This is a genomic window from Streptomyces sp. NPDC091280 (assembly GCF_044768565.1).
In the GTDB taxonomy this organism is placed as follows: domain Bacteria; phylum Actinomycetota; class Actinomycetes; order Streptomycetales; family Streptomycetaceae; genus Streptomyces.
Genome location: NZ_JBIVUZ010000001.1, coordinates 392,946 through 449,367 on the forward strand (window position 1 = coordinate 392,946; position 56,422 = coordinate 449,367).

48 protein-coding genes and 1 pseudogene (2 of these 49 only partly in view) are annotated in these 56,422 nt (G+C 71.5%); 23 read left to right on the forward strand and 26 right to left on the reverse strand.

Annotated features, from left to right (window positions below):
- A protein-coding gene (locus ACIQPR_RS01820) for a hypothetical protein (RefSeq protein ID WP_403640365.1) crosses the window boundary here: on the reverse strand, nt 1–899 show its 5' portion. It extends 232 nt beyond the left edge of the window; the window shows 899 of its 1,131 coding nt (coding positions 1–899); the start codon lies at nt 897–899; the stop codon falls past the left edge of the window.
- A gap of 226 nt (nt 900–1,125) precedes the next feature.
- Here ACIQPR_RS01820 and ACIQPR_RS01825 point away from each other — a divergent pair, with 226 nt between their 5' ends.
- Entirely contained in the window at nt 1,126–2,655 is a 1,530-nt protein-coding gene (locus tag ACIQPR_RS01825) for a hypothetical protein (protein WP_403642826.1), read from the forward strand.
- On the opposite strand, the gene ACIQPR_RS01830 is transcribed toward ACIQPR_RS01825, so the two are convergent.
- The 6 genes from ACIQPR_RS01830 to ACIQPR_RS01855 all read right to left on the reverse strand — a co-directional run bounded on the left by ACIQPR_RS01830 (nt 2,642) and on the right by ACIQPR_RS01855 (nt 9,261).
- Complete coding sequence (locus tag ACIQPR_RS01830; protein ID WP_403640368.1) at nt 2,642–5,308, reverse strand: SpoIIE family protein phosphatase; 2,667 nt, start codon at nt 5,306–5,308, stop codon at nt 2,642–2,644. The two genes, ACIQPR_RS01825 and ACIQPR_RS01830, sit on opposite strands and share 14 nt — an antisense overlap.
- Nucleotides 5,309–5,580: 272 nt before the next feature.
- Nucleotides 5,581–5,988, reverse strand: a complete 408-nt coding sequence (locus tag ACIQPR_RS01835) for an ATP-binding protein (RefSeq protein ID WP_403640371.1) — start codon at nt 5,986–5,988, stop codon at nt 5,581–5,583.
- A 143-nt stretch (nt 5,989–6,131) separates the two neighbouring features.
- A complete protein-coding gene (locus ACIQPR_RS01840; protein ID WP_403640374.1) occupies nt 6,132–6,569 on the reverse strand; it encodes a (deoxy)nucleoside triphosphate pyrophosphohydrolase in 438 nt (145 codons plus the stop codon).
- Between the two features lie 23 nt (nt 6,570–6,592).
- Nucleotides 6,593–6,784 (reverse strand): SPOR domain-containing protein, encoded by a 192-nt coding sequence (locus ACIQPR_RS01845; protein ID WP_403640377.1) that lies wholly within the window; start codon nt 6,782–6,784, stop codon nt 6,593–6,595.
- Nucleotides 6,785–7,089: 305 nt separating this feature from the next.
- Nucleotides 7,090–7,842, reverse strand: a complete 753-nt coding sequence (locus ACIQPR_RS01850) for a GntR family transcriptional regulator (RefSeq protein WP_403640380.1) — start codon at nt 7,840–7,842, stop codon at nt 7,090–7,092.
- A 147-nt stretch (nt 7,843–7,989) separates the two neighbouring features.
- Nucleotides 7,990–9,261 (reverse strand): DUF4190 domain-containing protein, encoded by a 1,272-nt coding sequence (locus ACIQPR_RS01855; protein ID WP_403640383.1) that lies wholly within the window; start codon nt 9,259–9,261, stop codon nt 7,990–7,992.
- 127 nt (nt 9,262–9,388) lie between these two features.
- Here ACIQPR_RS01855 and ACIQPR_RS01860 point away from each other — a divergent pair, with 127 nt between their 5' ends.
- The 3 genes from ACIQPR_RS01860 to ACIQPR_RS01870 all read left to right on the forward strand — a co-directional run bounded on the left by ACIQPR_RS01860 (nt 9,389) and on the right by ACIQPR_RS01870 (nt 14,633).
- On the forward strand, nt 9,389–10,573 hold the full coding sequence (locus ACIQPR_RS01860) for a serpin family protein (protein ID WP_403640386.1): 1,185 nt from the start codon (nt 9,389–9,391) through the stop codon (nt 10,571–10,573).
- Nucleotides 10,574–10,757: 184 nt separating this feature from the next.
- The gene (locus ACIQPR_RS01865) at nt 10,758–11,912 is read left to right on the forward strand and encodes a serpin family protein (RefSeq protein WP_403640389.1); all 1,155 of its coding nucleotides are present in this window, start codon (nt 10,758–10,760) and stop codon (nt 11,910–11,912) included.
- Nucleotides 11,913–12,029: 117 nt separating this feature from the next.
- On the forward strand, nt 12,030–14,633 hold the full coding sequence (locus ACIQPR_RS01870; RefSeq protein WP_403640392.1) for a discoidin domain-containing protein: 2,604 nt from the start codon (nt 12,030–12,032) through the stop codon (nt 14,631–14,633).
- 26 nt (nt 14,634–14,659) lie between these two features.
- On the opposite strand, the gene ACIQPR_RS01875 is transcribed toward ACIQPR_RS01870, so the two are convergent.
- Nucleotides 14,660–15,502, reverse strand: coding sequence for an SDR family NAD(P)-dependent oxidoreductase (locus ACIQPR_RS01875; protein ID WP_403640395.1), 843 nt, complete (start codon nt 15,500–15,502; stop codon nt 14,660–14,662).
- Nucleotides 15,503–15,595: 93 nt separating this feature from the next.
- On the opposite strand from ACIQPR_RS01875, the gene ACIQPR_RS01880 reads away from it, so the two are divergent.
- Nucleotides 15,596–16,507 carry a LysR family transcriptional regulator gene (locus ACIQPR_RS01880; protein ID WP_403640398.1) on the forward strand — a complete coding sequence of 304 codons (912 nt, stop codon included), beginning with the start codon at nt 15,596–15,598 and terminating at the stop codon, nt 16,505–16,507.
- 22 nt (nt 16,508–16,529) lie between these two features.
- Here ACIQPR_RS01880 and ACIQPR_RS01885 read toward each other — a convergent pair whose 3' ends face one another.
- Nucleotides 16,530–18,083 (reverse strand): sigma-70 family RNA polymerase sigma factor, encoded by a 1,554-nt coding sequence (locus tag ACIQPR_RS01885; RefSeq protein ID WP_403640401.1) that lies wholly within the window; start codon nt 18,081–18,083, stop codon nt 16,530–16,532.
- Between the two features lie 207 nt (nt 18,084–18,290).
- Between ACIQPR_RS01885 and ACIQPR_RS01890 the strand changes: the two genes are divergently transcribed.
- Nucleotides 18,291–18,707 (forward strand): SsgA family sporulation/cell division regulator, encoded by a 417-nt coding sequence (locus tag ACIQPR_RS01890; RefSeq protein ID WP_403640404.1) that lies wholly within the window; start codon nt 18,291–18,293, stop codon nt 18,705–18,707.
- Between the two features lie 20 nt (nt 18,708–18,727).
- Here ACIQPR_RS01890 and ACIQPR_RS01895 read toward each other — a convergent pair.
- Nucleotides 18,728–19,429: pseudogene (locus ACIQPR_RS01895) on the reverse strand (polysaccharide deacetylase family protein); the annotation flags it as partial.
- A 23-nt stretch (nt 19,430–19,452) separates the two neighbouring features.
- Entirely contained in the window at nt 19,453–20,139 is a 687-nt protein-coding gene (locus ACIQPR_RS01900) for a glycoside hydrolase family 11 protein (protein ID WP_403640407.1), read from the reverse strand.
- Between the two features lie 360 nt (nt 20,140–20,499).
- Between ACIQPR_RS01900 and ACIQPR_RS01905 the strand changes: the two genes are divergently transcribed.
- Nucleotides 20,500–21,789, forward strand: a complete 1,290-nt coding sequence (locus ACIQPR_RS01905) for a M14 family zinc carboxypeptidase (RefSeq protein WP_403640410.1) — start codon at nt 20,500–20,502, stop codon at nt 21,787–21,789.
- 38 nt (nt 21,790–21,827) lie between these two features.
- Here ACIQPR_RS01905 and ACIQPR_RS01910 read toward each other — a convergent pair whose 3' ends face one another.
- The 7 genes from ACIQPR_RS01910 to ACIQPR_RS01940 form a co-directional block, all read right to left on the reverse strand.
- Nucleotides 21,828–24,212 carry a carbohydrate binding domain-containing protein gene (locus ACIQPR_RS01910; protein ID WP_403640413.1) on the reverse strand — a complete coding sequence of 795 codons (2,385 nt, stop codon included), beginning with the start codon at nt 24,210–24,212 and terminating at the stop codon, nt 21,828–21,830.
- Nucleotides 24,209–24,742: a TlpA family protein disulfide reductase gene (locus ACIQPR_RS01915; RefSeq protein ID WP_403640415.1), complete on the reverse strand. Its 534-nt coding sequence runs from the start codon at nt 24,740–24,742 to the stop codon at nt 24,209–24,211. Before ACIQPR_RS01915 ends, ACIQPR_RS01910 begins: the two co-directional genes overlap by 4 nt.
- A 4-nt stretch (nt 24,743–24,746) precedes the next feature.
- Nucleotides 24,747–26,282, reverse strand: coding sequence for an alpha-N-arabinofuranosidase (locus ACIQPR_RS01920; RefSeq protein WP_403640418.1), 1,536 nt, complete (start codon nt 26,280–26,282; stop codon nt 24,747–24,749).
- Nucleotides 26,283–26,315: 33 nt separating this feature from the next.
- Nucleotides 26,316–28,340, reverse strand: coding sequence for a beta-galactosidase (locus ACIQPR_RS01925; protein WP_403640421.1), 2,025 nt, complete (start codon nt 28,338–28,340; stop codon nt 26,316–26,318).
- A 221-nt stretch (nt 28,341–28,561) separates the two neighbouring features.
- A complete protein-coding gene (locus tag ACIQPR_RS01930) occupies nt 28,562–29,383 on the reverse strand; it encodes a carbohydrate ABC transporter permease (RefSeq protein WP_403640424.1) in 822 nt (273 codons plus the stop codon).
- A complete protein-coding gene (locus tag ACIQPR_RS01935) occupies nt 29,383–30,411 on the reverse strand; it encodes a carbohydrate ABC transporter permease (protein WP_403640427.1) in 1,029 nt (342 codons plus the stop codon). The genes ACIQPR_RS01930 and ACIQPR_RS01935 overlap by 1 nt, the downstream gene beginning before the upstream one ends.
- Nucleotides 30,408–31,754, reverse strand: coding sequence for an extracellular solute-binding protein (locus ACIQPR_RS01940; protein ID WP_403640430.1), 1,347 nt, complete (start codon nt 31,752–31,754; stop codon nt 30,408–30,410). Before ACIQPR_RS01940 ends, ACIQPR_RS01935 begins: the two co-directional genes overlap by 4 nt.
- Nucleotides 31,755–32,504: 750 nt before the next feature.
- Here ACIQPR_RS01940 and ACIQPR_RS01945 point away from each other — a divergent pair.
- A complete protein-coding gene (locus tag ACIQPR_RS01945; protein WP_403640434.1) occupies nt 32,505–34,022 on the forward strand; it encodes an alpha-N-arabinofuranosidase in 1,518 nt (505 codons plus the stop codon).
- Between the two features lie 85 nt (nt 34,023–34,107).
- Entirely contained in the window at nt 34,108–35,100 is a 993-nt protein-coding gene (locus ACIQPR_RS01950; RefSeq protein ID WP_403642829.1) for a LacI family DNA-binding transcriptional regulator, read from the forward strand.
- Between the two features lie 131 nt (nt 35,101–35,231).
- Here ACIQPR_RS01950 and ACIQPR_RS01955 read toward each other — a convergent pair whose 3' ends face one another.
- Nucleotides 35,232–35,378 (reverse strand): hypothetical protein, encoded by a 147-nt coding sequence (locus ACIQPR_RS01955; protein WP_403640437.1) that lies wholly within the window; start codon nt 35,376–35,378, stop codon nt 35,232–35,234.
- Between the two features lie 186 nt (nt 35,379–35,564).
- Here ACIQPR_RS01955 and ACIQPR_RS01960 point away from each other — a divergent pair, with 186 nt between their 5' ends.
- Together ACIQPR_RS01960 and ACIQPR_RS01965 are read left to right on the forward strand one after the other, a co-directional pair.
- A complete protein-coding gene (locus ACIQPR_RS01960) occupies nt 35,565–35,834 on the forward strand; it encodes a type II toxin-antitoxin system Phd/YefM family antitoxin (protein ID WP_403640440.1) in 270 nt (89 codons plus the stop codon).
- Complete coding sequence (locus ACIQPR_RS01965) at nt 35,827–36,090, forward strand: type II toxin-antitoxin system RelE/ParE family toxin (RefSeq protein WP_403640443.1); 264 nt, start codon at nt 35,827–35,829, stop codon at nt 36,088–36,090. Before ACIQPR_RS01960 ends, ACIQPR_RS01965 begins: the two co-directional genes overlap by 8 nt.
- 132 nt (nt 36,091–36,222) lie before the next feature.
- On the opposite strand, the gene ychF is transcribed toward ACIQPR_RS01965, so the two are convergent.
- Nucleotides 36,223–37,311 carry a redox-regulated ATPase YchF gene (gene ychF / locus ACIQPR_RS01970; RefSeq protein WP_403640446.1) on the reverse strand — a complete coding sequence of 363 codons (1,089 nt, stop codon included), beginning with the start codon at nt 37,309–37,311 and terminating at the stop codon, nt 36,223–36,225.
- A gap of 189 nt (nt 37,312–37,500) precedes the next feature.
- On the opposite strand from ychF, the gene ACIQPR_RS01975 reads away from it, so the two are divergent.
- Entirely contained in the window at nt 37,501–38,079 is a 579-nt protein-coding gene (locus ACIQPR_RS01975) for a DUF6542 domain-containing protein (protein ID WP_403640449.1), read from the forward strand.
- Between the two features lie 141 nt (nt 38,080–38,220).
- Here ACIQPR_RS01975 and ppgK read toward each other — a convergent pair whose 3' ends face one another.
- Nucleotides 38,221–38,967 carry a polyphosphate--glucose phosphotransferase gene (gene ppgK, locus ACIQPR_RS01980; RefSeq protein ID WP_403640452.1) on the reverse strand — a complete coding sequence of 249 codons (747 nt, stop codon included), beginning with the start codon at nt 38,965–38,967 and terminating at the stop codon, nt 38,221–38,223.
- Nucleotides 38,968–38,996: 29 nt separating this feature from the next.
- Complete coding sequence (locus ACIQPR_RS01985) at nt 38,997–40,022, reverse strand: 4-hydroxy-3-methylbut-2-enyl diphosphate reductase (RefSeq protein WP_403640455.1); 1,026 nt, start codon at nt 40,020–40,022, stop codon at nt 38,997–38,999.
- 98 nt (nt 40,023–40,120) lie between these two features.
- Here ACIQPR_RS01985 and ACIQPR_RS01990 point away from each other — a divergent pair, with 98 nt between their 5' ends.
- From ACIQPR_RS01990 to ACIQPR_RS02005, 4 genes are all read left to right on the forward strand, one after another.
- Nucleotides 40,121–41,557 (forward strand): APC family permease, encoded by a 1,437-nt coding sequence (locus tag ACIQPR_RS01990; protein ID WP_403640458.1) that lies wholly within the window; start codon nt 40,121–40,123, stop codon nt 41,555–41,557.
- A 70-nt stretch (nt 41,558–41,627) separates the two neighbouring features.
- Entirely contained in the window at nt 41,628–42,845 is a 1,218-nt protein-coding gene (gene xseA / locus ACIQPR_RS01995; protein WP_403640460.1) for an exodeoxyribonuclease VII large subunit, read from the forward strand.
- 9 nt (nt 42,846–42,854) lie between these two features.
- Nucleotides 42,855–43,100 (forward strand): exodeoxyribonuclease VII small subunit, encoded by a 246-nt coding sequence (locus ACIQPR_RS02000; RefSeq protein ID WP_403640463.1) that lies wholly within the window; start codon nt 42,855–42,857, stop codon nt 43,098–43,100.
- Nucleotides 43,101–43,272: 172 nt separating this feature from the next.
- Nucleotides 43,273–43,863: a malonic semialdehyde reductase gene (locus ACIQPR_RS02005; RefSeq protein ID WP_403640466.1), complete on the forward strand. Its 591-nt coding sequence runs from the start codon at nt 43,273–43,275 to the stop codon at nt 43,861–43,863.
- Between the two features lie 92 nt (nt 43,864–43,955).
- On the opposite strand, the gene ACIQPR_RS02010 is transcribed toward ACIQPR_RS02005, so the two are convergent.
- Nucleotides 43,956–44,477: a DUF4245 domain-containing protein gene (locus ACIQPR_RS02010; protein WP_403640469.1), complete on the reverse strand. Its 522-nt coding sequence runs from the start codon at nt 44,475–44,477 to the stop codon at nt 43,956–43,958.
- A 126-nt stretch (nt 44,478–44,603) separates the two neighbouring features.
- On the opposite strand from ACIQPR_RS02010, the gene glpX reads away from it, so the two are divergent.
- Nucleotides 44,604–45,638 (forward strand): class II fructose-bisphosphatase, encoded by a 1,035-nt coding sequence (gene glpX, locus ACIQPR_RS02015; protein ID WP_403640472.1) that lies wholly within the window; start codon nt 44,604–44,606, stop codon nt 45,636–45,638.
- Between the two features lie 112 nt (nt 45,639–45,750).
- On the opposite strand, the gene ACIQPR_RS02020 is transcribed toward glpX, so the two are convergent.
- Nucleotides 45,751–46,125: a WhiB family transcriptional regulator gene (locus tag ACIQPR_RS02020; RefSeq protein WP_403640475.1), complete on the reverse strand. Its 375-nt coding sequence runs from the start codon at nt 46,123–46,125 to the stop codon at nt 45,751–45,753.
- A 173-nt stretch (nt 46,126–46,298) separates the two neighbouring features.
- Nucleotides 46,299–47,015, reverse strand: a complete 717-nt coding sequence (locus ACIQPR_RS02025) for a DUF1707 domain-containing protein (protein ID WP_403640478.1) — start codon at nt 47,013–47,015, stop codon at nt 46,299–46,301.
- 179 nt (nt 47,016–47,194) lie between these two features.
- Here ACIQPR_RS02025 and ACIQPR_RS02030 point away from each other — a divergent pair, with 179 nt between their 5' ends.
- From ACIQPR_RS02030 to ACIQPR_RS02055, 6 genes are all read left to right on the forward strand, one after another.
- Nucleotides 47,195–48,865: a fumarate hydratase gene (locus tag ACIQPR_RS02030; RefSeq protein ID WP_403640481.1), complete on the forward strand. Its 1,671-nt coding sequence runs from the start codon at nt 47,195–47,197 to the stop codon at nt 48,863–48,865.
- Nucleotides 48,866–49,233: 368 nt separating this feature from the next.
- The gene (locus ACIQPR_RS02035) at nt 49,234–49,617 is read left to right on the forward strand and encodes an SH3 domain-containing protein (protein ID WP_403640484.1); all 384 of its coding nucleotides are present in this window, start codon (nt 49,234–49,236) and stop codon (nt 49,615–49,617) included.
- A gap of 170 nt (nt 49,618–49,787) precedes the next feature.
- Nucleotides 49,788–50,543, forward strand: a complete 756-nt coding sequence (locus tag ACIQPR_RS02040; RefSeq protein WP_403640487.1) for a DUF2690 domain-containing protein — start codon at nt 49,788–49,790, stop codon at nt 50,541–50,543.
- A 93-nt stretch (nt 50,544–50,636) separates the two neighbouring features.
- Nucleotides 50,637–52,040: a class II fumarate hydratase gene (locus ACIQPR_RS02045; protein ID WP_403640490.1), complete on the forward strand. Its 1,404-nt coding sequence runs from the start codon at nt 50,637–50,639 to the stop codon at nt 52,038–52,040.
- Nucleotides 52,041–52,112: 72 nt separating this feature from the next.
- Nucleotides 52,113–52,805 carry a DUF402 domain-containing protein gene (locus tag ACIQPR_RS02050; protein ID WP_403640493.1) on the forward strand — a complete coding sequence of 231 codons (693 nt, stop codon included), beginning with the start codon at nt 52,113–52,115 and terminating at the stop codon, nt 52,803–52,805.
- 302 nt (nt 52,806–53,107) lie between these two features.
- Complete coding sequence (locus ACIQPR_RS02055; RefSeq protein WP_403640496.1) at nt 53,108–55,192, forward strand: SpoIIE family protein phosphatase; 2,085 nt, start codon at nt 53,108–53,110, stop codon at nt 55,190–55,192.
- 62 nt (nt 55,193–55,254) lie between these two features.
- On the opposite strand, the gene ACIQPR_RS02060 is transcribed toward ACIQPR_RS02055, so the two are convergent.
- A protein-coding gene (locus tag ACIQPR_RS02060; RefSeq protein WP_403640499.1) for a transglycosylase domain-containing protein crosses the window boundary here: on the reverse strand, nt 55,255–56,422 show its 3' portion. It continues 1,130 nt past the right edge of the window; only the last 1,168 of its 2,298 coding nucleotides appear in the window; its start codon lies off the right edge, out of view; its stop codon occupies nt 55,255–55,257.

Below are 56,422 nucleotides of genomic sequence, written 5' to 3' on the forward strand. Positions count from 1 at the left end.
GCGAGCGAGGTCTGCTGGGCGACGTAGCCGCCGTAGAGGCTCTTCAGGGGCTGCATGGTGTCGTACGACATCACGGCGATCTGGTCGACGCGGCGGGCGACCTGGCCGAAGTAGGCCTGCGACCACCACTTGGGGTGGTTGGTGAGGGTGCCCCAGACGGAGTGGAAGCCGGGGAGCGGGTCGATCTGGTGGGCGGCGACGGAGAGCAGGGCGTGATCGGCCCGGGTGACCTCGTGGAGTCGGTCGAGGAGGTCGAGGTAGTCGCGGTCGCCGGAGTGCAGGGGTTCCAGGTCGAAGTGGGCGCCGTCGAAGCCGGCGGCGAGGATCTGCCGGGTGGAGGCGACGATCGCGGTACGGGTCGCCGCGCGCCCCAGCCGCAGGCCGTCCGGGCTCTCGGTGGCGAGCTTGTCGCCCAGCCAGGCCTGGACCCGCACCCCGGGGAGCGCGCGGTGGACCGCGTCGATCAGCCATGCGGCCCGTGGGTAGTCGGACTCCGGCAGGGTGCCGTCGTGCTCCAGGGGCCCCGAATGGACGTACAGGTCCCGGATGCCGGTGCCCTTCAGGCGGCGGGCCAGCGCGGCGACGTCCGCGTCGCTCTTCCGCCCGTCCACCCAGGCGTGGCCCAGCCAGATCGCGTCCTGGTTCCTGGTGCGGGTGCCGTCCGCGGGGTCCCCGGTGTAGTTCACCCGCAGGGCGATCTCCGCCGCGAGGGTGGGGAGGAGCAGGAGGAGGACGAGCGCCAGAGCGGTACGGCGGGTCCGGCGGATCCACTTCCTCCTGCGGCCGGTGCTGCTCGGCGCGTCGGCGCCCGCAGTTCCGGCGACGGTCTTGTCGGCGTTTTCTTCGGTGGCTCCGGGACCCTCGTCCCGCCCCGTGCCCGTTCCCCCTGCTCGGCCCATCCCCGCGTCTTCCCTCCCGTAGGCGCACCCCGCACCCCGCCCGTCCCCGGCACCCCCCGCGTCCCGTTCCCGGTCGCGCGCCCGCATTGCTGCTCATACGCTCCGAAATGTGACGTCATCCCTGATACGCGGCCGGCCGCGACGCGCGGACTCGCACATATCCGTGCGGGTGGCACACGCCGTGCTGGGCGGGGCGGCCGGGGTCGTATGGCTGGTGCTGCCGGTGATGACGATCAACGCGGAGGTTCCGGTTGCGGCCACCCCGGCCGGTTCCGCCGCCGCCCGGCCCGGACAGGACACCGTGGCCGTCGCCGTCGCCGGACAGGACGCCGACGACTCGGCCTCCGCCGCGGACCTCGTGCTGCCGCTCGTCGCGGTCGGCGGCGTGGGCATCCTCGCGGGGTACGGGTATGTACGGCGCACCCGCAGGGCCCGCACCCGTACGACTCCCGGAGCGGCGTCCCCCGTCCTACCGCCCTCGGTGTCGCCCCGGCCCCCCACCACCCCGCTGCCCGTCCTGGAGCGCCAGGCCGGTGCCGCGCTCGTCCAGGCCGACGACTGCGTCCGCGCCGGCCGGAGCGAACTCGCCTTCGCCGAGGCCCGGTTCGGGGCGACGGCCGTCGAACCCTTCGCGCTCGCGCTGCGGGAGGCCGAGCGGGAACTGTCCGCCGCGTTCGCGATACGGCTGCGCTACGGCCAGGGGTTCCCCGAAGAGGAGGCGGCCCGGCGGCACGCGCTCGCCGGTGTGGTCGGGCGGTGTGCCGAGGCCGGGCGGCGACTGGATGCCGTGGCCCCCGGGTTCGATCAACTCCGGGCGCTGGAACGGGACATGAGCGGGGCGCTGGAGATCGCGGAGGGCCGGTTCCGCGAACTCACCGGCCGTACGGGGGCCGTGGAGTCCGCGCTCGCCGAGCTCCACGCGCGCTATCCGGCCCCGGCCACCGCCCCCGTCACCGGCTACGTCGAACAGGCCAAGGACCGGCTGGTGTTCGCCACGACCCATCTCAACCAGGCCCGCCAGGCGGCGGACTTGGGGCGGACCGGGCAGGCGGTACGCGAACTGCGCGCCGCCGAGGGCGCGATCGGCCAGGCCGACACCCTCCTGGGCGCGGTCGACCGGCTCGCCGACTCCCTGGCCGGGGCCGCCGACCTGGTCCCGGCCGCGCTCACCGGCGCCGAGGCGGGACGGGCCGGGCGGTCCGGACCGCCCGGGGCGACCGGGGCGACCGCTGACCTCGACGCCGTCCTCGCCGCCGTACGGGAGGAGTTGACCGGTGGCCGTCCCTACGACCCGCTCGCCGCGCTGCGGAGCGTCGTGCGGGCCGTGGCGGCGCTCGGCGCCGGGCCGGACGGGGTGCTCGGCACCGCCGCGTGGCTCGTCGGCCGGAGTGACGTCCGCGCGGCGGACGACTTCGTGGCGACCCACCGGGGCGCGGTCGGCGCCGGGGCCCGCACCCTCCTGGCGGAGGCGCGACGCCTCCTCGGCACCGATCCCGGCGCGGCCGGCGAACTCGCGCTGCGGGCCCGGGAGTCGGCCGAACAGGACGTCCGCGTCCACGGCAACCCGTACTCCGGCCCCGCCGAACACACGGCCGGGGCCGTCCTCGGCGGAGTCCTGCTGGGCGAGGACCCGGACGGCGGCCCCCCACCCGCCTTCGGCGGCCCGGACACCCGCAAGCGCGGCGAACCCGGGCAATCAGCGGAACCCGACCCGGACGAACCCGGCTCCGACTCCGGTTCCGTCAGAACAGACTGAGCAGCGCCTCCGCCGGGTCCACCATCCCGGTCTCCCCGTCCGGGAGCGGGAGTTCGAACCACACCGTCTTGCCTCGCGGGGTCCGGCGGGAGCCCCAGGCGGCGGACAGGAGGCCGACCAGCTGGAGGCCTCGGCCGCCCTCGTCCGTGTCCCGGGCGCGGCGACGGCGGGGCTGGACCAGGCCCGCGTCCCAGACCTCGCACACCAGGGTGCGGTCCAGCAGCAGCCGTAGCCGGATCTCCCCCTCGCCGTAGCGGAGCGCGTTCGTCACCAGTTCGCTGACCAGCAACTCCGTGGTGTCGATGAGGGGTTCGAGGTCCCAGGACTGGAGGCGGGCGCGGGCGTACTCGCGGGCGCGGCCCACGCTGCGCGGCTCGCGGGGCAGGGTCCAGTCGCCGACGGAGTCCTCCGGCAGGCCCTGGACGCGGGCCATGAGCAGGGCGATGTCGTCCTCGCCGTGGTGGGTGTCGAGGGTGTTGAGGACGTGGTCGCAGACGTCCTCAAGGTCGCGGTGGGTCTCGGCGTTGAGTGCCGCCGCGGTGGCCGGACGGCCGTCGTGCGGCGGGCGGTTCGGGTCGGTCAGGGCGCCCACGAAGGCCTGGAGGCCCTCGTCGAGAGGGTGGTCGCGGGATTCGACCAGGCCGTCCGTGTAGAGCGCCAGCAGCGCGCCCTCGGGCAGTTCGACCTCCACCTCCTCGAAGGGCTCGCCGCCGACGCCGAGCGGCATGCCGGGCGGGACGTCGAGCATCAGCGCGGGCTCGCCGGGTTCCACCAGGACCGGCGGGAGATGGCCCGCGTTGGCGAAGGTGCACCGCCTGGTCACCGAGTCGTAGACGGCGTAGACGCAGGTCGCGAGGTACACCTCGGAGAGGTCGGCCTCGCGGGGGCGGCGGGCGGACCGGGTGGCCTGCTGGACGCCGCCGGGTGTGCCGAGTCCGCGCGCGATCTCGTCCAACGCGGACAGCACCTCGGCCGGTTCCAGATCCAGCAGCGCCAACGTCCGTACCGCTGTGCGCAGTTCGCCCATCGCGACCGCCGCGCGCAGGCCGCGGCCCATCACGTCGCCCACGACCAACGCGGTGCGGTGGCCGGGGAGTTCGATGACGTCGAACCAGTCGCCGCCGACCTCCGTCGCCGCGTTCCCGGGCAGATAGCGGCAGGCGATGTCGAGGCCGGAGGCCTCCGGGTCGCCCGGCGGGAGGAGGGAGCGTTGCAGTATCAACGCCCGTTCGTGCTCACGCCGGTACAGGCGGGCGTTGTCGATGCAGACGGCGGCCCGCGCCGCCATCTCCACCGCGAGGGCCCGGTCCCGGTCGCCGAACGGCTCGCTGCCCTTGGTCCGGGCGAACTGCACGAGTCCTACGACGGTGTCGTGGGCGACCATCGGCACGGCCAGCGTGGACTGGACGGGGCCGCCCTCCTCGGCGGGGACGTACTGCGGGCGGGCGGTGCGCAGGGCGTCGGCGCAGGGCGAGTTGAAGGGGTAGTGGTGGACGGCGTTGACGGCGACGGGTGCGCCGCCGCCGACGAAGGGGGCGTCGGAGACCGCGCTGGCGAAGGCCACCCGGCGCACCTCCGCGCTGCCGTCGGCCCGGCCGGGCGGGGTCTCGTCGCCGGCCAGGAGGCCCTGGTAGAGGTCGACGGTCGCCAGGTCGCAGAAGCCGGGGACGACGATGTCGAGGAGTTCGCGGGCGGTGGTCTCCAGGTCGAGGGAGTTCCCGATGCGGGCGCCGACCTCGTTGAGAAGGGCGAGATTGCGCCGCGCGGAGGCGGCCTCGCGGGCGGCGGCGCGGCGCGCGGTGACGTCGGTTCCGAGCCAGGCGATGCCGATGGGGCGTCCGCTGCCGCTGTGCACGCGGTAGAGGTTGATGGACCAGTGCCGGCGTTCCTCGGAGCCGGGCACGACCCCGGAGACGTGCATGTCCGTTATCGCGTTGCCGGTCTCCAGGACCCGGCGCAGGGTCGCGGTGACCCGCTCGGCCTCGGGGCTCTGGAGGTAGTCCTGGACGCTTCTGCCGCGGTGGTCGTCGGGGGTGCCGCCGAAGGTGTTGGCGATCTGCTGGTTGGCGCGCCGGACCCGCAGGTCGGGGTCGATCAGCAGGAAACCGAAGGGAGATTGACCGAATATCGACTGTGAGGCGGCGAGATCGGTCTCGATCCGGCGCAGGATCCGGACATCGACGACGATGCAGACGGCGGCCCGCTCGCCCTCCTCGGTCCGGGTCGGCATCACATAGACCTCGGCGAGGCCCTCCTTGGCGGGATCGCCCTCGGCGCTCTCGGGCACCCGGAAGGGCACCACGCCGGTCCACTCCCGGCCGTCCAGGATCTCGGCCATCTTCCGCTGGCCGTGTTCCCGCAGGGCGGGGTCGACGAACGCCTCGATGGGGTCCATGCCGACCGCGTTCTCCGTGGAGATGCCGAAGAGCTGTTCGGCCCGCAGGCTCCACTGGTCGACGAGTCCGTCGGGGCCGATGGAGAAGGAGGCGACCTTGATGTAGTCGTAGATCGATCCGGGCGGACTGCTCTGCCACATGGCGTCGCCGACGGACATGGCGTCGGCGGAGGGCACGTCGGCGAAGCCCACGGCATCCGCCCTCGCGCCGCCCGACGGGTCCTCGGACTCCGTGGCCTTCGCTGGTATCTCGCTCACGCGAACCGTCCCCTCCAGCTCACCGCGTCCGGCACCGGTCACCGGGGGCGGCTGCCCGCAGTATCCAGCACTACGGCGCCCCACAACACGGTGTTCACGATCACAGGACAATCCCGATGCATTTCGGACCGTCCCGCGACAACACTCCCAGTCTTCTAACCAGCGGACACACGGTCGAACCACCCCGGTCGACAACCGTCACAGGCCTTGACCAATCGATGGACAGCGCTGTCCGGTCCGTACAGGAGCGGGCGCGCGTGCGACGGCCCGGTTCACTCCGGGACAGCGAGTTCGAACCACACCGTCTTGCCGGTCTCCCCGGGCCGGGTGCCCCAGCGGACGCAGGCGCCGGCGACCAGCTGGAGGCCGCGTCCGCTCTCGTCCTCGGGGCGGGCGACGCGCTCGCGGGGCGGGTCGGGGAGCGGGTCGGAGACCTCGACCAGCAGGACACCGCCGGGGCGGGCGGGGCGGACCAGGCGGACCCCGATGGGGCCCGTGGCGTGCCGCAGCGCGTTGGTCACCAGTTCGCTGACCAGCAGCGCCGCGATGTCGGCGAGGGCGGCGAGGTCCCAGTCGCGCAGTTGACCGCGGACGGCCGAGCGCGCGGTGCGGACGGCTCCGGGGTCGGCGGGAAAGGTCCACTCGGCGCGGTCGCCTTCGGTGTCGATCAAGCCGATCACATCCCGGGCCGGCCCAGCACACCCATGTCCGATTTCATGGGGTTAATGGGCACATACCCGATATCGAGGGCCGGGTACCGCTCCGGAGGGCGCACTGTGGCACGAACGGCGTACACCGGGCCCGCCGCGCTCCGCCCGCCGCTTCAAGAGGCGTCCAGCACGCCCGGCTCACGCGGGCCCGCGCCGAGCCGCGCGAGCGCCTCCCGTACGGCGGGCACGTCCTGGTCGAGCCAGTCGACGGTCCAGACGTCCGCGGGGGCGAGCCAGCGCAGTTCGTCGTGGTCCTGGAGGGGACGCGGGCGGGGCGAAGCAGGGAGCAGCCGGGCCGTCCAGACCTTCAGGACGTACGGCGGCCTCAGCGGCCACTCCCCCGGGACGCGGGCGACGGTCTCGGCCTCGACGCCCAGTTCCTCACGGAGTTCGCGGACGAGCGCGGCCTCGGGGTGCTCGCCGGGCTCCACCTTGCCGCCGGGGAGTTCCCAGCGTCCGGCCAGTTCGGGGGGTGCGCTGCGGCGCGCGGCGAGCAGCCGGTGGCCGCCGTCGAACAGGGCGGCTCCGACCACCACGATCCGTGTCGTCATGCGCCGGAGCCTACGGGGTGCGGTCAGTTGCGGGAGGCGTCGCCGTTCTGCCCGATCCGCTCGACCCAGTAGAGCTGCTTGTGCTTGCGGTCGTCGAGGCTGTCCGCGATCTTCTGGGCCTCGGCACGGGTGGCGTACCGGCCCACGCGGTAGCGATTGCCGCTGTCGTCCTGCCGTATCACGAGCCAGGGAAGAGTGATCGTGCCGTCGTTCATCGCGCCCCTCCGGATCCCGCTCGCGGTTCGTGCCGTGCCCCACCCCATAAGGAAACCGCAATCCGCATATGCCGGAGCCTACGCCTAACCTTCACGCAGCGAATACGGCTTTTCACAAAGAGGTACGCAACCAGCCATGACGGAGGGGGCGCACGACGGTGAACGCGCCGCTGGCGCACCTCGATGCATCCGGTCGGAGGCACGCTACAGGTCCCGTGAACGACCTGCGAAAAAGACCGGAATCCAACGGCCCCCAGGGCAGGGTGGATTGACCGGTTCCGGCAGCAAGTGCCGGGAAAATTACGCTACTTCACGGGGAGGTGATAGGCGATCCGGTACCGGTCGGCCGGTACCACCACGTCGGCCGTCTCCACCGCCCGCCCCGAGGCGTAGTACGTGCGCTGGATCACCAGGACCACATGCCCGGGGACACCGCCCAGCGCGAGCAGTTCCTCGGAGAGGCCGGGCCGGGCGCCGACCTCCTCCGTGACGTTGTCCACGACGACGTCGATGGCCCGCATCCGCTCGACGACCCCCATGCCGCCGAGCGGGCCCTCCTCGGGCAGCATCACGGGCGTACGGCCGGTGACCGCGAGGGGCTCCCAGGACGTGGAGAGCATCATCACCTCGCCGGCGTCCCGGAACACGTACTTCGTGCGCATCACGCGCTCGCCGACTTGGAGGCCGAGCCGCTCCGCGATGGCGCCGCCGGCCTCGGTCTGCTCGCTGCTGGACTCCCAGGTGCCGCGTGCCTCGGCGTCGGCCTGCTCCTGCCGGAACGGGGTCGCGCCGGCCGGCGGCCGGAACCCGGAGCGGGCGATGCGGCGCGGCACCGGACGCTCCCGCACATAGGTCCCGGAGCCGGAGCGGCCCTCGACCAGCCCCTCGGCCATCAGCACCTTGCGGGCCTCCAGCGCGACCGTGTCCGAGACGCCGTACTCCTCGCGGATCCTGGCCTGCGAGGGCAGCCGGGTGTGCGGGGGCAGCCTGCCGTCGACGATCTTCTTGCGGAGATCACCCGCGACGCGCAGATACGCCGGCTGCTCACCGAATGTCACTGGCCGCTCCCATCAGGTTGTACAGACAGCAACAGCCTGGCAACCGTGGGTTGGGCCATGCAAGCAAAGGCCAGAGAATCACTCGATGTGATGACTTGTGCCCGGTGTGGGCTTTACCCAGGCAGTTTCTCCCCGCTATAGGAGCCGTCACACCTCCAGACCGGTATCGCCTCCCCCGCTGTCCCCGCTGCCGTCGTCCTCCTCGTACGGCGGCGGGGTCGTGGCGAGCCCCAGAGCCTTGCGGGCGGTGACCGACAGGTGGGGGTCGATCAGCTCGGCGCCCTTGTCGTAGTGCCCGTAGAACTCGTCGGCGTCGGCGGCCCCGGCCGCCTTCGCCCACTGCCGCTGCGCCTTCCGCAGGTCCTTGACCAGGTCCGCGACCGGTTTCGCGGCGGCGTCCGGCCACTGACGGCCCTCCAGCAGCGCGGTCTGCGCGGTGAGCGCGGCCGAGACCCGGCCCGCCCAGGCCTTGTGGCCCGGCAGGTCGTCCTCGACGTACTGCGCGTCGGGCGCCGAGTCCAGCGCCGCGTTCAGGACGTGGGCCGCCTTCAGGTACGCGACCTGGTCCGCGTCGAGGGTCGAGGCGTCGTTGCGCAGCGAACCGCCGGGCAGCCCCGCCTCCTCGTCCCGGTTGCCGAACACGCAGGTGATCTCGCGGTCGCCCAGGCTCCAGCTCTGCTCGGTCGGGGTGACGTAGTAGATGTCCACGTCGTCGGGCACGGCCCAGCCGTCCATGGCGTAGGAGTCCTGGAGCGCGTAGCACCGGTCGTCGGCGGTGGCCGTGACCTTCTTGTCCCCGGGGTACGAGCCGCCGCTCAGCCGCACGACGGCGAACACCTCGCCGTCGTGCTCGCCCGCGCAGGACACCACGTCGAAGTCGTAGGCCATGCCCTCCAGTGAACCGCTGGGCGCGTCGAAGCACTGGCCCTTCCCCGGGGAGGCGCTCGCGCTGCTCCCGCCGCCGGTCTCCACGTCGTCGAAGAACCCGGACGCGGCGCCGGCCACCCCGAACGCCCACAGCACCAGTCCGAACGCCGAGAGCACGATGCCGGTCACCGCCATGCCCCGGCCGCGCTCGCCCCGCTTCCCGGTCTGGTTCAGCCCGATCAGCCCGAGGACGAGACCGGCGCCCGGCACGCAGCAGAGGATGCCGAGCACCAGCGCGGCGACGGACATGCCGTTGAGGGGCGCGGGGTGGTTGTACGGGCTGTAGCCCTGGTTCCAGGGCTGATAGGGCTGGGGCCCGTAGGGGGCGTAGGGGGGCTGGGGGTCTTGGGGGTACGGGGCGTACGGGCTCTGCGGCTGCGCCCCGTAAGGGGGTTGGGGCTGTGGTGTCCCGGGGGCGTCCTCCGGCGGCGGGGCGTACGGGTTGTACGGGGTGGACGGCCCTTGGGATTCCGGCGGCGGGGGTATGGACACGGGTACCGTGCTCCTGGTTCGGGCGGGGGATCTTCGGCAGGGGGCTTCGACTGCGGAGCCGGAGATCTTCAGACGCGGAACTGACGTACGACTCGCGCATGTTAAGCACGAGGTGAACGGGGGCGGAATGCGGGTTGCGAAGACGACGGTCCGCGCGGTGAACGCGCTCACCGCGCGGTGGGCCGGGGCGGCCTGCGGCGGCACGGTGTTCTCGGCGGCCGGGGTGTGGCCGCTGCTGGCCCTCCTCACGGACGGCGCCGAGGGCGCGGCGCGGGCCGAGCTGGCGGACGCGGTGGGCCTGCCCGCGGACCGATCGGCCGCAGCCGCACGGGAGTTGCTGGCCGCACTGGCCGCGATGCGGGGCGTCGACGCGGCGCTCGGGCTGTGGACGAGGCGGACCCTGGAGCTGCGCGAGGCATGGGCGGCGGGGCTGCCCGCCGAGGCGCACGGGCCGCTCACCGGGGACCTCGGGGCCGACCGCGCGGCCCTGGACGCGTGGGCGGCGAAGCGGACCGGCGGGCTGGTCGAGCGGCTCCCGCTGCCGCTGACGGACACCACCGACCTGGTGCTGGCGAGCGCGCTCGCCCTGCGCACCGAGTGGCTGCGGCCGTTCACCGAGGTGCCCATGGAGAGCGCGTACTGGCGCGGCCGGGTCCCGCTCGGCCTGTGGCGCGAGAGCGCCCTCCTGGACCGGATCGGCGTCGCGGACACACCGGACGGCCATGTCACCGAGCTGAAGGTGCTCGGCGACACGGCGATCGACGTGCACCTCCTGCTCGGCGAGGAGCGGATGACACCCGCCCAGGTGCTGGGCGCGGGCATGGGCATCCTGGACCGCCGTCATCCCGTGGTGCCCGGAGACCGGCTCCCCCACGGCGACCCCGGACCGGGCCTGCGGGTGGAGCGGACCCGCCACACCCGCCCCCGGCCGCCGACGCTCGACGTGACGACGGTGGCGTACGACATGACCGCGGGGCACGATCTGCTGCGCCTGCACCGCCTGTTCGGGCTGACGACGGCACGGGACGCCACACGCGGCCACTTCTCCGGCATCAGCCCCTCGCCGCTGGCCCTCGGGGCGGCCGAGCAGGCCACGACGGCGCGGTTCGGCGCGCTCGGCTTCCGCGCGGCGGCGGTGACCGCCCTGGGCGCCCTCGCCGGCGGCCTGCCCGACCTCCGCCACGTGAGCACCACCGTCACCGCCCGCTTCGACCGCCCCTTCGCCTTCCTCGCCCTGCACCGCCACACACGGCTGGTCCTGGCGGCGGGCTGGGTCACGGAACCGGAGCCGTTCCCGGAGGACCGGGACTGATCATCCGGAGTGCGGGGCTGACCGTCCGCAGTCCGGGCGCCGACGATAGCCTTCCGGTGCGCGATCTTGCGCCACGGCACTCACGGGGGCGGAATTGGGAGCGGTCCAGGGGACGGCGGTTCGGGGCACGGCGGTTCAGGACGCGGCGGTTCGGGGCACGGCGGTCGGGGGGACCGTCGACGCGGTGAACCGGCTGACGGCGAGCTGGGCGGACACGGCGACCGGCGGCACGGTGTTCTCGGCGGCCGGCGTGTGGCCGCTGCTCGCGTTCCTCGCCGACGGGGCACACGGCGCCGCGCGGGCGGAACTCGCGGACGCGGTGGGCCTGCCCGCCGACCAGGCCGCCGCCGGGGCACGGGAGTTGCTGGCCGCGATGGGGTCGATGCCCGGTCTGCGCTCCGCGCTCGGCCTGTGGACCGGACGCGAACAGGCCGTGCGCGAGGAGTGGCGGTCCGGACTGCCGGCGGACACGAACGGGGTACTCACCGACGAACTCCCGGCCGGACAGCGGGCGTTGGACGCGTGGGCGGCCGAGCGGACCGACGGGCTGATCGAACGCCTGCCGGTCCAACTCGACCCGGGCGTGGGGATGGTGCTGGCGAGCGCGTTCGCGCTGCGCACCGAATGGCCGCGCCCCTTCGAGGAGTTGCCCCTCACCCCGGACGCCGGACCCTGGCAGGGGCGGCGACTGGCGGGCCTGCGCCGCACCGGCGTCCGCCTCGACCGGGCCGGCGTGGCCGGCGGCCCGTACGGCTACGTCACCGAGCTGAAGGTCCCCGGCGACCACGGCATCGACGTCCATCTCCTGCTCGGCGAAGAGCGGATGACCCCCGGCCAGGTGCTCGGCACCGGCCTGGCCGCCCTCGCCCGCCGGATCGCCGTCGTGCCCAGCGGCCAACTCCCTTACGGCGAGGTCGGACCGGGCCTGCGCGTCGGTCAACAGCCGTGCGCCACACCCCGACAGCCGGAGCTGTCCGTGACGACGGTGGCGTACGACGTGACCGCGCGGCACGATCTCCTCGACCGGCCGGGCCTGTTCGGGCTCACCACCGCCATGGACACCGCCACCGGCCACTTCCCCGGCATCAGCCCCGCCCCGCTGGCCGTGGGCAGGGCCGGGCAGTCGGCGGTGGCGCGGTTCGGCGCGCTCGGCTTCCGCGCGGGGGCGGCGACCGCCGTCGCGCCCGCCCCCGCCGGGGCCCGCCCCGACCTGAGCTTCACGACCACCGTCGTCACGGCCCGCTTCGACCGCCCCTTCGGCTTCCTGGCCGTACAGCGCGCGTCCCGGCTCGTCCTCACGGCGGGCTGGGTCACCGAACCGGTGCCGTACCAGGGGTAGGAGGCGCCGGGCCGCCGAACCGGAGGTGGGGCGGGCCCGGGGCCGGGTGCGCTCCGTCCGTGGTAATCCTCCGCGCGTTTCCCGTCCCCGTGCCGCGGCGCGCCCCATCGTCGAACGGTGATCAAGCCACTCCGTCCGCTGCTCCCGCTCCTCGCCGCCGCGCTGCTCCTCCCCCTGCCCCCGGCCTCGGCCGCGTCCGGCCCCCGCGACGACTGCGGGGCATCCGGCTGGGCGCCCTCGGCCACCCGCGTCGACCCGGCCGACACCTACCACCCCTACGTCGGCAACGGCTATCTCGGCACCCGGGTCCCGCCCGCGGGCGCGGGCTACGCGGCCTCCGGGGACAAGACCGGCTGGCCGCTCTACACCCCGCGCTACGACGGCACGTTCATCTCCGGCCTCTACGCCCGGGGCCCCGCGAACACCGCGGGCCGCGAGGCCCTCGCCGCGCTCCCGACCTGGACCGGCCTCGATGTGACGGCGGGCACCGAGACGTACGGCGGCGGCAGCCGGATCAGCCGGTACCGCCAGACCCTGAACCTCCGCTGCGGCTACGTCCGTACGTCCCTCACCTGGACCACGAAGGACGGCCGCCGCACCGACCTGGTCTACGACGTCCTCGCCGCCCGCGACAGCGAGCACACCGGCGCCGTGAACCTGCGCGCGACCCCGCACTGGGACGGCGAACTCACCCTCACCGACCGCCTCGACGGCCGCGGCGCCCGCCGGATCACGCGGACGACCGGCGCCCCGGCCGGCGCCCGCACCATCGGCGTGGCCTTCCGCACGGACGGGACCGGGGTCGACGGCGCGCTGGCCTCCGTGCTGGACGCGCCCGGACGGCGGCAACGCGCCGCTCGGGACGGGCAGTTGAGTGCCCGTCAGTCCGCGGTCCTGCCCGTCCGCTCCGGCCGGACCTACACCGCGACCAAGTTCGTCGGTGTCGACACCACCCTCACCTCCCGCGATCCCCGGGCCGCCGCCCGGGACGCCGCCGGGCGGGCCGCGCGGCGCGGGTGGGACGCGCTGCTCGCCTCGCACACGGCCGCCTGGCGGGCGCTGTGGTCGTCGGACATCGAGGTGCCCGGCCACCCGGACCTGCAACTCTGGGCCCGTTCCGCCCAGTACGGGCTGCTGTCGGCGCTGCGCCCCGGCGCCCGGAACAGCATCGCGCCCACCGGTCTGACCAGCGACGACTACGCGGGCATGATCTTCTGGGACGCCGAGACCTGGATGTTCCCCTCCCTGCTCGCCACCCGCCCCGAGTTCGCCCGCCCGGTCCTCGACTACCGCTACCGCACCCGCACGGCCGCCGCCGAGAACGCGGCGAGGACCGCGGTGAAGGGCCTGTTCTTCCCGTGGACCGGCGCGAGCCACGGACTGCTGTGGAACGAGTGCCAGAGCTGGCAGCCCCCGCACTGCCTCACCCAGGACCACCTCCAGGGCGACATCGCCCTCGCCGCCCGCCAGTACTACCTGGCCACCGGCGACCGCTCCTGGCTCCGCACCGAGGGCTGGCCCCTCCTCAACGGCCTTGCCCGGTACTGGACTTCACGCGTCACGAAGAACACCGACGGCTCGTACTCCATCAAGGAGGTCGCGGGCCCCGACGAGTACAGCAACGGCGTGAACGACGCCGTCTACACCAACGCCGTCGCCGCCACCGCCCTCCGCGCCGCCACCGAGGCGGCCCGCACCCTGGGCCGCCCCGCCCCCGCCGACTGGAGCACCGTCGCCGACCACCTGCGCATCCCCTACGACCCGAAACGCAAGATCTTCCTCCAGTACGACGGCTACGACGGCTCGCAGATCAAGCAGGCCGACACCGTGCTGCTGATCTATCCGCTGGAGTGGCCGATGCCCGCCGGCGCCGGTGCCGCCACCCTCGACCACTACGCCCGGCGCACCGACCCGGACGGTCCCGCCATGACCGACGCCGTCCACGCGATCGACGCGGCGGCCGTCGGCGAACCCGGCTGCGCCACGTACACCTATCTGCGGCGGGCCTACCAGCCGTTCGCGCGCGGCCCGTTCGCCCTCTTCTCGGAGTCGCGCGGCGACAAGGCGGGCGCGTCCGACCCTCTCGCCGGCTCTCCCGCGCAGGACTTCCTCACCGGCAAGGGCGGCTTCCTCCAGGTCTTCACCCACGGCCTGACCGGTCTGCGGCTGCGCCCCGACGCCCTCCGCCTCGACCCGAGCCTGCCGCCCCAACTGTCCACCGGGGTACGCCTGTCGGGCCTGCGCTGGCGCGGTCGTACGTTCGACATCGCGATCGGCGCGAAGACGACGACCGTACGGCTGCGCTCCGGGAAGCCCTTCGTGCTGGACACCCCCGAGGGCCGCCGCACCCTGTCCGGCACGTTCACCCTGAAGACCCGGCGCCCCGACCTCACGCCCACCACCGACCTGGCCCGCTGCCGCACCGCGACGGCGACCTCCTCGGAGTCCGGCCGCTACCCGGAGGCCGCCGTGGACGGCAGCCCCGCGACCGCCTGGGCCCCGGGCACCGACCGCGCCTCCCTCACCGTCGACCTGGGCCGCGCGGTGCGAGTCGGGACGGTCCGGCCCACCTGGACGAAGCGCCCGGCCTCGTCCACCGTCGAGGTCTCGACGGACGGCCGCACATGGCACACCCCGAACGGCACGCCCGCCCGCTACGCCCGGACCACCGTGCGGGGCGGCACGGCAGCCGCCCTCGCGGAGCTGGACGTGCGCGCGTGAGAACCGAGGGCGACTGTCGGTGACGGTCAACTGTCCTGACGGGCGTCGAACCCGGTGGCCCGCGTCCGCTTCTCCCAGGCCGCGATGTCCGCGCGCACCCCGTCGAGGTGGCCGAGGACGGCTTCGACGGCGTCGTCGCCCAGAGGCAGGCGGAGCGGGGTCTCGTCGGCGTCGAGGGCGGCGAGGACGAGGGCCGCGGCCTTCGCGGGGTCGCCGGCCTGGGTGCCGTCGCCGCCGGAGACGAGACCGCGGGTCCCGGTCACCTTGGCGTAGACACCGCTGTCGGCGCTGGCCCCGGCCCGGCCGGCGTCGAAGAGGGCGGTGCGGAAGGCGCCCGGTTCGACGATCAGCACCTTGATCCCGAACTCGGCGACCTCGTCCGCGAGCCCCTCGGACAGCCCCTCCAGCGCGAACTTCGTCCCGCTGTACGCCGAGAAGCCCGCGAAGGACAGCTGCCCGCCCATGCTGCTCATCTGCACGATCGCCCCCGAGCGTCGTTCCCGCATGTACGGCAGCGCGGCGCGCGTGAGTGCGGCGGGGCCGAAGACATGCAGGTCGAACAGGTCCCGCAGCTCCGCCTCGGTGGTCTCCTCGAAGGCCCCGACGTGGGTACGGCCCGCGTTGTTGACGAGCACGTCGAGCCGTCCGTGCCGCGCCACCACGTCCCGTACGGCCGCCTCCGCCGCCCCGGTGTCGGTGACATCCAGCCGCAGCGTCTCCAACTGGTCGGGGTGCGCGGCCACGAGGTCGTCCAGCGCCTCGGTCCGCCGGGCCGCGCCGACCACCACGTCACCGGCGGCGAGCGCGGCCTCCACGATCGCCCGCCCGAACCCGCTGCTGGCACCGGTCACGAGCCACACCTTGTTCATGACGTCTCCCCTAGGGATCACTGTTTCCATCCGTGATCAGCCTGCTCCCGTCCCGGGTTGCCCGTCCAAGACCCACGCTGATAACCGTTGGTTATGACGATGGACGTCCATGTACGGGATCTGCGCTACTTCGTCGCCGTCGCCGAGGAACTGCACTTCACGCGCGCGGCGGAGCGGCTGTACGTGTCGCAGCCCGCGCTGAGCAAGCAGATCCGGGCGCTGGAGCGGCAGTTGGGCGCCGAGTTGTTCCATCGCGACCGGCCGGGCGTGACGCTCACCCCGGCCGGCGCGGCCCTGCTGCCGTACGCGGAGCGGGTGTTGGCCCTCTGGGCGGAGGGCGCGTCCGCGCTGGCGGAGGTCACGGCGGCCGAACGCAGCACCCTGGTGGTCGGGATGAGCACCAGCCCCGGCCGGGGCGGCCTGCTGCCCGCGATCCGCTCGCGGTTCACGGCCGCCCGCCCGGAGGCCGCCGTACGGCTGCGCCAGGTCGGCTGGGACGATCCGACCGCGGGCCTCGCGGAGGGCGTCACGGACGTGGCGTTCGTCTGGCTGCCGCTGCCCGACGCGGAGCGCTACGACTGGACGGTGGTCGCCGAGGAACCGCGCCTGGTCGCGTTCCCGGACGCCCACCCGCTGGCCGCGCGCGCCGAGATCGACTTCGCGGACCTCCTCGACGAGCCGTTCCTCGCCCTGCCGCCCGACGCGGGTCCGCTGCGCGACCACTGGCTCGCCCTCGACGAGCGCGGTGGCCGTCCCCCGCGCATCGGGGCGGAGATCGCGAGCACGGAGGAGACGTACGAGGCACTGGTCGCCGGTCTGGGCATCTGCCTGGTGGCCGCGGGCAACGCGCGGCTGATCACCCTCGGCGGTGTCACCACCCGTCCGGTGCACGGCATTCCACCGAGCCGGTACGCCCTCGCGTGGCGGCGCGAGAACGGCGGACGGCCACTGGTGCGGGCGTACGCGGAGGCCTGCCGGACGGTCATGAGCGGTGGGCGGTCATGAGCGCGGGCGGGGACCGGCGCGCCTACGCGACCGGCTGGTCCGTCGCCGCAGACTGGTCCGTCGCCTCCGGCTGATCCACCGCGTCCGCCGACTCCACCGCCTTCGGCGCCTCCACCGTCTGCGGCGTCTGCGTCGCCTCCGCCGCCCGGCCGCAGGGGCGACCGCCGTCGCCCGGAGTCCCAACGGGCGTGGGATCGGCGGGAGTCGGGGCCACCTCGGAGGGTTCGGGCGACGGTTCGGCCGGGGTCGTGGGCTCGGGAGTGGGCTCCGGCTTCCCCTTCACGGGAGCGCTCGGGGCCGACTCGGTGGGCGTCGGATCGGGCTCCGGATCCGGATCCGAAGTCACCGGCGGCACAGGCGTGGGCGTAGGTGTGGGCGTCGGAGTCGGCGTCGGTGTGGGTGTCGGTGTCTCAACCGGGGCCGTAGGAACCGGTGTTGGGCTGGCGCCCCCGACCGGTATCACGACCGTCCCGGGCCCGCTGTCGCCAAGTACGGCCGGGGGTACGGCGGTTGCGGACCCGTCCGGTGCCGCGACCCCGGGGGCGCCGGCCGGTGTCTTCGTCGGCTTCGCCGACTTCGGCCGGGACGCCACCGGCGCCTGGGACACCGGGACTTCGGCCACCGGCCCCTTCGCCACCGGCACTTCGGCGGATTCACCGCCGCCGAGGACGGCGATCACCGCGACCGCGCCCGCGACGGCCGCGCCGACCGCCGCCACCTGGGTCTTGGACGCGCCGGCCGCCACCTGCCGTACGCCGTGCAGAAGTCCCGTTCCGTGCCCGGCCGTCGCGGTGACCGCGCCCGCGGATCCCGCGCCGAAGGCCAGCAGGAACTTGCCCGCGCCGCCGAGCACGAACACCAGCAGGGCCGGTGCGACCAGCGCGGGCAGCCGGTCGTTGGCGCGCATCAGGGCCGCGAGCCGGGCCCGGCAGTCGTCGCACCCGTCGACGTGGCCGAGGATCCGTTCGGACTGCCGCTCGGTGGCGCCGCCGCGCACATACGCGGGCATCCGGGCCCAGTGCACCTGGCACGCGGGATCGTCCGGGGCGCCGGTCTGCGCGCGCAGGAACGCCTGCCGCATGCCCTCCCGCGCGCGGTGCAGCAGTACGGCCGTGGCGCCCTGCTTGGTGCCGAGCTGGGGTCCGATCGCCGCGAGCGGCAGCCCTTCCGCCTCGGCCAGCCACAGGGCCTTCACCCATCGTTCCGGCAACTGCTCAAGTACCCGCACCAGCAGGTCCGTCGAGGACACCTGCTCGGCCGGGTCGTCCCCGTGGAGCTGCCCGGGATCGGCACCGACCCGCTCGCCGACGCGTTCGCCGACCTCAGGATCGAGGGGCGTCTCGCGGGCCGCGCTCCCCGCCGCGCTCGCGAGATGCTTCACCGTGGTCATGAGGTACGCCGGTACGTTGTCGATCTCGTGCCCGGCGGACAGCCTGCGCCACACCCTGAAGTGCGCCTCGGCGACGAGGTCTTCAGCGATCCAGGTGTTACGGGTGAGCGAGCGGGCGTAGGCGACGAGGCGCGGTTGCTGCTCCTCGTAGATCCGGGCGTACGCCGCGGTGGGGCCGTCGTTCATGGCAGCAACGCTCCAGTTGCCAGTGGTGCTGGGGAATGGGTTTGTACCCTAGATGGCAAAACTTTCAATTAAAGTTGCAGCTGTCCCCCAAGGTGATGCAGGTCACATGAATTGCCTTGTGCGACGGCGTAATCAAAGGACCCTCCGAGTGATCAAGGGGGTGCGTCGGCACAACGGCCGCCGCGCCCGCCCGAATCGGAGACGTCCATGAGCCCCGTCACCCTGGAACAGCCCACCGGCGCCCGACTGATCGCCGACGACGACCAGGAGTTGGCCGTGACGGTCACGCTCCGCTACTCCTCCGCCGACCCCTTCGCGGTCCAACTCCTGTTCCCCGCCTGGATATCGCTCGACGGCAAGAAGGTGACGTGGACCTTCGCGCGGGCGCTCCTGGAGGAGGGCCTCCAGGCGCCCGCCGGGATGGGCAACGTGCACATCAGGCCGTACGGCCCCGCCCACACGGCGGTCGAGTTCCACTCCGCGGAGGGCATCGCGATGATCCGCTTCGACACGGTCGCCCTGCACCACTTCCTGCGCCGCACCTACCGGGTCACCGAACCGGGCCGCGAGGCCCTGGGCACCTCCCTCGACCGGGGACTCGCCTCGCTCCTCGACGGCGCGTGACGTGGGGGCGGGTGCCGTCAGGGGGCGACGGCCCGTCCCGTGCCCGGGGAGATCATGCCGGCGCACAGGCCCCGCGCGGCCAGGCCCTGCGCGATGCGCGGGATGGCCGCGACCGTGTTGGCGGGCCAGTCGTGCATCAGGATGATCTGGCCGGCGGTGAGGCGGCCGGCCGCCGCGACGATCGCGTCGGTGCTCGCGCCGTTCCAGTCCTGCGAGTCGACGTCCCAGATGATCTCTGTCAGACCGTACGTGGCTTCCACGGCCCGGACCGTCGCGTCGGTCTCGCCGTAGGGCGGGCGGAAGAGCCGGGGCGTGCCGCCGCCCGCGGTCGCGATGGCCTGCTGGGTGCGGGAGATCTCCGCGTCGATGGTCGCCCGGGTCTGCCGGGTGAGGTGCGGATGGGTGTAGCTGTGGTTGCCGACCCACATGCCGGCAGCGACCTCCGCCCTGACCTGTGCGGGGTAAGTGGCCGCGTACTGGCCCTCGTTGAACATCGTGGCCCGAAGTCCGCGCTGCTTCAGGGCGTCGAGGAGGGCGGGGGTGTTGCCGGACGGGCCGTCGTCGAAGGTCAGTCCGACATAGCCGCCGCAAGTGGCGGCCTGCGCGGGGGTGTTGACGCCCGCGGCGAGGGCGCCCGCGGCGACCAGGGCTGCGGCGACGGCGAGTCGGCCGGCCCGCGTGGCGGACCGGGATCGTGGCGAGTCGTGCGGTGTCGACTTCATGCGACGTGTCCTCCCGAACCGGTTCAGCCCACCGTGATGTCGGAGTTCCCGCTGCTCTGGTAGCCCTCGGTCGCGAGGATCATGTAGTAGCTGAAGCTGCCCAGCGGCAGGCCCGCGCGGGCCCAGGCGTCGAAGTGGTTTCCGGTGGTGATGGTGCCGCCGGTGCGCTTCGTCTGCCGGACGCTCCAGTACTGGTCGAAGGTCTTCGTGCCCTCCACCGAGGGGGCGTTGTACCGCGTGGTCTTGTAGATGTCGTACGTGCCGCCGTCACTGGTGACGGTGCCCTTGTACGTCCCGGTGGGCCGGTAGGTGCCCCAGTTGTCGACGATGTAGTACTCGACGAGCGGGTTCGACGTCCAGCCGTAGAGCGACAGATAGCCGTTGCCGGACGGGTTGAAGCTGCCCGAGTACGTCACGTTGCGGCGGGCGCCGGTGCTCCAGCCCTTGCCCGCCACGAAGTTGCCCGTGTTCTTCCAGGTGGTGCTGTAGTTGCCCCCGGAGTTGAGGGTCATGGAGACCGTGCCCTGGGAGTCGGTCCAGAACGAGTAGTAGTAGCCGCCGTCGGTACCGGTCCGGTTCGTGGTGACGACGGTGGCGGCGTGGGCGGTGCCGGGCAGGGTCGTCGCCGCGAGGAGGGCGAGCAGCAGGGTGCAGGCGCCGCTGATCGAGAGCCTTAAGCGGTTTGTCGTGCGTGCGGGTGTGTTGTCCATGCCGCGTCAGTGTTGGTACGTCCCTGTCAACTGTCAATGGTTTCGGTGGCGGATGCGAAAGGTTCGCCGACGTGTTGCCAGGTGGGGTCGGCAGCAATGAGCAGCTCACGCGGCCGACTGGGCCTGTCTTTGCATTTCCTCGAATGTTTTCGGGCGAATGTTTCGAAGAATCTCTCGATCTGTCGGCCCGCCCGTACCGTCGCCTTCGCGCCAATCCCGTCGGCCTCGGGCTCTGCCGCGGCGGCAGTCGTTGACAAGCGTCACACCGAGCACGAACTCTGGCAGGAGCACGTCAACCCCACTCCGTGCGCCCCACCCCGTGCGCGCCCCGGCCCCCACCGGAAGGACACGACGCGCCCGATGGACAGCTACCCCACGGCCCCGGAGATCACCGCGTCGGCGCGGCGGCTGGTCTCCCGTTTCCCCGGGGCCGCCCGGCTGCGCCGGATCGGGGCGTCCCGCGCGGGCCGTCCGATCCTGCTGCTGTCCGTGGGACACGGGCCGCGCCATGTCCTGGTGGTCGCCGGAGCACACCCCGACGAGCCGGTGGGCGGCGCCACCGCACTCACCCTGGCGGAGCGGATCGCCCGCGGCGACCGGCTCTCGGCGGCGACCGACCCCGCCCTCGTCACCTGGGACATCGTGCTGTGCCTGGACCCGGACGGCGCGGCCCTGAGCACCAACTCCTCGTCCGGCCTGGCCGGTTACTACCGCACCGGGTTCCGCCCGATCGCCGCGGAGCAGCCCGAGTGGGCGCCGATCGTCTCGAATCCGCTCCCCGAGAGCGCCGCGCTGTTCCGGCTCATCGACGAACTGCGGCCGTTCCTCCAGTGCTCGCTGCACAGCACCGATGTGGGCGGCAGCTGGGTCCAGTTGACCCGTGACCTGCCCGAACTGGCCGCGCCCTTCGGCGTGTCCGCCGCCGAACTCGGCATCCCGCTCCAGTGCGGCACGTACGACGCCCTGTACTGGGAGAACCCGAGCCCCGCCGTCTACGTGCTGCCCCCACCGGACCGCACCGGCCGGCTGGCGGCCGGGTCGGAGAACATCGGGCTGTCCACCTGGTGCGCTCCCCTGGCCTACGGCGGTGTCACCGCGATCGTCGAAGTACCCATGTGGGCCACGGACTTGGCGGCGGACCCGACACCGTACCCGGCGGCCGGCCGCACCCTGCGCGAGCTGGCCGAGCTGGTGCTGGACGGCGGACGGCAGGTGACCGCCGTGCTCGACAAGGCGCGCGGATTCCTGCCGCCCGCCCAGGACGACCCGCTCCGACGCGTCCTGGAGTGGATGGCCGACGGCCTCTACGCGATGGTCGCCGACTCCTGGACACCGCTCGCCCGGCAGGCCGCCGCCGCGACGCACCCGGGCGATCCACGCATTCTGACGACGGCTCAGATCTCGGCCCTGAACATCGTGGCCCGCCGCCAGCCCGTCCGCGCGGCGGGCCTGCTGCTACGGCTCCTGGAGGCGGCGGCGGACCCCGCCGCGCCGGGGCTGCACCGCGAACTGGACGAGCTGCTCACCACGTGGTGCGCGGACTTCGAACAGGCGCTACGGGTGCGGTGGGTACCGGTGCGCCACCAGGTGGAGCACCAGACCCGCACGGTGCTGGCCGCCGCCGAGAGCGCGTTGAAGACGCTCCGCTGACGGCGGCCGGCACCCCGACCGTCGCGCTCGTCCGTGGTCTACTGCGCGGTCAGGGTGACCTCGTCGCAGTAGCCGTCACCGCTGCCGGAGGAGAGATGGCAGTAGACGCGGGCGGTGGTGACGCCCGTGCCGGTGGTGAAGGTCGTCGAGACCTTGGAGTAGGTGCTCGACGTGGTGGACGCGCTCGTGGTGGCCGAGCCGTTGTACACCTTGGCCTCCAGTGCCGTGGTGTCACCGGCGGTCGCGCTCGCGAGTGCGCCGCTCAGCCGGTACGTGGTGTTCGGGCTGAGGCCGTAGACGATCTGCCACAGGGTGCCGCCGCTCAGCGAGGAGTTGGCCAGCGCGGCGTAGGTGCCGTTGGAGGCGGTGGTGCTCAGCGAGTAGTCGCCGTTGCGCCACGGCACGGTGTGCCCCGATTCGAGGTTGCCGTTGACGACGTGGTTCGTGACCGGGGTGACCGCGAGGTCGTCGCAGTAGCCGTAGCCCGTGCCGGAACTCTTGTAGCAGTACAGGCGCGCGGTGCTGTTGCTCGCGCCGGTGGTGAAGTCGGCGGAGACATAGGTCCAGGACGTGCCGCTGGCGCTGGCGTAGGTCTCCAGGCCCCCGGTGTTCTTGACGCCGACGTTCACGACCTCGCCGGCGACGGCGGACTTGACCCAGCCGGAGACGCGGTACGTCGTGCGGGGCGCGACCGGCACGGACTGCTCCAGGGAGGCCGGTGACGAGGAGATGCGGGCCGAGTAAGTCCCCGTGTGCGCATCGGAGTTGACGACCGCCGAGGTGTTCCACTTGCTCCAGCCGGTGGTGGAGCCCTTCTCGAAGCCGAGGTTCTCGCTGGCCAGACAGGTCGAGTCGGCCGGCGAACTGTACTGGTCGGCGCCGATGTCGGGCGGGCAGACCGCGGGCACGGTCGAACCCCAGTAGTCCAAGCCGCCGTTGTCGGGGATGACGACGCCCGCGCCGATGGCCGGAGAGGACGCCGAGCTGATCCGGTAGCCGTCGACGCTGTCGATGCCGGTGCCGCCGGAGCCGACCGAGGTGAGCAGCGGGTCGGTGACGACCTTGCCCGCGTCGGTGGGCTCGCTGGTGGGGTGGTTGCCGTAGAAGAGGTTGTTGCGCCAGGCGAAGTTGGAGGCGGGCTGGCCGGTGGTGTAGGTGTAACCGCCGCTGCCCAGGTTGTAGATGAGGTTGTTGGCGAGGGTCAGGTCGTTCCAGGCGCCGCCGACCTGGAAGACGTCCGCGGTCGAACTCGACGGGATGTAGATGGTGTTGTTGTAGAACTTGGAGTCCTGGGTGCCGGTCGCGGTGATGACCCGCAGCAGGTCGTTCTCGCTGACGTTGTAGCGCACGGCCGCGTTGCTGCTGAGGTGGGAGCCGCCGCCGCAGCCGCAGAACAGGATGAAGCCGCCCGCGTTGTCGTGGCTGTAGTTGTACTGGACGATCGTGCCGTCCTGGCCGTAGTCGACGTCGAAGCCCTGGCCGTCGTTGTTCCCGGAGTTCTTCTGGGTGCCGTAGGCCTCGTTGTACTGGATCACCGTGCCGTCGGAGTCCCAGGCCCAGATGCCCGCGTTGGAGGAGCCCGCCTTCGCCGCGTTGTAGACCACGTTGTGCTCGATGACGGCGTCCTGGGACATCTGGACGACGATGCCGTCGCCGTCCGTGTCGTGGACGGTGTTGTTCTGCACGACGACACCGGTCCACGGCGTCCAGGCCGGGTTGTTGCAGCCGATGGAGGGGCGGCACAGCCAGGTGCTCGACATGTTGATGCCGCTGCGGGCCACGTCGGCGACCGTGTTGCCGTCGATGTCGACGTCGGCGAAGGCGCTCGCGGTCGTGGTGCCGATGACCGCGAAGAGGATGCCCGCGCTGCCGTCGACCTCCTTCGACTGGTTGCCGTTGACGTCGTGGACGCTCAGGTTGCTGATCTTGTAGTGGGTGCCGGTGCCGTAGTTGTCGAGGACCACGTAGACACCGCGGCGGGCGTTGGCGCCCTTGACCGCGCCGGTGTTGGTGATCTCCAGGTTCGAGATCTCCCAGTACTGCTGGTTGTAGAGGTAGACGGCGTCGGTGGCACCGGCGCCGGCGATGATCGGCAGCGCGCCCGTGCCGTAGGCGCTGATGGTGATGGAGCCGCCGCTCGCGCTGCCCGAGCCCAGCGGGTGCAGGGTGCCGGTGCAGGTCGTGCCGCGCTTGAACAGCAGTTGGTCGCCCGGCCCGAAGGTGGTCGCGTTCGGGCCGGTCAGGGAGTTCCAGGGGGAGCCGGAGGTGCCGGTGCCGTTGCTGCTCGCCGAACAGTCGACGTAGTACGCCGTGTTGTCCGCGTGGGCCCGCACGGCGGGTGTCGCCACCACCGCGGCGCAGGCGAGCAGCAGCGTGACGAGCAGGCCCGCCAGCGTCCTTCTCGTGTCCGTGGCATGTCTCATGGTGTCTCTTTCCGTACAGCGCTGTCGGAATCGGAGGTGGGAGCCGCCGTGGCCTTGCGGAGCGCGGCGACGATCGCCTGAGTGGGGGCGGCACGGTCGGTCCAGGTGGCGGCCACCTGTCCGTCGGCACCGATCAGGAGTGTGTGGAGCTGTCCGTCCCGGGACAGCGGGGCACCGGCGAGGCCGGAGTCGGCGGCGACCACGAGCCGGGTCTGGACGGACCAGTTCGCCGCGAAGTTGGTGAGGGCGTCGTCGGTGCTGCGGCCGTCCGAGTCGGTGATGAGGACGCGGACGCCGGGGTACTGCTGGGCCACGCTCTTGAGCGAGGGGATCTGGCTGCGGGCCGCCGTCGAGCCGACGTCGCCCTGGTCGTCGATGGGCAGGGCGCAGACGAGGGTGGGGCCCGAGAGCGTGATGTGCCGCCCGTCGAGCAGGGTCACCCGGGAGTCGTCGGCCTTCCCGGAGGAACCGCAGGCGGTGAGCAGCAGCAGGGCGGCGGCGCAGAGCACCGCCCGCACCTTGGCTGACATGTCGTCAGTTCCCTTGCCGGACAAGGCGGATCATGTTCCAGGAGAGGGGTTCGAGTACGGCGGTCAGCCGCCCGTCGGTGACGGTGGTGCCGGTGGCCGGATGCGGGGTGACCCGGTCGGGGCGGTCGGCGGTGTTGGTGGCGTCGGGGTCGGCGTCGGCCAGGACGAGGTGCTCGGCGAGGGTGTGGGCGGTGACCCCGCGCAGGTCGATCTCCAGTGGCAGGGCGGCGAGTTGACCGCGGTTGACGGCGAAGACGGTGACGTCTCCGGTCTCGTCGTCGGTGACGGCGGTGGCGTGCAGCAGCGGCACCTCGCCGAACTTGGCGGTGGAGTGGAGGGGGCTGTCCGGCTCGACGCGCAGCACCCGGCCGCGCCCGTGCCGCGAGGCCTGCGCGAACGGGAAGAAGGTGGTCTGCCGCCAGGCGGGGCCGCCCGGCTCGGTCATGATCGGCGCGATGACGTTGACGAGCTGGGCCAGGGAGGCGGCGGTGACCCGGTCGGCGTGCCGCAGCAGCGTGATGAGCAGGGTGCCGACCACGACCGCGTCGGTGACGGAGTAGTTGTCCTCCAGGAGGCGCGGCGCCTTGTCCCAGGTCAGCGGGGCTTCGGAGGCCGCGGCGGCGCTGCGCCGCTGGTACCAGACGTTCCACTCGTCGAAGGAGAGGTCGATCCGCCTGGTCTGCTTCAGCCGGGCCCGGACGTGGTCGCAGGTGGCGACGACCGACTCGATGAAGTGCTCCATGTCGACGGCGGAGGCGAGGAAGGAGTCGCGGTCGCCGTCCTCCTCCTCGTAGTAGGCGTGCAGGGAGATGTGGTCGACCTGGTCGTAGGCGGCCTCCAGGACGGTCGCCTCCCAGGCGCCGAAGTGCGGCATGAAGGAGGCGGAGCTGCCGCAGGCGACCAGTTCGAGATCGGGCCGGATCATCCGCATCGCGCGGGCCGTCTCGGCGGCCAAACGCCCGTACTCCTCGGCGGTCTTGTGGCCGATCTGCCAGGTGCCGTCCATCTCGTTGCCGAGACACCACATCCGGATGTCGTACGGCTCCTTGGACCCGTGCGCGGCGCGCAGGTCGGAGAGTTCGGTGCCGCCCGGATGGTTGGCGTACTCCAGCAGCCGTACGGCGTCCTCGACCCCGCGGGTGCCGAGGTTGACGGCCATCATGGGTTCCACGCCGGTCTTCCTGCAGAAGTCCATGAACTCGCCGAGGCCGAACTCGTTGGTCTCGGTGGCCTTCCAGGCGAGGTCGAGGCGGACCGGCCGCTGCTCGCGGGGGCCGACGGAGTCCTCCCAGCGGTGGCCGGAGACGAAGTTGCCGCCGGGGTAGCGCACGGTGGTGACGCCCAGTTCGCGGATCAGGTCCAAAACGTCCTGGCGCAGGCCCTCGGTGTCGGCGGCCGGGTGGCCCGGTTCGTAGATGCCGGAGTACACGCCACGGCCCATCTGCTCGACGAACGAGCCGTACAGACGGGGGTTGACGGCGCCGACCCCGAAGGCGGAGTCGAGGGTAAGGCGGGCGGGGGTGCTGCCGGGGTCGGACATGACGGCCTTTCGGGAGGGGCGGGTGAGCGGGGTTCAGGCGGAGGGCCGGCGCGGTTCGCGGACGACCGCGATCCCGCCGGGGGCGAGCGTCACGGACCCGGGGGCCCGCTCGCCGGTGAGGAGTTCCACCGCGTCCTCGGCGACGGTCACCTCCGCGCCCGCCCCGGCGTGGTCGATCAGGAACAGGTAGTCGGCGGCGGCCGAGCGGCGGAGCACCGCCTCCACGCCCCGGGGCACCGCGCGGACCGGGGCGACGCCCGCCTCCTCGCGGACACAGGTCAGCAGGGAGGCGAGGGTCGCCGGATCGGGGCTGGTGGCCACGTACCAGGTGGTGCCGCGGCCGTACGTGTGCCGGGTGACGGCGGGGACGCCGGTCAGGTCGCCCTCGGTGTACCAGGCCACCGCGGTCGCGCCCGCCAGGGCCAGCCGCTCGGTCCACAGCGAGGCGGTGCCGCCGCCGCTGAGGGGCAGCGTCTCGCCGGGCAGCAGCGGGCGCAGTTCGTCCGCCCGCACGCCCAGCGCCTCGCGGAACGCGCCGGGGTAACCGCCCAGCCGCACACGGCAGTTCTCGTCCACCTGGCCGCTGTGGAAGCCGACCGCGAGGGTGCCGCCGCGCTCGGCGAAGCCGGTGAGGTTTACGGCGCCCGCGTCGTCGACCAGGTAGAGACTGGGCACCAGGACCAGGCGGTACGCCGAGAGGTCGGCGTCCGGGAGGACGAAGTCCACGGCGACGCCCGCCCGCCACAGCGGCTCGTACCAGGCGCGGACCCTGTCCTCGAAGCGCACCTCCTCGGACGGCCCGCCGGGCAGCTCCAGGGCCCAACGAGCGTTCCAGTCCCAGACGATCGCCACCTCGGCCGGGGTCGTGCTGCCCCGCACCTCCGCCAACGCCCGCAGGTCGGCGCCGAGTTCGACGACGTCCCGCCAGATCCGGCTGTCGGTGCCGGAGTGCGGGAGCATCGCCGAGTGCCACTGCTCGGCGCCCGCCCGGGACTGCCGCCACTGGAAGTAGGCGATGCCGTCGGCGCCGTGCGCGAGGTGGGCGAGGGCGTTGCGGCGCAACTCCCCCGGTTTCTTGGGCCGGTTGACGGGCTGCCAGTTGACGGCTCCGGTGGAGTGCTCCATCAGGAACCAGGGGCCGCCGGCCATGGAGCGGGTCAGGTCGCCGCTGAGCGCGATGTCCAACTCCGCCTCGGGATCGGGGGACATCAGGTAGTGGTCGTTGGAGACCACGTCCAAATCCGGTGCCCAGCGCCAGTAGTCGAGCTTGTCGGAGCCGCTCATCACCATGAAGTTGGTGGTGGCGGGGAGGTCCGGCGAGGCCGCCCGCAGCACCTCGCGCTCCGCCCGGTACAGGGACAGGAGTTCGTCGGAGCAGAAGCGGCGCCAGTCCAGGAGGTGGGCGGGGTTGGGCTGGGCGCCGGTCGCGCGGGGCGGGATGACCTCGTCCCAGTCGCAGAGGCGCTGGCTCCAGAAGGCGGTGCCCCAGGCGTCGTTGAGGGTGTCGAGGCTGTCGTACCGTTCCCGCAGCCAGTCCCGGAAGGCCGCCGCGCTCGTGTCGCAGTAGCAGGCCAGGTTGTGGCAGCCGTACTCGTTGTGGACGTGCCACATCACGACCGCCGGATGTCCGGCGTACCGCTCGCCGAGCGCGCCCGCGATCCGGACGGCCGCCTCCCGGTAGGCGGGGCTGGACGGGCAGAACGTCTGCCGGCTGCCGTACCAGAGGCGGCGGCCGTCCTGGTCCACCGGGAGGGCCTCGGGGTGGGCGCGGAAGAACCACGCGGGCGGCGCGGCCGTCGGGGTGGCGAGGTCGGCCGCGATGCCGTGGGTGTGCAGCAGGTCGAGGAGGCGGTCGAGGTGGGTGAAGTCGTGGGCGCCCTCGGCGGGTTCGAGCAGGGCCCAGGCGAAGATGCCGACGCTGACCAGGTTGACGCCGGCCTCGCGCATCAGGCGCATGTCCTCGGCCCAGGTCTCCTCGGGCCACTGCTCGGGGTTGTAGTCGCCGCCGTAGGCGATGCCGGGTACGGACAGCGCGGGGCGGGCGGGGCGGTCGGTCATGGGGCGGCTCCGGAGGAGGGTGCGGTCCGGGGGCTGGGGCGTGTGGTGGGAGTCCCGCCCGCGGGCAGGCGGGCCTCCCACCGCGCGCCCCATGGGCTGTCCGGCGGATCAGGTCGGCCCGGGCAGCGGCCGGCGTCGGTGAGCGGGGGCTGGTGCCGCAGCGCGGCGGGTGGCCGGTCGGCCGGGCTCGCGCCCGGCCGGGCCGGTGGTGTCGCGCGGGGTCACTTCAGGCCGGACGTGGCGACGCCCGCGACGAATCCGCGCTGGAGGATCAGGAAGAGGATCAGGACGGGCACGACGTACATCACGGTGCCGGCCGCCACGAGGTTGAAGAGCTGGCCGCCCTGGCTGTTGACATAGCCCGTGGTGATCTTGACGGCGAGGGTGGTGCGGTCGTCGTCCAGGAGCAGGGCGGGGGCGATGTAGTCCCCCCAGGTCCAGCTGAAGGAGAGGATCAGGCTGGTGGCGATGACCGGCCAGGACTGCGGGAGGAAGATCCGCCAGAAGATCCGGATCTGCCCGCAGCCGTCGATGATCGCCGCCTCTTCGAGCTCCTTGGGCATGTTCGCGAAGAACTGCCGGAACAGGAAGATCAGGTACGGCGCCCCGGCCAGGCCCCACAGCACCCAGGGCATGTACGTGTTGACCAGGCCGAACTTGGCGAACAGCAGGTAGGTCGGGATGAGCGTGATGACCTGGGGCATCATCATCGTCGACATCAGCACCCCGAAGACGGCCTTCTTGCCGGGCGCCTCCAGGCGGGCGAAGCCGTACCCGGCCCAGGCCGAGGCTAGGGTGACCAGCACCGCGTAGATGGTGGAGATCATCAGCGAGTTGCGGGCGTAGCCGATGAAGTCGAAGAAGTTCAGGGCGTCCCGGAAGTTGGCCAGCGTCGGGTCGTGCGGCAGCCAGTGGATGGGGATGGCGCGCAACTCGGCGAAGGGCTTGAACGCGGTGATCACCAGCCAGCCGAACGGGCTGAGGAAGAGCACCACCAGCGCGACCAGGATCATGTAGACGGCTTTGCGCCGGGCCAGCACCATCACTTGCCTCCGAGCGTCCGGACCTTGGGCTTCTTCTGCTCCGGTTCGACGGAGTAGAAGACGGCGCCCTTGGCGAGTCTGAAGACGGCGAAGGTGACGAGCAGGATGAACGCGAACAGCACCCACAGCAGCGCCGAGGCGTAGCCGTAGCGGCCGTTGGCGAAGTACTGGGCGAAGACGTCGATCATGATCAGGTAGTTGCCGTCGGGTACGGCCGACACACCCTTGGTGGTCGGGTCGAGCGAGATGAGCAGCGGTGCGAAGGTCTGGAGCGCGGCGATGACTCCGGTGACGACCTGGAAGAACAGCACCGGGGAGAGCAGCGGCAGGGTGATCCGGGTGAAGGACTGCCAGCTGTTGGCGCCGTCGACACGGGCCGCCTCGTGGAGTTCCCTGGGGATGTCCTGGAGCCCCGCCAGCGAGATGATCATGACGTTGCCGACGCCCCACATCGTCAGCATGATCAGCACGTAGCGGGCGTAGGGGTCGACCAGCCAGGAGACGCCGTTGACCCCGAGGACGTCGAGCACGCCGTTGGCGGCGCCGGAGTCCCGGTCGAAGATCATCTTGAAGATGAGGGCCGCCCCGACCGGCGGGACGACGGCGGGCAGGTACAGCAGGGTGCGGAACAGCCCGCGGAACCGGATCGGCTGGTTCACCAGCACCGCGAGCAGCAGACCGCCGATGATCGTCAGCGGCACGGTGATCGCGGTGAACAGCCCGGTGCGGGCCAGCGCCTGGAGGGTGTCCGGGTCGGTGAAGACCTCCCGGTAGTTGTCCAGGCCCACGAAGCGGGCGTTCGGGGACAGCCCGTCGGAGTTGGTGAAGCTGAGCCAGAGCGCGTACCCCAGCGGGTAGGCGGTCAGGGCCAGGAAGCCCAGCATCCAGGGTCCGGCGAAGACGTAGAAGGCGCCCGCCCGGCGGGAGTTCAGGGAGCGGGGCCGTGTGCGGCGGCCGGGGGCGGGCCCGTCGGGCGCCGTCCCCGGGCGGGACGGCACGGTCGCGCCGGTGAGCTGACCGGTACTCACCCCACCAGCTCCTTGCCCCGCTTGAGCTGGTCGTTCATCCGCGAGTTCAGCGAGTCGGCGATCTTGCCGACCGCGGTACCGGACTTGACCGCGTCCGGGAGCACCTTGCTGAGGATGCCGTTGAGGGCGTCCACCTGGGCGTACGGGCTGACCGGCAGCACCGAGAGGTAGGGCAGCTCCTGCTCCTGCACCTGGAAGGCCTGCTTCTGGAACGCGGTGGCCTGCGGCATCTGCGAGCGCAGCGAGTTCAGCGAGGGGATGCCCCAGCCGCTGGTGGCGCGGGCCTTGGCGGGCGCGCCGGCGAAGTACCACTCGAAGAGCTTCCAGGCGAGGTCCTTGTTCTTGGCCTGCTTGGGGATCCAGAAGCCGGTGCCGCCGAAACAGGGGCTGACGCGGTGGCTGCCGAGCTGCGGCGCGGGCGCGAAGGCCGAGACCTTCGACAGCTTGGCGTCGGCGCCGATCAGCCCGCCGAACCAGTAGCCGTCACAGGCCATCGCCATCCGGTTGGCCTGGTAGGTCGGGCCGTCCCAGCCGTCCGGGTTGGGGTTGACGAGGTTGGGTCCGACATCGGCCTTGGTGTAGTCGACGTACCACTGGAGGGCCTTGCGGGCCTCGGCGGAGGTGAAGTCGACGGTGGCCAGGTCGTCGGCGAACAGGCTGCCGCCGGCCGAGGCGGTCATCCACATCAGCTGGGCGAAGACGCTGAGGCCGGTGGCATTGAGGCCGTACACCTTGACCTTGCCGAGCCGGCGCTTGGTCAGCTGCTTGCCGAGGTCCAGCCACTCGTCCATGGAGAGCGGCTCGGTGGCGCTGGGGGCGTCCAGCTTGGCGGCCTCGAACAGGTCGGTGCGGTACCAGAACATGGAGTCCTGGGAGTAGTCCTTGGCGATGCCGTAGCGGGCGCCCGTGCCCTGCTTCTTGCCGTCGAACCGCCACACGTCGTTGACCTGGGCGAGGTCGGACTCCTTGATCGCGTCGCTCTTGGCGAGATACGGGGTGAGGTCCGTCATCAGGCCGCGGGCCGCGAAGTAGGGGGTGTCCGTGGCTCCCACACCGCGGACCACGTCCGGCGGGTTCTTGCTGGCCAGCATCGCGTTGAGCTTGGTGATGTCGTAGGTGACGATGCTGAGGCTGACGTCGAGCATCTTCTCGATGCTCTGCTTGGTCTTCTTGTCCCACTCGTCGGCCACGGTCATGACGGTGAGCGTCTTCTTGCCGCCGGAGCCGCCTCCGGAGTCGACCGAGGCGGCGCAGCCGGGCAGTGCGGTGGCGGCGAGCGCGGCACCGGCGGAGACGGCGAGGAAGCGACGGCGGTCGAGGGAGCCGCTGGCTGTTTCGGGCATGACGGGCAGACCTTTCGTACACGGCGCACACCGTGGATGCGTGGAGGTCGGGCGCTGCCGGACAGCCCCGACGGGAGACGAGAGACGGGAAGCGTGCGAAGTGGAGGAGTGAGGCGGTTCCGCGCTCACCGCGGGCCCGCTGCTTTCCGGGGACGGCGGGCCGGCTCCCGATGTGCCGATGAGCGGGTGGACCGTCGCTTCAGGAGGCGGGCCTCGCGGTTGCCCCGCGCAGGGGGCACGCACCTCGTCGTCACGGACGGCCGCCGGGCCGTCCTGTGGCCGAACCGCGCCGGTGGGCGCGCCGAGGGCCGATGACCGGTCCTTCGGCCTTGTGACGTCTCGCCCCGAAACGCCCGCCGGGAAAAACCGGTTGCGGGAAAACTCCGGCGAACGCTAGGCCGGTCCCGCTCATGGTGTCAAGAGGTGCGAAAAGCCGATCGGGGACGGTCGCGGACACCGTGACCGAACATGTTGCCGTAACCCTCTTGACTCTTCCGGTATCCCGATGGCAGCTTTTTGTAGCGCTACAAGCGATTGTGCGAAACCATCCTGAAAACTCACCAACCGGGGCACCCCCGGGCCGGAAGAGCCGCACACCCCTTGCCGGCGAACCCCTGAGGCCCCCCTGAGGCCCCCGCCTCTCCCGTTCCACTTCCACTTCCACTTCCACGGCACGGTCCACATCGCCCCTGGACCGCGCCCATCCCACCTCCCTCTCCCGCACCACCACGCCCACGCAGGAGTACCTCCGTGCCCAACGCCACCGCGGTCATCAACCTCGACATCGAGGGACCGACGATCAGCCGCCATCTCTACGGCCACTTCGCCGAACACCTCGGCCGCTGCATCTACGACGGCTTCTGGGTCGGCGAGGACTCACCGGTACCCAACGAAGGGGGCATCCGGCTCGACATCGTCGAGGCCCTGCGCGCCCTGGACATCCCCAACCTCCGCTGGCCCGGCGGCTGTTTCGCCGACGAGTACCACTGGAAGGACGGCATCGGCCCCCGCGACGAACGCCCCCGCATGGTCAACACCCACTGGGGCAACGTCGAGGAGAACAACCACTTCGGCACCCACGAGTTCATGGCCCTGTGCGAACTCCTGGGCGCGGAGCCCTACATCAGCGGCAACGTCGGCTCCGGCACCGTGCAGGAGATGAGCGAGTGGGTCGAATACCTCACCCGTGACGGCGACAGCCCCATGGTCCGCCTGCGCAAGGCCAACGGCCGCGAGGAGCCATGGCGGGTGAAGTACTGGGGCATCGGCAACGAGACCTGGGGCTGCGGCGGCAACATGCGCGCCGAGTACGCCGCCGACCTCTCCCGCCAGTACGCCACCTACTGCCGCGACCACGGCGACAACAAGCTCTACCGCATCGCCTCCGGCGCCTCCGACGACGACTACAAGTGGACCGAGACACTGATGCGGCAGATCAGCTGCTTCGGCTGCGAGGCCACCCCGAAGAACTACTTCCAGGGCCTGTCCTTCCACTACTACACGATCCCCGGCCCCTGGGAGGCGAAGGGCAACTCCATCGTCTTCGACACCGAGGACTACTACCGCACGATGGTCCAGGCCCGCCGCGTCGACCGCCTCATCGCCGGTCACAGCGCGGTCATGGACGTCTACGACCCGGGCCGCACGGTCGGCCTGGTGCTGGACGAGTGGGGCACCTGGTGGGACGTGGAGCCGGGCACCAACCCCGGGTTCCTGTTCCAGCAGAACAGCCTCCGCGACGCGCTCGTCGCCTCCACCCACTTCGACATCTTCCACAAGCACGCGGCCCGCCTGCACATGGCGAACATCGCCCAGACCGTCAACGTCCTCCAGGCGATGATCCTCACCGACGGCGACGCGCTCGTCCTGACCCCGACCTACCACGTCTTCGAGATGAACAAGGGCCACCAGGACGCCACTTCACTCGCCGTCCACCTGCGCGCCGACGACGCCCGGCGCACGGTCGGCGACACCGAGCTGGACACCCTGTCGGCCTCGGCGAGCGCCAAGGACGGCCGGCTCCTCGTCTCGCTCTCCAACCTGGACGCGGACGAGCCCGCCGAGATCACCCTCGACCTGCGGGGCCGCTCCATAGGCACGGCGAGCGCCCGCGTCCTGACCGCGGACCGGCTCCAGGACCACAACACCCCGCAAACGCCGGCCGCCGTGGCGCCGCGCGCCTTCGACGACGTCAAGGTCACCGACCGGGGCCTGACCCTGACCCTGCCGCCGCACTCCTTCCTCACCCTGAGCGCACCGCTGCTCTGACCGACCGGCCGGGGTGTTCCGGGCCATCGGGCAATAGCATGCGGGCGGGCTCCGAGACCACAGACCAGGGGTGAACGTGGCAACGATGCAAGACGTGGCCAAGGCGGCCGGAGTGTCGCCGATGACCGTGTCGAACGTCATCAACAACCATCCGAACGTCCGTCCGGCGACCCGCCAGAAGGTCCTGGAGGCGATGGCCCGGCTCGACTACCGGATCAACGTCGCCGCACGCAACCTCTCCAAGGGCCGGACCGGAACCATCGGATTCGCCGTCCCCGAGGTGAACAGCCCCTACTACAGCAGACTCGCCACCGCCATCATCGCCGCGGCGGCCCGGCACAACCTCAGGGTGAGCATCGAACAGACCGGCACACGCGAGAGCGAACTGGACGCCCTGTCCCTCTCGCGCAACCTGCTCTACGACGGCCTCATCATCAGCGCCGCCAGCATGGGCCCCTCGGACGCCGAGCGGCTCAAGGTGGACCACCCGGTGGTCGTCCTCGGCGACCGGATCCTCGAAGGCCCCGTCGACCACGTCGGCATGCCCAACCTCGAAGCCTCCCGGGCCGCCACCCGCCATCTCATCGAGCGGGGCTGCCGGCGCATCGCCATCCTGTGCATGCCGTTCGAGGAGGTCGACACCTCCAGCCTCCGCCTCGCGGGCTACCGGGAGGCATTGGCGGCGGCCGGCCTGGCGGCGGATCCCGAACTGGTCCAGCAGGTCACCAGATTCGACATGCGCCAGGGCGCGCTGACCGCACGGAAGATGGCGGCGAGCGGCCTCGACTTCGACGGCCTGTTCTGCGCGACGGACTCCCTCGCGATGGGCGCCCTGCGCGGACTGGCCGACACCGGCATCCGTGTGCCCGACCAGGTCAAGGTCATCGGCTTCGACAACATCACGGAGAGCGAGTACTTCATCCCCTCCCTCTCCACCATCGACCCGAACCACGACGCCATGGCCGAACGAGCCGTCGACCTCCTGGTCCGCCGCATCGAACAGCCCACCCCCCAGACCGACCACGAGGAGGCGGTCTGCGCGTTCTCTCTTGTGGTTCGGGAGTCGACGGGGGGTTGACCATGCTGGGGCGCCGGCTACACGTTGAAGCGGAACGGAACGTCCACCACAGCGCTCCCCGCCGCGAAAACGAACCTTCTACAGATCTGATCCAGCGCACATCCAGCGCGGTCGGAACCTATTCAGCACACTCATTCCGGATAGGCGGGCGCCGTGTCGGGCTCCAGCCCCTCAACCCTCGCGTCAGGATGCTTGAGCGCCCAGGCCCGGTTCCACCACACCATCACCCGCTCGCGCAGCTCAACGAGCTCCGCCGTGAGCTGATCAAGATGCTCCACGCTCAGAGGTTCAATTGGACCGGGGCAAGCTCTTCGTCAGGCAATCGCTCGTCACTCATGCGGCGGATCTGTCACCGGCATCAGACTCCGACCCTGCGCCCGGGGGGGATCCCGCTACGCCTCCGGGCCGAGCGCACGACCTCATCACGATTGTGTACACATGGCACTCTCGGTACACTTGAGCGTATGACGCGACCGCTGCCCATAGAGTCCATCCGTGCCGTGCGCGCACACCTGGCGGAGGTGGTGGAGCGCGCGGATCGCGACGACACGCCCACAGTGATCACACGTCGAGGCAAGGAGGTCGCCGCCGTCGTCTCCATCGAGGTGCTGCGCAAGTATCAGGAGTGGGAAGAGCGCGAGATCAACCGGATCATCGACGAGCGCATGGCCAATCCGGCCCCCGGCATCCCGATCGAGGACATCATGAGGGAGACGCTGGCTCGGAGTGAGTGACTACCGAACCGTCTTCCGCCCTGAGGCGCAGGCCGAGCTTCGGAAGATCCCTCGCGACATGGCCCTGCGCATCCTGGCAAAGCTGACCGAGCTGGAGACCGACCCCCTCGGCTTCAACACCACCGCGCTCGTGTCCCAGCCCGAGCGACGCCGTCTGCGCGTCGGCGACTACCGCGTCGTCTACACGATCGACAACGGAGAGCTGGTGGTCTGGGTCGTTCACGTGGGACACCGATCCACCTTCTACGAGACGTAATTACCGCTGCCCCTGCGTCAGAAAGCCCAGCACCCATCCAGCACGGTGACGACGAAGGGGTTGGACTCGATCGAGTCCAACCCCTTCTGACTTGTGTTTGCCACGTCAGCAACGTGGTGTTGTTTCATCCGCTCACACGTTGAAGCGGAACTCCACCACATCCCCGTCCTGCATCACATACTCCTTGCCCTCCATGCGCGCCTTCCCCTTGGCGCGGGCCTCCGCGACCGAGCCCATTTCCACCAGGTCGGTGAAGGAGATGACCTCCGCCTTGATGAAGCCCTTCTGGAAGTCGGTGTGGATGACTCCGGCGGCCTCGGGGGCGGTGGCGCCCTTCTTGATGGTCCAGGCGCGGGATTCCTTGGGGCCGGCCGTGAGGTACGTCTGGAGGCCGAGGGTGTCGAAGCCGACGCGGGCGAGGGTGGCGAGGCCGGGCTCCTCCGCGCCGACCGACTCCAGGAGTTCCATCGCGTCCTCCTCGTCGAGCTCGGCGAGGTCCGCCTCCAGCTTGGCGTTCAGGAAGATCGCCTCGGCGGGGGCCACCAGGGCGCGCTGGGCCGTCTTGAAGTCCTCGTCCACGAGTTCGTCCTCGTCGACGTTGAAGACGTAGAGGAAGGGCTTCGTCGTCAACAGGTGCAGGTCGTGGAGGAGTTCCTCCTTGCCCGAGCCCTGGACGACGCCCTGCGAGAAGAGGGTGTCGCCGCGCTCCAGGATCTCCTTCGCCGCCTCGACCGCCGCGACCTTCGGGACGACGTCCTTCTTGATGCGCGAGTCCTTCTGGAGGCGCGGCAGGACCTTCTCAATGGTCTGGAGGTCGGCGAGGATCAGCTCGGTGTTGATCGTCTCGATGTCGTCCTTGGGCGAGACCTTGCCGTCGACGTGCACGACGTTCTCGTCCTTGAAGGCACGGATGACCTGGCAGATCGCGTCCGACTCACGGATGTTGGCGAGGAACTTGTTGCCCAGGCCCTCGCCCTCGGAGGCGCCCTTCACGATGCCCGCGATGTCGACGAAGTCGACGGTCGCCGGGAGGACCTTCTGCGAGGAGAAGATCTCGGCCAACTTGGTCAGGCGCGGGTCGGGGACGCCGACCACGCCGACGTTCGGCTCGATCGTGGCGAACGGGTAGTTGGCCGCGAGCACGTCGTTCTTGGTCAGGGCGTTGAACAGGGTCGACTTGCCGACATTCGGCAGACCGACGATTCCGATCGTGAGCGACACGTTGCGACTTCCCGTACGTGAGAGGCGTGAGAGCGATGAGGGGGCTCGCGGGGCTGCGGCCCGGGGCCGATCCACCAGTCTACGGCGTGAGCCGCCCCGCCCCGGCTCCGCCTCGAACACCTGGCCAAGCTCTGCTCATCGGCGTGTCCCAGGACCTATTCGGCACATAAACCGACCTAAGTTGGTCCAGTGGAGCAACACAGGACACGACCCCCGCAGCCCGGCGCGAGACGCGGGGCCCCGCCGCTGCCCCCGCAGGCGGGCCGGGGCCCGAACGGCGGCCCGGCCCGTACCACCCCCCGGTCGGGACCCCAGGCACGCGGCTCCGCCCAGCGCCGTCCGGCGGCCGTACGACGCCCCGGCCCGGCGGCGACCTCGTCCGTACGGCCGTTGCCGAACCCCCGGCTCACCGGGCTCGGCGGCGGCCTGTTCTGCGCCGCCGTGATGCTCGTGCTCGGGTTCCTCGACCAGCTGCTGTTCGGGGCCTCGCTGACCGTCTACGGCGTGCTGTTCCTGCCGGTGTGCGTGCTGACGGCGGTCTGGATCCGGCGCGGTGACCTGCTGACCGCGCCGGTCGTCGTGCCGATCGCCTTCGCCGTCGGCCTGTTCCCGGTGGCCGACGGCAGCGGCGGCCTTGGCAACCGCCTGATGGGCCTGTTCACCGGCCTCGCCACCCAGGCCGGCTGGCTCTACGGCGGAACGTTCACCGCGGGCCTCATCGCAACGGTCCGCAGAATCCAGCTGGTCCGGCGCCGCCGCCGGGGGTGAGGTCCAAGGCCAAGGGTCCAAGGCCGAGCATCGAAGGCCGAGATCCAAGGGCCCATGGCCGAGGAGAGCCTTCTTATCGGCCCATCCGGCCCATCCGGCTGCCCCACCCCACCCCGCCCGGCCTCATCCGCCGGACAGGCCCTAGTCGTCCCCCGCCGCGTGCATCGCCGCCCCCACGATCCCCGCGTTGTTCTGAAGCTGCGCCGGGACGATCTCGGCCTTGATGCCCTCGATGAAGTGCAGGAACTTGTCGGCCTTGCGGCTGACTCCGCCGCCGATGATGAACAGTTCCGGCGAGAACAGCATCTCCACGTGGGCGAGGTACTTCTGGACGCGGTGGGCCCAGTGCTCCCAGGTCAGCTCGCCGTCCTCCTTGGCCTTGCTGGACGCCTTCTTCTCGGCGTCGTGGCCGTTCAGCTCAAGGTGGCCCAGTTCCGTGTTGGGGACCAGCGTGCCGTTGACGAACAGGGCGCTGCCGATGCCCGTGCCGAAGGTCAGCAGGATCACCGTGCCCTTGCGGCCCTGGCCGGCGCCGAAGTGCATCTCGGCGACGCCCGCCGCGTCCGCGTCGTTGACGACGGTCACGGGGAGGCCGCCCAGTCTGTCGCTGAACAGCGCGCCCGCGTCCGTGTCGATCCAGCTCTTGTCGACGTTCGCCGCCGTACGGATCGTGGCCCCGCCGGTGACCACGCCCGGGAACGTGAGCCCGACCGGGCCCGTCCAGCCGAAGTGCTCGACGACTTCCTTCACGCCGTCCGCCACCCCGTCCGGCGTCGCCGGGTGCGGGGTGAGCACTTTGCACCGCTCTTGGGCCAAATCGCCCTTGTCCAGGTCCACAGGGGCGCCCTTGATCCCGGATCCACCGATGTCCACGCCGAAGATCTGCATGGATCCACGCTACGACGAACGACTGACAGTCACTGCCCGGAGGGGGTCGTACGGGCCGTACCGGTGCGCTCCGCGACCAGGGCCGCCGCCTCTTCGCGCAGGTCACGGCGGAGTTCCTTGGGCAGCGAGAACGTGATGGACTCCTCGGCCGCCTTCACCAGCTCGACGTCCTCGTAGCCGTGCCCGGACAGCCACTCAAGGACCTGTTCGACCAGGATCTCCGGCACGGAGGCCCCGGACGTGACGCCGACCGTGGTCACTCCCTCGAGCCAGGCCTCCTCGATCTCGTCGGCGAAGTCCACGAGGTGGGCGTCGCGGGCACCGGCCAGCTTGGCGACCTCGACGAGCCGTACGGAGTTGGAGGAGTTCTTCGAGCCGACCACGATCACCAGGTCGGCCTCCTCGCCCATCTGCTTCACGGCGAGCTGACGGTTCTGCGTGGCGTAGCAGATGTCGTCGCTGGGCGGGGAGATGAGCAGCGGGAACTTCTCCTTCAGGGCGTCGACGGTCTCCATGGTCTCGTCGACGGAGAGGGTCGTCTGGGAGAGCCAGACCACCCTGGAGGGGTCGCGGACCTCGACCTTGGCGACGTCGGACGGGCCGTCGACGAGGGTGATGTGGTCGGGGGCCTCTCCGGAGGTGCCGATGACCTCCTCGTGGCCCTCGTGCCCGATGAGGAGGATGTCGAAGTCGTCGTTGGCGAACCGGACGGCTTCCTTGTGGACCTTGGTCACCAGGGGGCAGGTCGCGTCGATGGTGGCGAGATTGCCCCGCCTGGCCTCGTCGTGGACGACGGGCGCGACGCCGTGCGCGGAGAACATCACGATGTTCCCCTCGGGGACCTCCTCGGTCCGCTCGACGAAGATGGCGCCCTTCTTCTCCAGGGTCTGCACGACGTACTTGTTGTGCACGATCTCGTGCCGGACGTAGATCGGAGCCCCGTACTGCTCAAGGGCTTTCTCGACGGCGATCACGGCGCGGTCCACACCCGCGCAGTAGCCCCGGGGGGCGGCGAGCAGGACACGGCGGCCAGACGAAGCGGTCATGCGTCCCATCGTAAGGCCGCGCTCGACGGGTCAAAGATCGCGTCCTTGGGGAGACTGGCCGTGGGACGGGAGGGGTGGGGCCGGGCACGAGCTACGGGAGACGTGAGATGGCGGAGACGGGCACGGACGCGACGACCACGGCCGACGGGGCGCCCCAGCTGCGGCGCAGCCTCGGTTTCCGCGATCTCGTCGTCTACGGGCTGCTGTTCATCGCCCCCATGGCCCCGGTCGGTGTGTTCGGCACCCTGGACGCCAAGTCGCACGGCGCGGTCGCGCTGGTCTACATCGTGGCGACGGTCGCGATGGCGTTCACCGCGTTCAGCTACGCGCAGATGGTGCGGGTCGTCCCCCAGGCGGGCTCGGTGTTCGCCTACGCGCGCGTGGGGCTCGGCAAGGAGGCCGGGTTCATCGCCGGCTGGATGGCGATGCTGGACTACGTCCTGATCCCCGCCGTCGCCTATCTCTTCTCCGGGATCGCCATGAACGCCCTGGTCCCGGACGTCTCCCGGTGGGTGTGGACCGCGCTGGCGGTCGTCCTGACGACCTGCCTCAACCTCTGGGGCGTGCGGGCCGCCGCGCGCGTGGGCTTCCTGGTCCTCGCGATGGAGATCGTGGTCCTCGTGGTGTTCGTCGTGTCGGCGGTCGTCGTCCTCGCGCGCGACGGCGCCGAACGCGGCTGGCTGTCGCCGCTCTCCGGGGACGGCACCCAGGGCGCGTTCGCGCTGTCGGCGGTGATCGGCGCGGTCTCGGTCGCCGTCCTGTCCTACCTGGGCTTCGACGCGGTCGCCACCTTCGCGGAGGAGGTCACCGGCGGCTCCGAGAGGGTCGCCAGGGCACTGCTCGTCTGTCTCGCGCTCGCCGGTGTCCTGTTCATCACCCAGACGTATCTGGTCGCCCTCCTGGAGCCGACGACTTCCGCGCAGCTCGCCGCCGACGCCGGAAAGCAGGGATCGGCGTTCTACGACGCGGTCGACGTGTCGGTGGGCGGCTGGCTGCACAACCTGGTGGCCGTCAGCAAGGCGATCGGCGCGGCCTTCGCGGCGCTCGTGGGACAGGCCGCGGCGGGCCGCCTGGTCTTCGCGATGGCCCGCGACCGGCGGCTGCCCCGCGCCCTGTCGAGGACCGACGGCGGACTACCGCGGGTCGCGCTGCTCTCGGCGGCTCTGATCACGCTGGTCGCGGCGGTCTGGGCGGCCCGCCGCGACGACGGCCTCGACCAGCTGGTGTCGGTCGTCGACATCGGCGCCCTGACCGCCTTCACGCTGCTGCACGCGAGCGTGGTGGGCTGGTTCGCGGTGCGGCGCCGGGGCGGCCCGGTGGTGTGGTGGCGGCACGTGCTGGTGCCGGTGCTGGGGGCGGCGATCACGATCGCGGTGATCGTGGAGGCGTCCGGTACGGCCCAGGTGGTGGGCGCGGTCTGGCTGGGGGTGGGCCTGGCGGTGCTCGCGGCGCAGAGCGGCCGGAACAGGAACAGGGCCGGCACGGACACCGGCGCAGGCACAGGCACGGGGACCGGCACAGGCACCGGCACGGAGACCAGTTGAGGGGCACACGCTTCTCACCTCGGCTCTCGCCTCGACCGCGTTGTCAGAGGCGGCCGTTACTCTCGGGCGCATGGCTCTCAACACGGCTCCGGACGCCCCGCTCCCCGTCGGTGAGGTCTCCCGGCTGATCGGCGGGTGGATCGACCGGCTCGGCGCGGTGTGGGTCGAGGGGCAGATCACCCAGCTGTCGCGGCGGCCCGGCGCCGGTGTCGTGTTCCTGACGCTGCGCGACCCGTCGTACGACATCTCGGTGAGTGTGACCTGTTTCCGGCAGGTGTTCGACGAGATCGCGGACGTCGTCAGCGAGGGCGCGCGGGTGGTGGTCCTCGCGAAGCCGGAGTGGTACGCCCCGCGCGGGCAGTTGTCGTTGCGGGCCACGGAGATAAGGCCGGTGGGGGTGGGTGAACTGCTCGCGCGGCTGGAGCAGTTGAAGAAGTCGCTCGCGGCCGAGGGCTTGTTCGCGGCCGACCGGAAGAAGCCGTTGCCGTTCCTGCCGCAGCTCATCGGGCTGGTCTGCGGGCGGGCCTCGGCGGCCGAGCGGGACGTCCTGGAGAACGCGCGGCACCGCTGGCCCGCCGTCCGCTTCGAGGTGCGCAACGTACCGGTGCAGGGCGTGCACGCCGTGCCGCAGGTGGTGCAGGCCGTGAAGGAGCTGGACGCGCTCGACGGCGTGGACGTGATCATCGTGGCGCGCGGCGGCGGCAGCGTGGAGGACCTGCTGCCGTTCTCCGACGAGCAGTTGGTGCGGGCCGTGGCGGCCTGCCGTACCCCTGTCGTGTCCGCGATCGGGCACGAGCCCGACAACCCGCTCCTGGACTACGTCGCCGACCTGCGCGCCTCGACCCCCACCGATGCGGCCAAGAAGGTCGTGCCGGACGTGGGCGAGGAGTACGAGCGGGTACGGCAGCTGCGCGACCGGGCGCGGCGGTGTGTGCTCGCGTTCGTCGACCGGGAGGAGCGCGGGCTGGCGCAGGCGCTGGCGCGGCCGTCGATGGAGGATCCGCACCGGATGATCGACGAGCGGGCGGACCATGTCGCCGCGCTCCTCGACCGCGGCCGGCGCACTCTCGGCCATCTCCTGGACCGCGCCGACTCGGAGCTGACGCACACGCACGCGCGCGTGGTGGCCCTTTCCCCGGCGGCGACCCTGAAGCGGGGGTACGCGGTGCTTCAGAAGGCGGACGGGCACGCGGTGCGGGACCCGGAGGAGGTGGCGGCGGACGAGCCGCTGCGGGCGCGGGTCGCCGAGGGCGAGTTCACGGTTCGAGTCGACACGGCACATGCATAGGGTGGGCGGATGACCAGCAAGGTTGACGAAGGTGCCGGTACGGCGGAGTCGCTCGGCTACGAGCAGGCGCGCGACGAGCTGATCGAGGTCGTACGGCGGCTGGAGGCGGGCGGTACGACGCTGGAGGAGTCGCTCGCGCTCTGGGAGCGGGGCGAGGAGCTGGCGAAGGTGTGCAGGCGCTGGCTGGACGGGGCCCGGGCGCGGCTGGACGCGGCGCTGGCGGAGGAAGAGGCCGCGGAAGAGGGCGGCGAGTAGCCGCCGCTACCAGGCGAGCCGCTTCGCGGGGCGACGGCGGTGATCTGCTGTGAAGCGGATCACTACGCCCCGCTTTTTGTTGAACCTTGAACTTCCCTGTCGTACCGTCGGTGTCGTCAGCCTATCCGGACCACGGTCCGGATAACCGGCCCGCCCCCGAGGAAGTTCCCGCATGTCTCTCGTTCTTGACCCCGCCGCCCAGGACCTGCTGTTCCGCGAGGCCCGCACCGCGAACACCTTCACCGACGAGCCCGTGACCGACGAGCAGGTCCAGGCGATCTACGACCTGGTCAAGTACGGCCCGACCTCGATGAACCAGTCGCCGCTGCGCGTCACCCTGGTCCGCTCCCCCGAGGCCCGTGAGCGCCTGGTGCGGCACCTCTCCGAGGGCAACCAGAAGAAGACCGCCGCCGCCCCGCTGGTCGCGATCCTCTCCGCGGACAACGAGTTCCACGAGGAGCTGCCGCACCTCTTCCCGCACTTCCCGCAGGCCAAGGACGCCGTGTTCGCCGAGCGCTCGGTCCGCGAGGGCAACGCCAGGCTGAACGCCGCCCTCCAGGCCGCGTACTTCATCATCGGCGTCCGCGCCGCCGGTCTCGCCGCGGGCCCGATGACCGGTCTCGACTTCGCGGGCGTCCAGAAGGAGTTCCTGGACGACGACCACACCCCGCTGATGGTCGTCAACATCGGCAAGCCGGGCGAGGACGCCTGGTTCCCGCGCTCCCCGCGACTGGAGTTCGACCAGGTCGTCACCACCGTCTGAGACACGCGGCACGACGAGGGCCCGGCACATGCTGTGCCGGGCCCTCGTCGTGCCGCCGACGGGCACTTCTGCCCCGCCGTCCGCTTCGCCTTCTACTTCGTCCTCAACGCCTGCGCCATCTCGGTCAGTTGAGTGAAGGAGCCCGTGCCCGCCACGACCGTCGTCGAGCCCTTCTCCGCGAGCACGAGGGCGTCGTAGCGACCGCCCGTGTAGCGGGTCCAGGTGCGGCCGTCGATGGTCTGGGTGGTCTTCGTCGCGGAGGCGCCCTGGCTGGCGGTGTCCACGAAGTCGGCCGGCTTCTGAGTCGACTGCTCTATCTGCACGTACTGTCCGTCGGGGGCACTGAACCCGAGGTGCCAGGTGTCGAACGCGGCGCCGTCGTAGCGGACCGAGGTCGCCTTCCAGGTCTTCGGCAGGCCCTGCGGCGCCACCACCGGGTACGGCGCCGCGCGGCGCGCCGTGAGCAGCTCCACGCGGTAGTCGACCCGCTTGAGGTCGGGAGCGTGGTCGCTGTGCGGGATGAAGACGTAGACGATCGCCGCCGCGATCACGATCAGGCCCAGGGAGAGAACCATGTCCCGGACCGTCTTCTGCTTGCCGTTCGAACCTGCCACGCCCCTATCGTCGCAGGTGCCCTGGTCCGCTCATCCGTGGGGCCCCCTGCTCATTTTGTCTGCCTGGCGATAGAGTCGTGGCCATACCCTCATCCGGCCGTCGTCGTATCAGAAAGGTGCGCTCCGATGACCGAGCATCATCATCTGCCGTCCGAACTCGAAGTCCCCTCCGAGGCTCCCGACCGCAACCTCGCCCTGGAGCTCGTCCGGGTGACCGAGGCCGCCGCGATGGCCGCGGGCCGCTGGGTCGGGCGCGGTGACAAGAACGGCGCCGACGGCGCCGCCGTGCGGGCCATGCGGACCCTCGTCTCCACCGTCTCGATGAACGGCGTCGTCGTCATCGGCGAGGGCGAGAAGGACGAGGCGCCGATGCTCTTCAACGGCGAGCGCGTCGGTGACGGGACCGGCCCCGAGTGCGACATCGCCGTCGACCCGATCGACGGCACCACGCTCAACGCCAAGGGCATGCCGAACGCCATCGCCGTGCTCGCCGCCGCGGACCGGGGGTCGATGTTCGACCCGTCCGCCGTGTTCTACATGGACAAGCTGGTCACCGGGCCCGAGGCCGCGGAGTTCGTCGACATCGAGGCGCCGATCTCGGTGAACGTGCGGCGGGTGGCCAAGGCGAAGCGCGTCACGCCCGAGGACGTCACCGTCGTCGTACTGGACCGGCCCCGGCACGACGGGATCATCAAGGAGATCCGGGAGACCGGCGCGCGGATCAAGCTGATCTCCGACGGCGATGTCGCCGGGTCGATCCTGGCGCTGCGCGAGGGCACGGGCGTGGATCTGCTGCTGGGCGTCGGCGGCACCCCCGAGGGCATCATCTCGGCCTGTGCCGTGAAGTGTCTGGGGGGCGTGATCCAGGGCAAGTTGTGGCCCAAGGACGACGCGGAGCGGCAGCGCGCGCTGGACGCGGGGCACGACCTGGACCGCGTGCTGACCACCAACGACCTGGTGTCCGGCGAGAACGTGTTCTTCGTCGCGACCGGGATCACCGACGGCGAGCTGCTGCGGGGCGTGCGCTACCGCGCGGAGACCGCCACGACCGACTCGATCGTGATGCGGTCGAAGTCCGGGACGGTCCGGCGGATCGACTCCGAGCACCGGCTGAGCAAGCTGCGGGCCTACAGCGCGATCGACTTCGACCGGGCCAAGTAGGAGCGGCGAAATCCACCGCGGCTCCACCCCGGCCGGTCACCGCCGACCGCGGCCGGTCACCGTCGGCCGCGCAGTGAAAAGGCGCCCCCTGGTGCGGAGGGGGCGCCTTTCGTCAGCCTGCCGCTGCTATGCGGCCCGCCGCGCGGGACTTCTGGAGTTCCAGGTCGCGGCGGCGGCGCCTGGCCAGCACCACCCGGCGCTCGGCGGCCGTGAGGCCGCCCCAGACGCCGTAGGGCTCGGGTTGGAGCAGGGCGTGTTCCCGGCACTCGACCATCACCGGACAGCGCGCGCAGACGCGCTTGGCCGCGTCCTCGCGGGAGAGCCGGGCGGCGGTGGGTTCCTTGGAGGGTGCGAAGAACAGGCCGGCCTCGTCGCGCCGGCACACCGCTTCGGTGTGCCATGGAGCGTCTTGGTCCCTGTCTCGCACAGGCACCCGCTGAGCCGGAACAGCAGCTACCTGCAGGGACGAATGCGGCGGTTGCAGCACGGTCTACTCCTGACGACGGCTTCGCGAGCGAGAGACGATGCAGCAAGGCCTACCCGCTGTGCGCGCGCCTATGCACTGAGTTCCGAACCGCTGGTTTCCGTGCGCTCGTGCGCGTTGTCGGGGCCGGACCGGGGCGGACCGATCAGCTCCAGATGTGCCCCGATTCACAACCGTCAACGGTCCAGGTGCTTGCGCAAACTCTTGTCGACCTTGCGCTGAACCCGATCGAGAATGTCCGCGACGAGCTTGCCGCGCTTGGGTTTCGCCTCCACGTTTCCGAGTACGGCCCACCCGTCGACGTAGACCACGGGCGCGTCCGGCTCCAGTGAGTCCAGCGTGTCCACCTCGAAGTTGCCGAGGACACCGCCGCCGGTGCCGCGCAGCGACACGTTCTCCGGGACGTGGATCTCGACGTTGCCGAAGACGGAGACGGCCTTGATGACCACCTGCTGGTACTCGAAGATCGCCTCGCTGAGGTCGATCTCGACGTTGCCGAACACGGCGTACGCGTGCAGCCGGCGGCCGGCGCGCCAGCGGCCCTTGCGCATGGCGGAGCTGAACACCGCCACCACGTGCCCGTCGGCCTCGGCCGGGATCGCGCCGTCCGTCGGACGGTTCGGCGCGGGGCTGTACGACCGGGCCGCCGCCCGGTGTCCATGGGCGGCCGGCAGATCCTGGATGAAGACCTCCAGCTCGCCGACCGTCTTGGCGCTCAGCACCCCCTCGACCCGCTCGGCGTGCTCGTCGGCGGTCAGCCGCCCCTCGGCCAGGGCGTCGCGCAGGATGTCGGCGATACGGTCGCGGTCGGCGTCCGAGGCGCGCAGCGCGGAGGCTGCGGGCGCGGGCTGCGGGGCCGCGGGCGCGGATGCGGGCTGCTTCTGAAGGTCCACGACAGCAGCGTACCGAAACGCGATAGATCGCGACTAGGGGTGTGGACGACGTCGCGCGGCGAAGCTCCGACCGAACTGAGCCTTACCTCACAAGCTGGCTGTCAGTGGCAGGTCCTACGCTGGAGGACGCCTGCCAATGGAGGCCGGCCGCACTGTCTGTCGAGTGAGGAATGGGCGACATGCCTGAGTTCGCGTACACCGATCTGCTCCCCATGGGAGAGGACACCACCCCCTACCGGCTGGTGACCTCCGAGGGTGTCTCCACCTTCGAGGCCGACGGGCGGACGTTCCTCAAGGTCGAGCCGGAGGCGCTGCGCAAGCTGGCGGCCGAGGCGATCCACGACATCCAGCACTATCTGCGGCCGGCCCACCTCGCGCAGCTGCGCCGGATCATCGACGACCCCGAGGCGTCGGGCAACGACAAGTTCGTGGCGCTGGACCTCCTGAAGAACGCGAACATCGCGGCGGCCGGTGTGCTGCCCATGTGCCAGGACACCGGTACGGCGATCGTCATGGGCAAGCGCGGACAGAACGTCCTCACCGAAGGTGAGGACGAGAAGGCCCTGTCCCGCGGCATCTACGACGCCTATCTGAACCTCAATCTGCGGTACTCGCAGATGGCCCCGCTGACCATGTGGGACGAGAAGAACACCGGATCGAACCTGCCCGCGCAGATCGAGCTGTACGCGACGGACGGCGGCGCCTACAAGTTCCTCTTCATGGCGAAGGGCGGCGGCTCGGCCAACAAGTCGTTCCTCTACCAGGAGACGAAGGCGGTCCTCAACGAGGGCTCCATGATGAAGTTCCTTGAGGAGAAGATCCGTTCGCTCGGTACGGCGGCCTGCCCGCCGTACCACCTGGCGATCGTGGTCGGCGGCACGAGCGCCGAGTACGCGCTGAAGACCGCGAAGTACGCCTCCGCGCACTACCTGGACGAGATCCCGGCGGAGGGCTCCGACCTCGGACACGGCTTCCGGGACAAGGAGTTGGAGCAGAAGGTCTTCGAGCTGACTCAGCGGATCGGGATCGGGGCCCAGTTCGGCGGCAAGTACTTCTGCCACGACGTGCGGGTGGTGCGCCTCCCCCGGCACGGCGCGTCCTGCCCCGTCGCCATCGCCGTGTCCTGCTCGGCCGACCGGCAGGCCGTCGCGAAGATCACCGCCGAGGGCGTGTTCCTGGAGCAGTTGGAGACCGACCCGGCGCGGTTCCTGCCGGAGACGACCGACGAGCACCTCGACTCCGCCGAGGAGGACGTCGTCCGCATCGACCTCAACCAGCCGATGGACGCCATCCTCGCCGAGCTGACCAAGTACCCGGTGAAGACCCGGCTCTCGCTCTCCGGCCCGCTGGTCGTGGCGCGCGACATCGCGCACGCCAAGATCAAGGAGCGGCTGGACGCGGGCGAGGAGATGCCGCAGTACCTGAAGGACCACCCGGTGTACTACGCGGGACCGGCCAAGACGCCCGAGGGCTACGCGTCCGGTTCCTTCGGCCCGACCACGGCCGGGCGCATGGACTCCTACGTCGAGCAGTTCCAGGCGGCGGGCGGCTCCAAGGTGATGCTCGCCAAGGGCAACCGCAGCAAACAGGTCACCGACGCGTGCGACGCGCACGGCGGTTTCTACCTCGGTTCGATCGGCGGGCCGGCGGCACGGCTCGCCCAGGACTGCATCAAGAAGGTCGAGGTCGTCGAGTACGAGGAGCTCGGCATGGAGGCGGTCTGGAAGATCGAGGTCGAGGACTTCCCGGCGTTCGTGGTCGTCGACGACAAGGGCAACGACTTCTTCCAGAACCCGGCCCCGGAGCCGACGTTCACGCACATTCCGGTGCGGGGGCCGGGGCTGGCGTAGCCCGTCGGGTGCGGCGGGGACGGTTTGGTTTCCGCCCCCGCCGCCCCTACCCGTCCCGCCCCCAGGGGCTCCGCCCCTTCGACCCCACCGAGGGCCGCGCCCCGGACCCGGCCTCGCCCCCGATCACCGGACGCGCCAACCGACGTAGCGCCCCGCCCGGCGCGACCGGAGGGCACATCCCGTCCCGCAGGGGTCCCTGGACGCTCCCGAGGTGCTCCCGGAACGCCCGTGGGACACCGGTGAAGCCCGGCCCCCGTTCCAATTCGTCCCAGGGACGGGCGGGACGGCATTTCCGCCCGGTTTGCCGGAAAAGCTCCGGTCGACTGGATCACAGCCCGTGGTCCACGGTCGACTCGGAGGAACCCCCCATGATCCGACGCATTCTGCGCAACGGCCTCGTGGCCGCTGTCGCGGCCGTCGCCGTCTTCCCCGTCTCAGCCGTCGCCGCCGTCGGCGCCCCGGCCGGCCACTCGGCGCACCCGACCCGGCACCACGTCACCCGCCACCACGTCACCGCCCCCACCTGGGGCCGCGTCAGGACCCACCACTACACCCGTCTGAACGTCCGCTCGGGCCCCGGCACCGGCTACCGGATCGTCGGTACGCGACCGGTCGGGCGGGCGCTGCCGATCGTCTGCGAGACGCGCGGCGGCGGCGTCTTCGGCAACCACCTCTGGTACCGGCTCCCGCACCACGAGGGCTACGTCTCCGCGCACTACGTCCGCGACCGCGGCGCCGTCCGCTGGTGCTGACGCCCCGCTGAGCCACGGCGCCACCCGTCGGGACCGCTCGATACGTCCCGACGGGTGGCGCCAGGTCAACACCCCTTCATAATCCGGAATATTCGGGGCGATCGGGGTGTGGCCCCGCACCGCCCCCGGGAACGGATCACGACGGTCACCCGGTACGGCGAGGGAGCAGGATGGAAAGCCACGTGACGGTCGAGCGGCAGCGGCTCCTGACGGAACGGCTCCGCCTCCTCAAGCAGCGCACCGGTCTGAGCCTGGCCGCGCTGGCCGCCGTCACCCCGTACAGCAAGTCGACCTGGCACCGCTATCTGAACGGTGACCAGTTTCCGCCGCGGGCCGCGGTCACGGCGCTGGCCCGGCTCGCGCAGAGCGACCCCGGCCCGCTGTCCGCCCTGTGGGAGGCGGCGGCCCAGGAGCAGTCCAGGCCCGCCCCTCCGCCGCCGCGGCCCCCCGCCCCGCCCGTACGCGCCCGCCGGCCGCGTGCCGCCGCCCGTGCCCTCGTCGCGCTCGCCGCGATGGCCACCACGGTCGCGGTCACCGCCGGTGCCGCCGACGTCCTCGACCGCGACGCGGGCGCGGAGCCGCACACGTCGGCCTCCTGCCGTGCCGACGGCTGCCAGGGGGAACTGCCGGCCGCCGGCACCTGCGCCCGGGACGCCCGTACGGAGAGCGTCGTGGCGCGGGCCGCCCAGGTCGTACGGCTGCGCTACTCGCCGTCCTGCGCGACCGTCTGGTCCGAGGTGCGCACCCGGGTCGGCGGCACCCGGGAGATCTCGATCAGATCGGGCCGCGACGAGCTGTCCGCCGAGTACCCGGGCGACCGCTCGGACGGCTACACCAGCCCGATGCTCAGCACCGCGGACCCGCGCGACGCACAGGCCTGCGCCGAGGTGTCGGGCAAGCCCGTCTGCACCGCGGCGGACCACTGACCTCCACCACCCGCGCCGGAACACTCCGGTCCCCGCCTGCCGTGGGAACACGCGGCGCGTCCGCGATGCTGTCCCCACAGGAGGTGATCGGCGATGGCCGACGGTCAGGCAGCGGGTGCGTTTCGGGTCGAGCACGATTCGATGGGGGAGGTACGGGTCCCGGCCGACGCGAAGTGGCGGGCCCAGACCCAGCGGGCGGTGGAGAACTTCCCGGTCTCGGGGCAGCGGATCGAGCGCGCCCACATCGAGGCGCTGGCCCGGATCAAGGGTGCCGCCGCCAAGGTGAACGCCGAACTGGGCGTGCTGGACAAGGACGTCGCGGAGGCGATCCAGGAGGCCGCCCGCGAGGTGGCCGCCGGGGACTGGGACGAGCACTTCCCGATCGACGTGTTCCAGACCGGGTCGGGCACCTCGTCGAACATGAACGCCAACGAGGTGATCGCGACCCTCGCCGGTGAGCGGCTGGGGCGGGACGTCCACCCGAACGACCACGTCAACGCCTCGCAGTCGTCCAACGACGTCTTCCCCTCCTCCATCCACATCGCGGCCACCGGTGCCGTGATCCACGATCTGATCCCGGCCCTGGAGCATCTCTCGGGCGCGTTGTCGCGCAAGGCCGTCGAGTTCGCCGACGTGGTGAAGTCCGGGCGGACCCACCTGATGGACGCGACCCCGGTGACGCTGGGGCAGGAGTTCGGCGGGTACGCGGCCCAAGTGCGGTACGGCGTCGAGCGGTTGCAGGCCTCGCTGCCCCGGCTGGCGGAGCTGCCGCTGGGCGGGACCGCCGTGGGGACCGGGATCAACACCCCGCCCGGGTTCTCCGCCGCCGTGATCGCGGAGGTCGCCCTCGTCACCGGGCTGCCGTTGACCGAGGCCCGCGACCACTTCGAGGCGCAGGGCGCCCGGGACGGCATCGTCGAGACCAGCGGGCAGCTGCGGACCGTCGCCGTAGGGCTGACGAAGATCGCCAACGATCTGCGGTGGATGGCGTCCGGGCCGCGCACCGGGCTGTCGGAGATCTCGTTGCCGGATCTCCAGCCGGGGTCCTCGATCATGCCCGGCAAGGTCAACCCGGTGATCCCGGAGGCCGTGCTGATGGTCGCCGCGCAGGTGGTCGGCAATGACGCGACCGTCGCGACCGCCGGGGCCGCGGGCAACTTCGAGCTCAACGTGATGCTGCCGGTGATCGCGAAGAACGTGCTGGAGTCCGTCCGGCTGCTCGCGAACGTGTCGCGGCTGCTCGCCGACCGGACCGTGGACGGGATCGTCGCGCACCGGGAGCGCGCCCGGGAGTACGCCGAGTCCTCGCCCTCCGTCGTCACCCCGCTGAACAAGTACATCGGGTACGAGGAGGCCGCCAAGGTGGCCAAGAAGTCACTGGCGGAACGGAAGACGATCCGCCAAGTCGTCCTGGAGGGCGGCTATGTGGAGCGCGGCGACCTGACGGTCGGGCAACTCGACGAAGCCCTCGATGTCCTGCGGATGACGCGTCCGTAACCAATGGTCGCCATGGCGCGAACCGTGACGCGCGCCGCAGCGTCGTATGCCCCGGGCACCTAATATCTGTTCATGGCAGACGGTGGAGCGGTGAGAGCGGTGGAAGCGGGTACCTCTACGGCCTTCTGGGCGCCCGGGAGTCAGATCCTGTGGCGCTATCGGGAGAACGCCGGACCACGCTTCCACATCGTCCGTCCCGTCACGGTCGTGCGCGACGACGAGGAGCTGCTCGCCGTCTGGATGGCGCCCGGCACCGAGTGTGTGAAGCCGGTGCTCGCGGACGGCACGTCCGTGCACGTGGAGCCGCTGGAGACGCGGTACACCAAGCCGCGCACGGTCCAGCGCGACCACTGGTTCGGCACGGGGGTGCTGAAGCTGGCGCGGCCCGGTGAGGCATGGTCGGTGTGGCTGTTCTGGGAACCGGGATGGCGGTTCAACAACTGGTACGTGAACCTTGAGGAACCGCTTGTCCGTTGGGCGGGCGGGGTCGACTCCGAGGACCACTTCCTGGACATCACCGTGGATCCGGACCGGAGTTGGCAGTGGCGCGACGAGGACGAGTTCGCGCAGGCCCAGCGGGACGGACTGATGGACGCCCAACTCGCCGAACGGGTAAGGAAAGCGGGCTGGTCGGCGGTCGAGACGATCCGCGCGTGGGGTTCTCCGTTCGCGGACGGCTGGCAGCACTGGCGCCCGGATCCGTCCTGGGCTGTACCTTCACTTCCGGAGGACTGGGACCGCACCCCCGCGCACATGTCCACATGAGACCCTTGATGCGCCCCCGGTGCGCAACCGTAGGATCGTCCTCCGCAAGGGCAGCGCGACAACTCCCGGCGCATGTACCGGGACTGACCAGATGTCACCGAGGGGCGGCAGGACGTGAGCGAGGGGTACGAGGACCACACCGGCGACACCGGTCCTGAGGGCCGCCGGTCCACCGGTGGCACAGGAACAGCCTCTGACCACGCGGGAATTCCGTTCCTGGGGCACGTATTCCGGGTATCGGCATTTCGGCGGGACGATCCGCACGCGACACGTGCGGTCCCGGACGGACGGATTCGACACGCGTGACGGAGCACCCCACCTCCTTCGAGCGCCCGCAGGGCGCCGACCCCACGGACCCCCGCGGGGCGTTTCTGCGTACCTCGACGCCGCCGCCCAGGCCGTCCGGTGCCCCGGCCTTACCGGCTCAGGCACGCACCGGTGAGCCGTCCTCGCCACCGGGTACGAGCATGTCCCGCGCCAAGGGGAAGGACCCGGCAGGTACCCCTGTGAAGCCCGACACCGCAGGTGGCTCCGAGCACTCCCAGCCCTCGGCCGCCGAACCCGACGCCCACCGCCCGCGTCCCGTGCCCGAGGGCATCCCGGCCCAGCCGGGCCCCGACTCCGCGACCAAGGAGCGCCGTACGGGACAGGGGCTGCCCCCGGGCGGTCCCATGCCCATGCGGCGGGACGGGGACCGGCTGCGCTTCGTGGGCGCCGCGACCCGGCGGATCGCCCGCGGCATCGACCTGGACGAGATCGTGATGGGGCTGTGCCGGGCGACCGTGCCGACCTTCTCGGACGCGATCCTGGTCTATCTGCGCGACCCGCTGCCGGTGGGCGACGAGCGGCCCACGGGTCCCGTCGTGCTGCGGTTGCGCCGCACCGACCGGATCCCGGAGGAGCGGGACACGGAGAACGGCTTCCTGCCCGCGTTCCAGCCCGAGCAGCCGTCCGAACTGTCCGCGGTCACCGCCGAGTTGTGCGAGGTCAGGCCCGGTGGCGCGCTGAACGAAGTGCTGCGGGGCGTCCGTCCGGTGTTCGCCGACTCCCCGGCCGCGCGCGCCGCGCTGCCCGAACTGCTCGGCGAGGACGGCGAGTTGATCGTCCCCACCGGCCAGCGCGCGATCCTCGCGCCGTTGCGCGGCCGGCGCCGGGTGATCGGCGCCGCGCTGTTCCTGCGCAGTTCGGAGCGCATGGCCTTCGAGGCGGACGACCTCCTGGTGGCCGCCCAACTGGCCACGCACAGCGCCCTGGGCATCGACAAGGCGGTGCTCTACGGCCGCGAGGCGTACATCGCCGACGAGTTGCAGCGCACCATGCTCCCGGAGAACCTGCCGCGCCCCACCGGCGTCCGGCTGGCCTCCCGCTATCTCCCGGCCGCCGAGACGGCCCGGGTCGGCGGCGACTGGTACGACGCGATCCCGCTGCCCGGCAGCCGGGTCGCCCTCGTGGTCGGTGACGTCATGGGCCACTCCATGACCTCGGCCGCGATCATGGGCCAACTCCGCACCACCGCGCAGACCTTGGCCGGGCTGGACCTGCCTCCGCAGGAGGTCCTGCACCACCTCGACGAACAGGCCCAGCGCCTGGGCACCGACCGCATGGCGACCTGCCTGTACGCGGTCTACGACCCGGTCTCGCACCGCATCACCATCGCCAACGCGGGCCATCCGCCGCCCGTGCTGCTGCACCTGGGCGGCCGGGCCGAGGTGCTGCGGGTGCCGCCCGGTGCCCCGATCGGGGTCGGCGGTGTCGACTTCGAGGCCGTGGAGCTGGACGCGCCCGCCGGGGCCACCCTGCTGCTGTACACGGACGGGCTGGTCGAGTCGCGGCTGCGGGACGTGTGGACCGGGATAGAGCAGCTGCGCGAGAAGCTGGCCGCGGTCGCGCAGCTCACCGGACCCGATCACCCGCCGCCCCTGGAAGCCCTGTGCGACGAGGTGCTCGACATGCTCGGCCCGGGTGACCGGGACGACGACATCGCGCTGCTCGCCGCCCGCTTCGACGGGATCGCGCCGAGCGACGTGGCGTACTGGTTCCTCGACCCGGAGGACTCGGCGCCCGGTCAGGCCCGCAGGCTGGCCCGGCGGGCGCTGGCCCGCTGGGGCATGGAGGACCTGACCGACTCCGTCGAGCTGCTGGTCAGCGAGGTGGTGACGAACGCGGTGCGGTACGCCTCGCGGCCGGTCACGCTGCGGCTGCTGCGGACCGACGTGCTGCGCTGCGAGGTCGGCGACGACGTGCCGCAGCTGCCCAGGCTGCGCCAGGCGCGGGCCACGGACGAGGGCGGGCGCGGCCTCTACCTGGTCAACAAGCTGGCCCGCCGCTGGGGAGCGACCCGGCTCAGCACCGGAAAGGTGGTCTGGTTCGAGCTGAACCGGAACTAGGCCGACGACACGACGAGGGCGCCCGGCGGACTGCCGGGCGCCCTCGTGTCCGTCCGGGCCCGCTACTGGTCGAGCTGCCCGAACGGGTTGTCCGTGTTGTTGTCGGTCGGTGTCGCGGGCGGACTGGTCGTGGGTGACGCGGGCGCGCTGGTCGTCGGGGACGCGGGCGCACTGGTCGTGGGTGACGCGGGCGCACTGGTCGTCGGGGACGCGGGCGCACTGGTCGTGGGTGACGCCGGCGCGCTGGTCGTCGGGGTCGTCGTCGGCGTGAAGTCCGGCTCGACGGCCGCGCCCTGGTCGGTCTCCAGGTCGAACTTGCTGTTCGCCTTGGTCACTCCGAACATGTACGTCGCCCAGATCTGCGCCGGGTAGCCGCCACCGTTGATCCGGCCGCCGCCCGCGGTGATCAGACCGGTCGCGCCGGTCAGCGGGACCTGGGCCCCGGTGCCCTTCTGCTCGCCGAACAGGCCCACCGAGGTCACCAGGTCGGGCGTGTAGCCCGTGAACCAGGCCGACTTGTTATTGTCGGACGTACCCGTCTTGCCCGCGACCTGCTGCCCGTCGCGCTTGCTGTTCTGGGCCACCGAGACCTTCGCCGTACCGTCGTCGACCACGCCGGTCAGCACCGAGGACACCGTGTCGGCGGCCTCGCGCGGGATGACCTGGGCGCCGATCGGGTTCGGCATGGTGACCGTGCGCGTGTTGTGCGCGACCGACTTGATGATCGCCGGGGTGACCTTCCGGCCGTGGTTGTCGAAGGTGGCGTAGACACCGGCCATCTCCATCGGGCTCGCGCCCATGGTGCCCAGGGTCTGCGCCGGTACGGCCTTCAGGTCGCCGGGGTCCATGCCCAGCTGCTCGGCGGTCTTCATCACCTTGTCCATGCCGACGTCGACACCGAGCTGCGCGAAGACGGAGTTGATCGACTTGTTCATCGCGGTCTGGACGGTGACCTTGCCGTAGTCCTGGTCGTCCTCGTTCTCCGGGGCGAAGGCGATGTCGCTGCCGACGACCGGGCGCTTGCTGGTGCCGTCGTAGAGCGTGTCGGTGGTGATCGTCTTGCCGGACTGCGTCTTGGCCTGGTCGGCCAGGGCCGCGGCGAGGATCACCGGCTTGAAGGTGGAGGCGGGCTGGTAGTCGGTGCGGGTGGCGTTGTTCGTGAAGTGCTTCAGATAGTCCGAGCCGCCGTACATCGCCACGACCGCACCGGTCTTCGGGTCCACGGACACC

What these genes read in the sequence shown, in the direction of transcription:
- ACIQPR_RS01825 (WP_403642826.1), top strand. Translation starts at nt 1,126, where the DNA reads ATGACGATCAACGCGGAGGTTCCGGTTGCGGCCACCCCGGCCGGTTCC.
- ACIQPR_RS01840 (WP_403640374.1), bottom strand. Translation starts at nt 6,569, where the DNA reads ATGACGACACGGATCGTGGTGGTCGGAGCCGCCCTGTTCGACGGCGGC.
- ACIQPR_RS01845 (WP_403640377.1), bottom strand. Translation starts at nt 6,784, where the DNA reads ATGAACGACGGCACGATCACTCTTCCCTGGCTCGTGATACGGCAGGAC.
- ACIQPR_RS01860 (WP_403640386.1), top strand. Translation starts at nt 9,389, where the DNA reads ATGCGGGTTGCGAAGACGACGGTCCGCGCGGTGAACGCGCTCACCGCG.
- ACIQPR_RS01875 (WP_403640395.1), bottom strand. Translation starts at nt 15,502, where the DNA reads ATGAACAAGGTGTGGCTCGTGACCGGTGCCAGCAGCGGGTTCGGGCGG.
- ACIQPR_RS01880 (WP_403640398.1), top strand. Translation starts at nt 15,596, where the DNA reads ATGACGATGGACGTCCATGTACGGGATCTGCGCTACTTCGTCGCCGTC.
- ACIQPR_RS01885 (WP_403640401.1), bottom strand. Translation starts at nt 18,083, where the DNA reads ATGAACGACGGCCCCACCGCGGCGTACGCCCGGATCTACGAGGAGCAG.
- ACIQPR_RS01890 (WP_403640404.1), top strand. Translation starts at nt 18,291, where the DNA reads ATGAGCCCCGTCACCCTGGAACAGCCCACCGGCGCCCGACTGATCGCC.
- ACIQPR_RS01900 (WP_403640407.1), bottom strand. Translation starts at nt 20,139, where the DNA reads ATGGACAACACACCCGCACGCACGACAAACCGCTTAAGGCTCTCGATC.
- ACIQPR_RS01905 (WP_403640410.1), top strand. Translation starts at nt 20,500, where the DNA reads ATGGACAGCTACCCCACGGCCCCGGAGATCACCGCGTCGGCGCGGCGG.
- ACIQPR_RS01910 (WP_403640413.1), bottom strand. Translation starts at nt 24,212, where the DNA reads ATGAGACATGCCACGGACACGAGAAGGACGCTGGCGGGCCTGCTCGTC.
- ACIQPR_RS01915 (WP_403640415.1), bottom strand. Translation starts at nt 24,742, where the DNA reads ATGTCAGCCAAGGTGCGGGCGGTGCTCTGCGCCGCCGCCCTGCTGCTG.
- ACIQPR_RS01920 (WP_403640418.1), bottom strand. Translation starts at nt 26,282, where the DNA reads ATGTCCGACCCCGGCAGCACCCCCGCCCGCCTTACCCTCGACTCCGCC.
- ACIQPR_RS01925 (WP_403640421.1), bottom strand. Translation starts at nt 28,340, where the DNA reads ATGACCGACCGCCCCGCCCGCCCCGCGCTGTCCGTACCCGGCATCGCC.
- ACIQPR_RS01930 (WP_403640424.1), bottom strand. Translation starts at nt 29,383, where the DNA reads ATGGTGCTGGCCCGGCGCAAAGCCGTCTACATGATCCTGGTCGCGCTG.
- ACIQPR_RS01940 (WP_403640430.1), bottom strand. Translation starts at nt 31,754, where the DNA reads ATGCCCGAAACAGCCAGCGGCTCCCTCGACCGCCGTCGCTTCCTCGCC.
- ACIQPR_RS01950 (WP_403642829.1), top strand. Translation starts at nt 34,108, where the DNA reads ATGCAAGACGTGGCCAAGGCGGCCGGAGTGTCGCCGATGACCGTGTCG.
- ACIQPR_RS01960 (WP_403640440.1), top strand. Translation starts at nt 35,565, where the DNA reads ATGACGCGACCGCTGCCCATAGAGTCCATCCGTGCCGTGCGCGCACAC.
- ppgK (WP_403640452.1), bottom strand. Translation starts at nt 38,967, where the DNA reads ATGCAGATCTTCGGCGTGGACATCGGTGGATCCGGGATCAAGGGCGCC.
- ACIQPR_RS01985 (WP_403640455.1), bottom strand. Translation starts at nt 40,022, where the DNA reads ATGGGACGCATGACCGCTTCGTCTGGCCGCCGTGTCCTGCTCGCCGCC.
- ACIQPR_RS01990 (WP_403640458.1), top strand. Translation starts at nt 40,121, where the DNA reads ATGGCGGAGACGGGCACGGACGCGACGACCACGGCCGACGGGGCGCCC.
- xseA (WP_403640460.1), top strand. Translation starts at nt 41,628, where the DNA reads ATGGCTCTCAACACGGCTCCGGACGCCCCGCTCCCCGTCGGTGAGGTC.
- ACIQPR_RS02000 (WP_403640463.1), top strand. Translation starts at nt 42,855, where the DNA reads ATGACCAGCAAGGTTGACGAAGGTGCCGGTACGGCGGAGTCGCTCGGC.
- ACIQPR_RS02005 (WP_403640466.1), top strand. Translation starts at nt 43,273, where the DNA reads ATGTCTCTCGTTCTTGACCCCGCCGCCCAGGACCTGCTGTTCCGCGAG.
- glpX (WP_403640472.1), top strand. Translation starts at nt 44,604, where the DNA reads ATGACCGAGCATCATCATCTGCCGTCCGAACTCGAAGTCCCCTCCGAG.
- ACIQPR_RS02030 (WP_403640481.1), top strand. Translation starts at nt 47,195, where the DNA reads ATGCCTGAGTTCGCGTACACCGATCTGCTCCCCATGGGAGAGGACACC.
- ACIQPR_RS02035 (WP_403640484.1), top strand. Translation starts at nt 49,234, where the DNA reads ATGATCCGACGCATTCTGCGCAACGGCCTCGTGGCCGCTGTCGCGGCC.
- ACIQPR_RS02040 (WP_403640487.1), top strand. Translation starts at nt 49,788, where the DNA reads ATGGAAAGCCACGTGACGGTCGAGCGGCAGCGGCTCCTGACGGAACGG.
- ACIQPR_RS02045 (WP_403640490.1), top strand. Translation starts at nt 50,637, where the DNA reads ATGGCCGACGGTCAGGCAGCGGGTGCGTTTCGGGTCGAGCACGATTCG.
- ACIQPR_RS02050 (WP_403640493.1), top strand. Translation starts at nt 52,113, where the DNA reads ATGGCAGACGGTGGAGCGGTGAGAGCGGTGGAAGCGGGTACCTCTACG.